Consider the following 57,671-nt stretch of genomic DNA (forward strand, 5'->3'; position numbering starts at 1 on the left):
TTCTTGGATTTTTATACGTTTGAAGATCATGTCCGCACCGCACGAAAAAAACGTGGCCTGGATATCGTGCCCGAATGGTATGAGTATCCTGTCTGGTACAATGGTTCCCCACGGTGTTTCAGCGGTGACGGGACCACGGTGCATTTTCCGAAACACGAACACAAAAAAGATTATGAACTGGAATTGGGCATCGTGATTCACAAGCCCTGTCATCGGATCAGCGTGGAGGAAGCAGCCGAGCATATCGGCGCGTATACGATCGTGAACGATTTTAGTGCCCGCCAACTCCAGGAAAAAATCATGAAGGTGGGCCTCGGTCCCGCCAAGGCCAAAGACTTCAATACGGGCCTGGGCCCCTGGCTGGTGACACCCGACGAAATCCGCGATCCCAGAAACCTGAACATGCGGGCGTGGGTGAACGGGGAATTATGGTCGGAGGGCAATAGCGGATCGTCGCACTTCACCTTTGCGCAGATGATTGCCTTTGCTTCGGAAGATCAGACGCTGTATCCCGGAGACATTCTGGCTAGCGGCACGGTGGGTACTGGATGTGGCCTGGAGCTGGATCGATTTCTCCAGAGTGGGGACAAAGTGGAATTGGAAATTGAACACATTGGGAGGCTGACCCATTGGGTCGGATAAATCATGTTTAAATATTTGAAGATGGGAAACATGCCGCCAATGCACCACACGGCGTTTTATGTCAGGGAGCAGTTATTGAATGAATATTGTTTTACCCGTGAGGGGTTTGAAGCTCCCTACTCCACTCTGTATTTATACCACCCTCCCACGAGTGAAGTGGAACGCAAGCCTTACAAAGAGGCCAGTTGGGGCGTTCTCGAAAAACGGGACAACCCCCTGTTGCAGCGACGACATTTTAGAAGCTCAAAAAATCACCCCCAGGGGAACTTTATCAACGGTCGAACCCCGCTGGCCTTCAACGATGATTTGACGTACGGCTTGTGCCATCCGGGAGAGGTCACGCCAGACTTTTTTGCCAACAACGATGCCGATGAATTGTTTTTTGTGGCGGCGGGTGAAGTCGAGATCCAAAGCCTGTTTGGAAAACTTCCCCTGGTGCCCGGAGATTATCTGATCGTCCCCCGGTCATGCCCGTACCGGTTCAAATTCTCCAATCCTCCGAAATTGATCTATGTCGAAGCGAAACAATCCCTGAGCATCCCTATGGAATTCATCAACGACCATGGGCAATTGAAAATGGAGGCCCCGTATTCAGAGCGAAGTTTTACATGTCCCGAATGGGACGCGGAGTTGATGGAAGGCGACGCACCCGTGGCTATCGTCCGCAAACGGCAGGGCACGTTCACTCACACGTCGTATGCACAAAACTATTTTAAAATGACGGGCTGGGACGGCTACGTCTATCCTTACGCCATTAACTTGAAGAACATCCAACCCAAAACCGGCAGGGTCCACTTGCCGCCGGTTTCACACTTAACGTTTGCCGGTGGAGGATTTGCCGTGATGAGTTTTCTCCCACGAGTGTTGGACTTCGACGAGAATGCTATTCCCTGTCCTTTCTACCATTCGTCCGTGGATTGTGACGAACTCCTGTTTTACTATTCAGGTGATTTTACCAGTCGAAAGACCATCGAACGCGGGTCGATCAGCTATCACCCGTCGGGCATCCCGCACGGTCCGCATCCCGGCGCCTATCAGAAATCAATTGGGCTCAAACACACGAATGAACAGGCGGTAATGGTGGACACGTTCGCGCCGTTGTTTTTGACCCGGCAGAGTGAAGCGTTGGAGGATCTCGACTATCCAACGAGCTGGCAGGAGAACCCGTCATGACCCTTCACACCGAGTTTTTCGACATTCACCCCACAAAGCATTTTTGGGTGGACATCTATCATTTGATGAATTCCATCGTGCAACCGCGCCCGATCGCGTGGATTTCAAGTGTGTCGAAGACGGGAAAGGTGAACCTGGCGCCGTTCAGTTACTTTAACATTTGTTCCATGAACCCCCCGATTATTTCCAACTCGATTTTTTTTAACCGGGATGGGTCGGAAAAAGACACGTTAAAAAATATCAAAGCCACAGGCAAATATGTGGTGGGAACCGTTTCCTTCCAGGCTGCGAACAAAGCCAACACCTCATCGGCTCCCTACGATCATGGCATCAGCGAATTCCAGGAGGCCAACGTGCAACCCATTCTTCGCGGCCCGGGTGAACCGCCGTTTATCTCCGAAAGTCCGGTTCAGTTGGAGTGCGAACTTCACCAGACCATTCCACTGGGGGAAGGCGCAGGAGTCGGCACGTTGGTGCTGGGAAACGTGAAAACCATTCACCTTTCCACACAATTCAAAGATATCGAATGGCAAAAAGGCATAGCACCCGAAATGATGGGCAACGTCGGCCGGATGGGGGAAGACTTTTATGCGAAAACCACGGATGTGTTTCAGATGCCACGTGCCACGGTAAACAAATAATGACGCGTTCGGGTTAGCATGAGCACATAGGGATTTCTCAGTGCTGACTAAATCCCCCTCCTTTGCAAGGAGGGGTTAGGGGAGGTAGAAGCGCGGATCAATACTATTCGTCAACTAGAGGAGCAGGTACCCTTTCATGACGCTACCCCACCTAGCCTCCCCTTACAAAGGGGAGGAACAATACGACAAATTGCTTTAACTGGGCGGTTCACCAAATGACCTCGGCTAAAAAAGAAACCTTCATCTACAGCGCCGTGCGAACGCCCATCGGAAAGTTCAATGGGGCCTTGTCTTCTCTCACCGCGCCGGAACTCGGCTCCATCGTGATTGCCGAAGCGATCCAAAGAGCGGGAATTCAAAAGGACCAAATCGATGAAGTGATATTCGGCAATGTCATTTCCGCCGGCGTCGGCCAGGCCCCGGCCCGACAAGCGGCTCTGAAAAGCGGCCTTTCCGAAAAGGTAAGCGCTACCACCATCAACAAGGTCTGCGGCTCGGGCATGAAGGCCGTCATGATGGCCGATCAAGCGATCCGGTTGAACCAAGCCCGATTCATCGTGGCCGGTGGAATGGAAAGCATGAGTCAGGCCCCTTTTTTGATTCCCCACATGCGCCGGGGCCGCAAATTGGGCAACGCCCAAATGATCGACAGCCTCATCCACGATGGGTTGTGGGATCAGCATGAAAATGGACACATGGGAGAACTGAGCGACAAAGTATCTCAACAACACGGCATTTCCCGCGAGAGTCAGGATACCTACGCCGTCAACAGTTATGAGCGCGTGAAAAAAGCCCAAAAAGACGGCGTGTTGGCCGGAGAAATCGTGCCGGTCCGGGTAACCCAACGCGGACAGTCCTTCGGAGTGGACCATGATGAACAACCTGAGTGTGACGATCTCGCCCAATTTCCTGCGCTGCCCCCGGTCTTCGATTCACAACACGGAACCATTACCAAAGGCAACGGAGCCAAAATCAGCGACGGCGCAGCGGCTTTGGTAATAGGCGGGGAATTTTCAGACCTCAACCCCGTCGCCAGAATCGTCGGGTACGCTACGCATGCACAAGCACCGGCTACGTTTGCGCTGGCGCCGATTGAGGCCGTGAAAAAGGTCCTTCAGCAATCCCGCCTTCAAGTGAGTGATATCGATCTGTTTGAAATCAACGAGGCGTTTGCCGCCATGTCCCTGATCGTGCATGAGGCGTTGGGGTTAGATTCCGACCAAGTGAATGTGCATGGAGGTTCGATCGCGCTCGGTCACCCCATTGGAGCAACCGGCGCGCGCATTCTTGTGACACTGATTAATGCGCTGAAAAGCACGGGACGACGACGCGGGGTGGCCAGCTTATGTATCGGAGGCGGGGAGGCCACGGCCATGATCATAGAAATCGTGTAACCGCACACCCGCACGGGGCGCATTCGTGAACGAGATTCTCTGGCAGCCCAATCAACACCGTATCCAACGGTCGAAGATGTGGCAGTTCATGCGGGCCGTGAACAGGGAATTCTCGGAACACTTCACCACCTACGCGGAACTGCATCACTGGTCCGTCCAGCATCTCGAAACGTTCTGGGAGTTTTATCGAAGATATTCAGGCCTGCGGTTTTTGCGTCCGCCGGATGAAACACTCTCGTCAGGCGCCATGCCCGGCGCCCGATGGTTCTCCGGCGCCGAACTGAATTATGCCGAAAACCTGCTGACCGCGCCTGCCGAAAAACCCGCCATCCTCAGCAAAGTTGAAGGACAACCGCTTCAGTCGCTCACCTACGGCGAACTCACGACACAAGTCACAGGGTTCGCGGCAGCCCTGACACAGATCGGCGTCAAACCAGGGGATCGAGTGGCCGGCTATCTGCCTAACATCCCGGAAACCATCATTGCCATGCTGGGCACCGCAGCCATCGGGGCCACCTGGACCTCCTGCTCGCCAGATTTCGGCCCGCAAGGGGTCAGGGACCGATTTGGACAAGTGGCACCCAAGGTATTGGTATGCGTCGAAGGATATACCTACCACGGAAAACCGTATTCCGTCATAGAAACATTGAGGGCCATCCTTCCTGATCTGCCCGGCCTGCAACAGATCGTCGTCGTTCCTCAGAACAACGCACCGGTAAAGCAAAAGCAGTTTCACTTTCCTTTCGTTTCCATCTGGGATCAATTTCTCGGCATGGCAGATCCAACAAAATTTGCATTTCGTCAGGTCCCGTTCGAGCATCCTCTGTTCATCATGTATTCCTCGGGAACCACGGGGCTGCCTAAATGCATCGTCCACGGGACAGGCGGGACCTTACTCCAACATCACAAGGAACATGCACTGCACACGGACATCGGACCGAAAGACGTGGTGATGTATTACACCACTTGCGGCTGGATGATGTGGAACTGGTTGGCGTCGGTGCTAGCCCAACAGGCTACCATTGTCCTATACGAAGGATCTCCCGGGTATCCGGATTTACATGTGCTGTGGAATGTCATCGATGAGGCAGGCATTACCGTGTTCGGCACCAGCCCGAAATATCTATCCCAAAACATCAAACAGGGCATGAGCCCCGCACAATCCCACGATCTCTCTTCCCTTCGCACGATCTTATCGACAGGCGCACCCTTAGATAAAGAATGCTTCCACTGGATCTATCACCACGTGAAACAGGACGTGCAACTCGCATCCATCTGCGGAGGCACGGACATCATCTCCTGCTTCATGCTCGGCAATCCCATGCTCCCCGTCCGCTCCGAAGAAATTCAATGTCTGGGATTAGGCATGGATGTCGTGGCCCTGGATGAGGTCCACCGCCCGGTAGTCAATCAAAAAGGGGAATTAGCCTGTCGCTCCCCCGCGCCCTCCATGCCAGTCGGCTTTTGGGAGGACCCGGGGGATGCTAAATATATAAACGCCTATTTCGACAAGGTCCCGGGCACCTGGATACATGGCGACTATATTGAAATCCGGGAACATGGGGGCGTTATTGTATATGGACGGAGCGACACCACCCTCAATCCGGGCGGCGTGCGAATCGGCACGGCAGAAATCTACCGGATCGTGGAGAGCATTGAAGAAGTCGTGGACAGTCTGGTCATCGGCATCGAAGAAGATGACGACATCCGAGTCATCCTGTTCGTGGTGGCCAACAAACAGGCCGAGGGCTCCCCCCTTCCAACAGAAAAAATCAAACAAAAAATTCGAAAAGAAGCCACCCCGCGGCATGTGCCCCATGAAATGTACGAAGTTCGAGAAGTGCCCAAAACCTTGAACGGCAAAAAAATGGAATCCGCGATTCGGGATCTCTTTCAAGGAAAATGTTTGGCCAACCAATCGTCCATAGCCAACCTGGACTGTTTGAAGGAATTTCAGGAAATTTATTACCGCCGATTGGAAGTCAAGAGCGGGTAATTAGGGAATGTGTTGCTTGGCAAAAAAGGAAATTGGGTATAGATAGTCCTGGATTATCCAGTATTGGTTCAGAGGAAGCTGCTGAGGCAAAAACGGCAAATACAATTCAAGAAATTTCAGGTCTACTGCCCTGTCCTCTCAAGAATGCTGTTCGATAAGATCACGGTTTTCCAAAGGAGGGACTTTTTTTACTTCTTTCCGCGAGTGATCCAACCCGACCCAGAACGTGTGGATGGCATGTAATGCCTTCACCCCGGCCTCGATAAATTTTTTGCCATCGAAGTCCGGCTTGGCAAACGATTCGCTCAGTTCCTCCAGAACGTTATCGCCGTGGCCTTTTTCACTGTTAAAATGAAAGAGGAAAAATTTTAAGGGAATTGCTGCCTTACCCTCGAGGTTGTTTTTTCGGTTATACCCCTCGATCCCGGTGATTAATTCTTTCCAAAAATTATGGGCTTCGGCTGCCTCCCCTTTTCCAATGCCCCAGGCCGCCCAGGTTTCGATGGCATAACTGGCCCCCCGGCCCACTTCGCCATCCTTATTGCCATACGTGTCTTCCAGCCCTTTGATAAAGGCGCGGGTCGACGGAGAGGCCGAATCCCAGCTCCCAAGTGTTTCCGGGTCTAAGTGAAGGGGACGGGCCGTATCTCTTAACCAATTGATATGCGCCCATTGTGTTTTAAATGTTTGATTTTCGGTAGACCCGTCTGGACTGAGTCTCACCCCCAATTCATTCGCCAAAATATAGCGGGCATGGGCTTCCGCTTCCAGGTCCGAGGCATTTAACACCCGCATCAATTGAGCCAGCAAAAACCATTTGGAAAAGACGGCAAATTGTTCAAACAGGTCAACCAACTGCTCTTTCGTCGCCTCTCCTTGTTTGAACCATTTGCAATACGGATTATTAACAATGACCGGATGGCTGTGGATCTTCTCCTCCACTTCTACCCAAAAATCTTCAAATCGTGGTTGTGTTGGAGCCTTCATGATGACCCTCCTGCACGAGTCTTGGTGAGACCGAGGTTCCCGGGATCTCCAGTGTTCTTCCTCTTTATATCATGCACCCCCTCATGCCGCTTATCAAATTTTCCACCGCAAGATAGCTCCCTGACCAAGCATGGAGAAAAACAGGCTCAAGGGTTTCTGAGAACACTAAGATACTTGGAGGCGACCATGAAGGGACGTGAGATCTTGCTCGGGACCTACCGGGAGGACAATGCGGGTGGAATTAATGCCATCGTAGGTGATGTAATTTTGGGGTGTAAAAGGCCTGCCGGACGGTCCATTGAGCCAAGCAGCTATTTAGATTTGATCGTTTGAAACTTTTTGGCGACGTTATCATAATCTCCTGATCCTTCACCGCACCCGGGGTAAACTTTCCCCAAAGTTCATTTTCCTTGGCATTTCCCAAACCTGCTCGCCTTGGCAAAAAAATCCAGGACTCACTCACCCTTAGGCCCTACCATTTCTACCCTATTGAAAATTCATGGCATTTTAGGTCATAAATGGTGGCATTAAAAACTATTATGACATTTACCGTCATGGTCAACTAAACTTCAAGGCAACTTAAAGTCATTCGATGGACAAGTTAAAGTTGAGAATAAAAGTCAGTGAAAATGAATTCGAAGCAGAAGGAACTCCACGTGCGGTCACCGAGCAATTTGCTTTATTTCGCGACCTTGTCAAAGAGTTGACCAATAATACGTTTCCGTCACAGATTAAGGCGAAGGAAAATCCAGCGGGCAACGCCCAAGAGCCAGGCCCTCCCCTTCCAGGTCGTTCGCCCCAAAAACTAAATTCAGCACCGAACCTCCCTCTTCACAAACTTTTCACCCATGACCCCACCACCTCCCAACTGACGCCACGAGTCATATCACCTGGTAGGGCTAATGCCGAAGAGACCATTCTCCTTCTCCTGCTGGGATGTCGAGAGCTGAAGAATCAACTGGAGGTTCCAGCCTTACAATTAAACCGGATTTTGAAACTCATAGGCGGCACCCAATCCCGGCTGGATCGTGTATTGGCAGACTCATTAAAAAAACAGTGGTTATTGAAATCAGGAAGAGGAAAAGGCGGGAAATACCGACTCACAACCCTGGGAATTGAAAAAGCCCAATCCAAGGCCCAGGAACTCGCAGCACTCATTCCCGACGAACAACCCGGGGATTAAAATGCCAGCAAAGCCCTAGTATCAGCCAGGAAACAACACGTGCCCCCACTTTATGACCAGCAGACTATTCCAGACTTTTCAGCAGTGCACGCAACCCATTTTCCAGAGTCGATTTGGGGGTATACCCCAGCACCTCACGAAGTCGATCATTGTAGGCCGCCGAATGCATAATATCACCATCACGAGGAGCCTTATGCTCAACCTTCAGAGACTGCTTCACACACGTCGATAGCGTCTCGATCACCTGAAGGAGGGTCCAGGTTTTTCCGGTGGCAATGTTACAAGCGCCAGTTCCCGTGCCCTCCAAGGCTGCCCGATTGGCCTGAGCAATATCTTTGACATAAATAAAGTCCCGCGTTTGCAAGCCATCCCCAAAGACGAGCAACGGTTGCTTGGCGGAAATCCGCTCGATGAACTTGCTGATCACCCCCGCATAGGGAGATTTCGGGTCCTGCCGTGGCCCAAACACATTAAAATAGCGTAGGCCCATCGACCGGAACCCATATAGCGACTCAAACAGGGTCGCATATTGTTCATTCACATACTTCTCCAACCCATAGGGCGAAATCGGCGCGAGCCGGCTCTCTTCGGATAAAGGCACCTGCTCCGGCACTCCATACACCGCCGCGCTGGAGGCATACACAAACCGTTGCACTTTATTTTGACAAGCCGCATGCATCACATTCACAAACCCATAAATGTTTTGCGTGCACGACGTGGGCGGATCTTCCACCGAAGCCTGTACCGACACCTGGGCCGCCAAATGCAACACATGGGACACCCCCTGCATCACCGCATTGACCTCCTGCGGATTCCGAATATCCCCCTCCTGCAACTCCACCTTCGGATGGTCCGGCACATTCCCGCGCTTCCCGGTAGAGAGATTATCAAAGACCCGGACCCATGCCCCCGCCTCCAACAAGGCCTCCACCGTATGCGACCCAATAAACCCCGCACCTCCTGTGACTAAAACCCTCATTTAAAACCCCTTTGTTAATCAAAAACTGAAAAATCCTGAAGAACGCAAAATCTGAATATTGGGAGCCATCAGCTCAACCATGCCCCTCCTATATTAAATCGGAAACCATCCAGCAAAAACTAAGAGAAAACTGTATCCAAACAGATACGACGATGTATCTGATCAGATACGAAGAAAGCCCTTCTTCTTCACATTGTATTTACGTATAATAACTTAATTCATATGTAATCCTCCAAACAGAACACATCTGGAAGCACCTGATGGTACTTGGAAAAAAGGCCTTTCTAATTCAAAAAAAAGTTAGAACCAAAAATAAACTACACTCGGCCCAAGTTTTGCTTTCTGATAGTGAAAGAGGAGACCTGAAATGGGTAAGTTGGACTCATTAGTAATTCAGAACATTTGAAACGCATTGTAGATTCAACACCGTGCCCCCGAACAAATCCGAAACTCTGGTCGTGGGCACCCAACCAATTATGTGTAGACCTTCTGTCATTATGAGGCTGGCAGCGTCGGAACCCAGGATGTTTGGACTAAGTTTAATCATGGCCTGTAATCATGGAGTAATTTTGATAGGTTGGAACGATGATTTCCCAAAGAACCAGATTGAAACCTACGGCTGCTCCCTACTTTTGACAAAGAATCTCTAGGAGGCGACGAGCCAGGTGGTACAGACCACCGCTCTGGATGGAACACGGAGACCCAAATGTCAGGATGACTGGGTCTCCGCAACCATCAGTACTATTAATCAAAAAAAATCCTCATATGCGTAATGCCTAGGGCCACTTGGTAAAAAAGCAGGCGGGAAGGAAGAGGTTTCTTGCAACACCCACCATCAATTGAAAATCTATTATATTTTCTGCAGACAAACATCTTCCTTCTTAGTGGTGGGGGAGGCGGAAAATTAAACCGATAAAAAAATACATTATTGAAAGACCTTCCCTTTTTTCTGGCCCCACAAACACGCCTACGAGCTAGACTGGATTTGCCGGAAGTGACCCAGGCTCAGCGTCGAGGGCCACTTAAATCGTTAGCAGTTTATTCGCAAAAATCGGGAGCGCGACGGGTAGCTCCCCTGCAGCGGGGAGGTCCACGAAACGAGTCTGAATAATTCGAGTCTGACCCTAATTTTTAACCCGCGAAGCGACCAGGATTAAATCGAGTCTGACCCTAATTTACTAATTCAACAATTTTTTTAGGCCGAACGAACTTCGGTGAAGGCATTTACCATCGATTGAAATAAGAGAAGGCCATCCTGATTGCCGAGCACGGATTCGGCGCAGCGTTCGGGGTGCGGCATGAGGCCTAGGACATTGCCCTCGGCATTCCGAATGCCGGCGATGTTATTGAGTGAGCCATTGGGGTTGGCTGCTGGAGTGACTTTTCCCTCAGCAGTACTATAGCGAAACACCACTTGAGCATTCGCTTGAAGGGAAGAGAGGGTGACGGGATCGGTGTAATAATTGCCTTCCGCATGGGCAATGGGCAGCTTCAAGACTTGGCCGGATTCACAGGCATTAGTAAACGGGGTCGCGGCATTTTCGACTTTGACATATACGTCTTCGCAAATAAAGGAGAGGTCCCGGTTTCGCATCATCACTCCAGGCAGTAACCCTACTTCGAGCAGTATCTGAAATCCATTGCAAATGCCGAGAACGATTCCACCTTTGGTGGCAAACTTTTTAAGGGCCTCCATGATTGGTGAAAATTGGGCGATGGCTCCGGTGCGAAGATAATCCCCGTAGGAAAACCCACCTGGCACAATCACGGCATCGACGCCAGCTAATGACGTTTCCTGATGCCAGACCATTTGCACGTCTTGCCCCAAGCCTTCTGACACGGCATGGGCGCAATCATGATCGCAGTTGGATCCTGGAAATACGATGACGGCAAATTTCATAGGATTACAATTTTCACCTAGTTTTTTAAATGGATTCCCGATGACTCACGTCGAGAATGACGACAGAACAAAAGAAGTCCTCTACCCCACTAGTTCATACCGATAATCTTCAATCACTGTATTGGCCAACAGCTTTTCGCACATGGCCTTCAATTGAGATTCCGCTTGCGATTGATCGGTTTCTCCCAACTCCACCTCCAGGAACTTTCCCACCCGCACATCATTGACGGTGGAAAATCCCAGCGTGGCGAGGGATTGCTGAATCGCACGTCCTTGTGGATCTAAAATTCCTGACTTCAATGTCACATGAATTTTGGCTTTCATGATTTATGCACGTCCTTTTTTGCGCGTGGCCCCAGCACTCTTTTTTTTCGTTTTTGCCGAACTTCCAAACACTCGCCGATAGACCTGGGGCAAGTTCTTCAAGTACGCATGAGGGTCAAAACACGTTTGGATTTCTGATCCGCGGAGTTTTTGAGTGATCAACTTATCCTTCATCACCAGCTCTTGGAAATTCCCATTCCCTTGCCAAGCGGCCATGGCATTTCGTTGCACGGCTTCATAGGCGGCCTTTCGTTCCGCGCCTCGATCCACTAATGCGAGCAACAACCGCTGGGAATAGACCAGCCCACCCGTCAGATTTAAATTCTTGAGCATTCGATCCGGGTACACTACCAAATTATCCAAGAGCTTGGTCAGCCGAACGAGCATGTAATCCATCAAAATGTTGCTGTCCGGCATAATGATGCGTTCCACGGAGGAATGACTGATATCGCGCTCGTGCCACAGCGCCACATTTTCCATGGCGGCCACACTATTACTGCGAATCAGGCGTGCGAGGCCACAGAGATTTTCCGACCCCACAGGATTGCGTTTGTGCGGCATGGCCGAAGACCCTTTTTGTCCTGGACTAAAATACTCCTCGGCTTCAAGGACCTCGGTTCGTTGCAGATGCCGAATCTCCGTCGCGACTTTTTCGATACTGGCGGCGACTAACGCCAAGGCGGTTAAATAGGCCGCATGCCGATCCCGTTGCACGATTTGATTGGAAACCGGGGCCGGCTTGAGTCCAAGTTTTTTGCACACGACCGATTCAATTCGCGGAGGAAGGTGGGCAAAGGTTCCCATGGCCCCGGACAATTTGCCGACAGCGATATCCTCGCCGGCAGCGACCACTCGTGTACGGTGGCGTTTAAATTCTTCAAACCAGAGTGCGAATTTTATACCGAGTGAAATGGGTTCCCCGTGGATACCATGCGATCGGCCTACCATGATCGTCTCTTGGTGTTCGAGTGCCTTGGCCTTCAACACCTCCAAAAGACGATCAATGTCTTCAAGAATAATCCCGACCGAGTCTACGAGTTGAAGAGCCAATCCGGTATCCAGCACATCTGAGGATGTGAGCCCGGCATGAATATGACGGGCCTTCGGCCCGGCCTGCTCCGCCAGGGATTCCAAAAAGGCAATCACATCATGCTTCGTCACTTGTTCGATGGCATCAATACGATCCGGGTCAATCATCACCCTCCGCCGAACATGGGCGGCGATGCCTTTGGGAACTTTCCCCTCCTCTTCAAGGGCTTCACAGGCAGCTAATTCGACCTGAAGCCATGCCTCATATTTTCGGTGTTGGGTCCACAGCGCACCCATGCGGGGCAAGGTGTATCGTTCAATCATGTCGAGGTCCGTTGACTATGGTTGGGAAGGAAAATTATGACGACAAAGGCTGACCATCGGTTAATTCATCGCGACACGTTTTTCTTGCAATCGTGGATCTTGTTTCACAATTCTATCGAGAATGCCATTGATGAATCGTTTGGCATCATCATCCGCAAAACTTTTGGCCAATTGTAGGGCTTCATCCACGGTCACTTTTGCGGGAATATCTGGAATCCATACCAATTCATAAATGGATTGCCGAAGGATATTCCGATCAACAATGGGCATTCGATCCAACGACCAATGTTCGGCGGACTCTTGAATGAGTCGATCGAGTTCGAACTTTTCCGTCTGCACCCCGGAAACTAGTTTGTTGGCAAATTCTCGAACTGGCCTGGATGACCGCTGCTGTTCCCAAAACTCCTCAAGCCACCCATCCGTGGTGCCATGAAAATCAATTTGAAAAAGGATTTGCAACGCCAATTCTCTGGCGCTGTGCCGGGTCAACGCCGGCGCAGAGGGAAACTCCGGCATGTCATTCACTGGTTCGGCCACGGGATTCCAGACTTTCATGAATAGGTTAAGCGATGAATTAGGATGAAAGGAACCCTGTCGTGTTCCGTCCGATGGTTTGTAATTCTTTCATTAACGTGACCATTTCGATTGCCGTTCGTGCCGCATCCGCTCCCCGATTTTTTTCAGGCGCTCCTGACCGTTCTACCGCTTGTTCGGCAGTATTGGTCGTGAGCACCCCAAACACGATGGGAATACCCGTTTCCCAGGAGGCCTCTGCAATGCCTCGGCTCATTTCTGTGCTGATGTAATCGAAGTGAGGCGTCTCTCCACGAATCACCGCCCCTAAACAAATGATGGCATCATACCGTTTTGATCTGGCTAATTGTCGTGCCACCAAGGGAATTTCGAACGCTCCAGGCACACGCACGGTTTCAATACTTTCCTCATCCACACCCTGCTGTTGAAGCGTTTCCAGCGTGCTCGTCATGAGTCGGCTCGTGACAAATTCATTAAACTTGCTTACCACCAGGGCAAACCGACATCCTTTTCCATCAAGCGTACCTTCTTTAATTTTCATAGTATCGACAAACCTAAAGGTTACTGCGGGTTATCGGCGAGACTTCAAGGGACACATTATCATTCACGGCACAACACACGTGGCCACCTCAAACATTGTTGAGTAAGTGCCCGAGCTTAGCTTTTTTCGTGCGGAGGTATTTTACATTGGTGTCCTTGGGATCAATTTCAATGGGGATGCGCTCCACGACCTTCAGCCCATAACCTTCAATCCCAACAATCTTTCGTGGATTATTGGTAATCAGGCGAATTTGCTTCAAGCCCAAACTCACAAGAATTTGTGCACCGATCCCATAATTCCGGAGATCCGGCTTAAACCCTAATTGGAGATTCGCCTCGACCGTATCACTTCCCTGGTCTTGAAGATGATACGCCCGAATCTTATTGAGCAACCCAATCCCCCTCCCCTCTTGATTCAAATACAGCAGAACGCCTTTGCCCTCCTTCTCAATCATTTCCATGGCGCGATGCAATTGATCTCGGCAATCACACCGAAGAGAGCCAAACACATCAGAGGTCAAACAGCCGGAATGTACGCGAACGAGTGTGGGAGACTCGTCGATCGGCCCTTTGACCAAAGCAATATGAGTCCCGCTGTCTAGCTCATTTTCAAAAACTTGCGCTTCAAAGTTTCCGAATATCGTCGGCATCTGTGCATTCACCGAGGGTTTGACAAATTTCTCACGTAATAAGCGGTATTGAATTAAATCTTTGATGGTGATGAGTTTTAGCTGATGGTGCTTGGCAAATTCCACCAGGTCCGGAACTCGGGCCATCGTGCCATCATCGTTCATGATTTCACAGATGACCGCGGCAGGAATCAACCCGGCCAGTCGAGCCAAATCCACCGAGCCCTCAGTTTGTCCGGCCCGTTTTAAGACCCCCCCATCATGGGCACGAAGTGGAAAAATGTGACCAGGCTTGGTGAAGTCTGAAGCATGGCATGTGGGATCCACTGCCATGCGAATGGTGGTAGCCCGATCCGACGCCGAGATACCTGTTGTCACATCCCTCGCTGCATCGATCGATACCGTAAAGGCTGTCCCAAATGGTGCAGTATTTTCTATGGATTGGGGATGCAGTTGAAGTTCATCCGCCCGAGCCGACGTCAAGGCCAAACAGATTAAACCTCTCGCGTATTTGGCCATGAAATTTATGGCTTCCGGCGTGACGCTTTCGGCCGCCATGACCAAATCCCCTTCATTTTCTCGGTCTTCGTCATCTACGAGAATGACGCATTTGCCATCCCGGATATCTTGAAGGGCTTCTTCAATTGTATGAAAAGATTCCATGCTCCCGACATTCCCCATTTGGCTTCAGCTTATATGGAGTTTACCACGCCCTGTCAATCGGAACCTTCAGGCTATTTGGGCACCGACGGGGCATTCAACGACACCCGGCCCCATCGTTGCATATACAGAACACTTGTGGCTGCCAGCCCCGAACAAAGCCCAAAAACTAGAAATCCACTCGCATAGCTTCCTGTGGCATCCTTAAGCACCCCAAACCAGGACGGAAGTAAAAACCCTCCAATACCCCCAGCAGCCCCTACAAAACCTGAAGCCGTTCCCATTATTCCCTGGAAGCGTAGGGAAACAATTTGAAATACCACCCCATTTCCAAATCCAAGAAACAATAGCATGATGATGGTCAAGGGTAAGGCAAATTTGAGGGGTAATAGTCCTGACAATAACACGCTCAGTATGGCCGTGACCAAAAAACACGTTAGCAGCAGCCCAATCCCCCCAAGGCGATCTGCCAAATGCCCACCCACTGGTCTCGCTAAACTCCCAGCAAGCCCGCATATGGCCGTTATCGTCCCAGCCGTCACCATATCCAACTGGTACTGATCGTGGAAATAGATGGGCAAAAAACTCGAAAATCCGACAAACCCACCAAAGGTCACTCCGTATAAAAAACACAACCAGTACATGAAGGGCTGTTGGAGAGCAGACCGGACCGAGAACGTTGCTCCGGACTTTCGGAAAACCTGGCCGGAATGATCAGGCACTAACAAATAAAACAGGATGGCCGTCATGACCACAGGAATGATCATAACCCCGAAGGTATTTTGCCATCCTATGGATTCGGCAATTCGAGGACCAAAGAAGGTCGCTAATAACACTCCACTATTGCCAATTGCCGCCACTCCCATGGCTAACCCTTGACGTTCTGGCGGATACGCCAAACTGGCAATGGGTAACGCAATCGCAAAACTCGCCCCTGCAAATCCTAGGAGAAAGCCCACCCCTAACATGTGGAAATATGAGGCTCCAAACAGCCATCCTAAAAGGAGGGCGACGACTTCCAGAGCTAAAATCCCTAGGCCCACCTGCTTAGCACCAAAAAGATCCGCAAAGGGCCCCACCACGATTCGAAGGAGTGCCCCACCAAGCAAGGGAACACCAACAAGAAATCCTTTTTGTGTGGCGCTTAAATCAAATTCTTGAGCAATGGCCACCCCTAGCGCCCCAATCAAGAGCCATACCATGAAACTCACTTCAAAATGCAGCCAGGCTCCTAACAGCGAGGGCCAATGTCCATCTTTCAAGGCTTTCAGTCTCATTTTCCTCAGTACTACACAAGTCATGCGAAGGTGAGCCAGTTACCAATTGCTTACTGGGCGTCTCGTCAATCGAAAACACCTCTGACGCCAAAATTAGGCATCTTCACTAATGACACCGCTTTATTTATCGCAGCCAGTCACTATAGAAGATCCCATTTTACCCCCGCAATTCACCCAATCCATCGAAAAGGGTCAACTCAATTCCTCTTTGTCATTCTCTTGTTGGGATGTTTATAATTCCCCGCGATTCCAGTACATTTCCGGTTTATTCTGACAACACAATTGCTTTACTGAATGGACAACTCGCCAAACTCTCCACAGAAAGACCCCGATAAACCAGAAGCCGAAGAAGACGTTCTGGACGTCGAATTTTCTTTGGATGAAATCAATATCGACTATCCTCGTGAGGCTCCCTCTATTGAGGCCGGAGACCAGGAATCGACTGCAAGCGCCAGTTCGCTTATTCCCAGCACTCCCCTCAATCGATATTTGGCCGAGGTCCGGAGATACCCCTTTTTATCCAAAGAAGAGGAAATCGCCTTATTCCATGAATATCAAACCCTGGGCAGCCGAGAAGCCGCGGTCAAACTCATCCTAGCCAATCTACGAGTCTGCGTAGCCATTGCTTCGGAATACGCTCATACCGGTGCCGATCAAATGGATTTGATCCAGGAGGGCAACGTTGGACTCATGCAGGCCATTAAGAAATTCGATGTGAGCCGAAATGTACGCTTTTATGCGTATGCCGCCTGGTGGGTCCGTGCGTTTATTTTACGGTATCTCCTGAATTCACACCGCCTCGTGAAAATTGGTACCACCCAGGAGCAACGCAAGCTTTTTTATAATTTAAAAAAGGAAAAAGCCAAACTCGAACGTCAAGGGTTCGTTCCTGATTCCAAGTTAATCGCCGATCGGCTTCAGGTGCGTGAACGGGACGTCGTGGAAATGGATCAGCGGCTCGGTGGGTGGGAATTATCCCTCGATCAACCCATCAATAGCGAAGAGGGAGAGGGGACCTTCCTTGACCTTCTTCCTTCTCAATCTCCCAGAATTGACGATAGTTTAGCCGAAGACCAACTTCGGGTCCTGTTTCGAAAAAAATTGGGAGAATTTGCCAAAACCCTTAATGAACGGGAAGAGGATATTCTTAGAAATCGCCTCCTTTCTGAGACACCCCTCACTTTGGAGGAATTAGGGCAAAAATACTCTATTACTAAAGAGCGTTCCCGGCAGCTTGAGGCAAAAATCATTAAAAAATTAAGGGATTTCATGAAGTCTGAACTCAAGGATTTCGAAGACCTCCAATTTTAGGGCCTGCTGGAAATATCACACGCCTAGGCCCCCTCCCCCCATCGCAAAAAAAAACGAGGCTTTTCTTTTGTAAAGGGTCTTGACTTTCAATATCGCCGATTTATCTAAAGGGCTGCATGACCTAATTTTAGAGATTCTGTTTATTTCAACCACTGAATGACACAACCTGAGCAATCACTAACAGATCACGTCATTTTTCAACAAAAGGAGGCAGTTTTCATATGGCTACCAAGGAAAAAGAAGAAAAGAAGGAAGGTAAAGGAACCGCGGCTAAGGGCTTTCTGCCATTAGGCGACCGGGTATTTGTGACCTATACCGAAGAACTTGAGCGTACGGCGGGAGGCATTTACGTCCCAGACTCAGCTAGAGAAAAACCACAACGGGGCACCGTTGAAGGCGCTGGGCAAGACGTCAAAACCCTGAAAGTCGGCGATCAAGTGTTGTTTGATAAGTATTCCGGCACCAAAATTAAAATTGAAAACGATGATTGCCTGATTCTTCGGGAAGAGGATATCTTGGGCATCTTTGTTGATAAATAAAACGCATCTAAATTAATGACTTTAACCACTACCTATCTGAATATTGAAGTTTCACTTAAAATTTTGACGGAGGAATATTATGGCGAAGCAGTTACTGTATAGCGATCAAGCCCGAGCGGCCATACTCTCTGGAGTAAACCAATTGGCCAATGCCGTGAAAGCCACCTTGGGTCCCAAAGGCCGAAATGCCATTTTAGACAAAAAATTTGGCGCACCCACCATTACCAAGGACGGTGTGACCGTCGCTAAAGAAATTGAGTTACATGATCCCTACCAAAACATGGGCGCCCAACTGGTGAAGGAAGTTGCGAGCAAAACGAGTGACGTCGCTGGTGATGGAACGACGACCGCCACCGTGTTAGCCCAAGCCATTTATCGTGAAGGTGTGCGGCATCTTAGTGCTGGTGCCAACCCTATGGAATTAAAGCGCGGGATCGATAAGGCTGTTGATGTCGCTATTGAAGAATTGAAGAAACTTAGTAAACCCTGCCAAACCAAGAAAGAAATTGGTCAAATTGGGTCCATTTCCGCAAATAACGATTCCACTATTGGTGATCTCATTGCCGAAGCCATGGATAAAGTCGGTAAAGATGGCGTGATCACTGTGGAAGAAGCCAAGTCCATGAGCACCTCATTGGACGTGGTGGAAGGTATGCAATTTGACCGTGGCTACATTTCCCCATATTTCGTCACCAATGCCGAGCGCATGGAAGCGGTGATGGAAGATGCGTTCATTCTCATCAATGAGAAAAAAGTGAGCGCCATGAAAGACTTACTCCCGATTTTGGAGCAAGTCGCAAAGATGGGTAAACCCCTTGTCATTTTGGCGGAAGACGTGGAAGGCGAAGCCTTGGCTACCCTCGTGGTCAATAAACTCCGTGGAACCTTGAATATCGCTGCGGTGAAGGCCCCTGGCTTCGGCGATCGTCGCAAAGCCATGCTCGAAGACATTGCCATTTTGACCGGTGGCCAAGTCATTTCAGAAGAAGTTGGTTTGAAATTAGAAAACGTGAAGCTCACCGATCTTGGCCGAGCCAAACGTGTGACCATCGACAAAGACAATACCACCATTGTCGAAGGGGCTGGAGACTCCAAGAAGATCGAGGGCCGCGTGAAGCAAATCAAAGCCCAAATCGAAGAAACCACATCTGAATACGATCGTGAAAAGCTGCAAGAGCGGTTGGCCAAAATCGTGGGTGGCGTGGCCGTGATCAATGTCGGAGCGGCAACCGAAACCGAAATGAAGGAAAAGAAAGCCCGCGTCGAAGACGCCCTTCATGCAACCAAAGCCGCCGTGGAAGAAGGCATCGTACCCGGTGGTGGCGTGGCACTGCTTCGCTGCATTCCCGCATTAGAAAAATTGAAATGCCCAGGCGACCAACAATTTGGTGTCAATATTGTTCGGCGCGCTTGCGAAGAGCCAATCAGACTGATTTCTGAAAATGCCGGTGTGGAAGGGTCCATTGTTGTTGATAAAGTCCGCAATGCCCAACCTACCCATGGGTATAATGCCGGAACTGATGAATACGTCGACATGGTAGAAGCTGGCGTGATCGATCCAACCAAAGTCACTCGCTGTGCCTTACAAAATGCCGCGAGTGTTTCTGGATTATTGCTCACCACTGAGGTGACGATTACCGATCTGCCGGAAGAGAAAAAAGATGGCGGCGGCCATGGCGGTCATGACCACGGTATGGGTGGTATGGGCGGTATGGGTGGAATGGGCGGAATGATGTAATTTCGGCCCCTGCCATTTATTGGGTTAACAAAGGCTCCAGAAGGATAACTTCTGGGGCCTTTGTTTTTACTATTGAGCTAGGTCTGCAGTAAGAAATCCTCGGGTTGCTAGCCTGGCCAAAGGATTCTGTGTTATATACCAATAGGTACGAGAAAGACCAAAATAAACCACGGTTTTGCGGAAAGGAACAGGGATATGAAGTATCTGGGTAAAATCATGATGTTGGGACTCTTCACAGGAACAATTATTGGGCCAACGTCATGGGCTATAGCCGCGCCTCAGACTGAATCCGTGTGTACCATCGGCATGGCCAAGGGCGAACAAGGTCGCTCGTGCGAAGTGCCCATACCAGATGGCTGCACCATGGCCAAAGTTCCTGGCTATGATCAGCCCTGGGCCGATGTATCAAAAGGGGGTGGTACCCAATGCCAGTTTGACAAAACAAAAACCGATTGGACCTCAGTCATCACTGGTTCTTGTGGCCCATGCACCACGGATAACTGTTCCGCTCAATTCATCGTGAAATTCAACTGCGCGGGGAATGCCGACTATAAAGCCCAACCTCGCACTAAACATTAATACTCTCCTGGGGCTACATAGTTTTCCTCGATCCTACCACCTCCGGTGACCAACTTGTCTTTAACAGACTTGATTAAGCAGGCTGCCATCTCCGAAGGATTTGATGTAGTGGGAATCAGTCGTCTCTCCCCACTAGAATCCATTACAAATACCCAGCCCTCCAGCACTGCCCCCTTGCAGACCAAGTCCCTTCTCCAACACCTACAGGACTGGCTATCCTTTGGATACCACGGGACCATGCAATGGATGGCCAAAGATCCAGACCGTCGAACAGATCCCAGAAAAATTCTTCTAGGATGCGAAACCATTATCAGCGTTGGGGTAAATTATTGGACGGAACGGGACCCAAACGAAGGGCCTGGGAATGGCCGGATTGCGCGATATGCCTGGGGAAAAGATTATCATCGCCTAATAAAAAAAAGGCTCAAACACCTTGAGCAATCAATTTTACAGCTTGCTCCTGATTCGAGGACCCGCAGCTACGTAGACACGGGACCCGTCATGGAAAAAGTATGGGCGCAACGTGCGGGACTAGGGTGGATTGGAAAGCACTCAAATCTCGTTTCCACCACATTTGGATCATGGCTACTTTTGGGAGAAATTCTGACGACACTGGAATTAACACCCGACGAACCTGGAACAGATCTCTGCGGGACCTGTACATTATGCCTTGAAGCCTGTCCGACCCAAGCGATTGTCGAACCCTATGTGGTGGACGCCACAAAATGCATTTCCTATCTGACTATCGAGCATCGTGGAGACTTGGATTCAATTCCCAAAAGTCTTCGTTCAAAAATGGGGAATCGAATTTTTGGGTGTGATGATTGCCTCGATGTCTGCCCTTATAATGTCAACTCCCGGCCAACTCTCGAAGGGGCATTTCTTCCCACACCAATCACTCAAAGCCCAAATCTTACTCAGCTTTCCCAAATGACCGAGGCCGTGTTTGCCAGCACATTCGAGGGAACGCCCATTCGCCGCCCAAAACATACCGGGTTTCAACGCAACGTAGATATCGCCATATCCAACGATCGCACCATGAACAATAAAGCTAGCGCAATTCCGCAACTGTAACCCCGTCTCCGCCCTCCCCCTGCTCTCCCGGTCGATAGGATTCCACATAAGAGGCGTTTGCTAAAAACTTCCTGGTCGCCATTTTCAACTTTCCTGTTCCATGCCCATGAATGATATGAACGGTTTTGGCCACAGTCAGTAATGCCTCATCAAGACGTGAGACCAGACTTTCCAATGCATCCTCAACTGTTTGCCCCCGAAGGTCTATCGTCAGCAACCCAGAGGTACTCGGTGACGTAAAGGTCTTTTCGGCAAATCCCTTAGGGAAGGATTTTTTTCTAGGGGCTTTAGAAACAGGAGGTTTCGGGAAAGATCCTTCTCCCACAAGCACCCGACCAACAAGTAAATCCACTCCTACTGACAGCTCAGTTTCCCCAACTCGTACACGAACGCGTTTTTTCCCTTGAGGCGCTTCGATTAAAGTTCCCAACGCCCCTAAATTTGATATTTCGACCAATGCCCCAACCTGCAAATTTTCAAGAGGGACGGTCTCGCTATCATCTTGGGTCCGTCGATCAAGGTCCTCTGCAATTTCATGGACACGCACTTTGGCCTCTTGTGCCTTTACGAGGGTTTTATCCTGTTTGAGGGAGGCAACAGTTTCCCGGATTTCTGTTCTAGCTCGCCCAAGCTCCTCTTTTAATTTCTTTTTAATTTTTTGGAGCTCGTCGCGCTCTGTTCCCCGAATTCGATCAAGTCGTTCTTGGGCTTCCATGGCCGCTTCTTCGGTACGACGTCGGTGCATCTCTACAGATTCTAATTCTTGTCGAAGGCGATGATGCATGCTTTGCAAATCGGAAAAAATGTGATCGAGTTCACGATCTTGTTGGTCAAGGACCTTAGTGGCATGTTCCAAAATACTTGGAGCCATGCCTAATCGACCCGCAATATCTAAGGCCGAAGATCCGCCCGGGACACCCTGAATGAGACGATAGGTAGGGGTCAGGGTTGCAACATCAAATTCAAGGCTTGCATTGAGAAACCCTGGAGTCGAAAGAGCTAACGTCTTCAATGAATTGTAATGTGTGGTCACTACGACCTTAAAACCCAGATCAGCAAAATGAAGTAGCAAGGCCTCAGCCAACGCAGCACCTTCCGCTGGATCTGTTGAGCTAATGACTTCATCGAGTAACACCAAGATTGGACCAAATGGGGTGGAGGGTTGAGCATGTCCAACATCTAACAGTTGAATAATTTTGGTTAGGTGGGCGGAAAAACTGGAGAGATCCTTGGCTAAATCTTGTGTATCACCGATATCCGCAAAAGTGTCGGTAAAAAATCCCATTTGGGAGCCTTCCGCACAAGGTAGATGTAATCCCGCCCGAACCATGAGACTATACAACCCCAGTAATTTTAGATTGACGGTTTTCCCTCCAGTATTGGGACCAGAAATCACCAATACCTTTTGGTCTTTTTCCATCGTAATGTCGTTTGGAATAACCTCAGCTCGGGCAAGTACCAATAAGGGATGACGCGCCTGATGTAGGCGAATCTGTCCATCCTCCGATAATTCTACGGGGTAGGCATCCATACGTTGACTCAACCGGGCCTTGGCCCCAATGCTATCCAAGATAGCAAGCACTTCAAGATACCGCTGAATGGTAGAAATGTGCCCAACAACCATGGAGGATAGTTCAGTCAATATTCGGCGAATTTCCCGGTCCACCTCCAAATCAGCCACCTTGATTCGATTGTTAAGTTCAATCAACTCACGAGGCTCAAGAAACACCGTCAACCCGCTCGACGACACATCGTGCACAATGCCCTGAACCTGGTGTTGCATGTCCACCTTAATAGGCAACACATATCGATTTTCTCGTTGATCAAAATAGAGCTCCTGCAAGGCATCGCGATACGTGGCCGAAGTCATCATGGATTCTAACCGTTGCCGCATTCTCGACTTTAATCCCTGTGCGTCCTGCACTGCGTCATACAAGGCCGAAGAAGCATGATCCAACACCTCCCCTTCTTCGCTAATACATTGATCAATTTCAGACTGCAGAAAAGAAAGATCGTCCAGATGATCAAGATACCGAAATAAATGAGGAGCAAGGTCTTTCTGCGCTGTAAGACAACGCCGAACTTGGACTAGGAGATTTATGACATTGGCAAGGCGTCGCAACTCCTTGGCATCTAATGTCGCGCCTTTTTCAGCACGAAGAAGCCCGCTTCTAGTATCGTGAAATGGCAAGGAAGGAAAGGGAAGAGGCCCATCAGACAAAGCAATCATTTCAGTGGTCTCCTGAAGACGACTTTGGGCCGCGGAATAACTGTCAGCCAAGGGAAGGGATTGGCAAAAGGCTGCGCCTAGAGAAGAATGGGCCTGTGATGCCAGCACGTCTAAAAGGCTGGGCCATTCTAAGGCATGTTGTGACTGTTGAAATAAAGGTTCCCGAGACATACCAGCTATGAAACGAATGTGTTGAAGGTGCAGACAAATGTCAGGTTCCACATACTACCTGATGACCACAACCGATGAAAGAATAGCGAAGTCTAAGGACAAACGGAAGTAAAGAAACTCTGTGATAAAATAGAGTTTGTGGGAACGAAGAAGGAAGGAAATTTTAAAAGAAATTCGATGCAGCCTGCTTTAAGCCTACTTTCAGATCAGTCACGGCTCGGTCTAAGCCGCCTTTAATGTCCTCCCAAGCCGCCTCACTTGAACGGGTGGCTTTTTCAATTTTTGGAAGAAGCTGATTTTTTTCTACTTGTAACTGTTCAAGGCGTTCAAGAAACTTGCCTCTCGCCTTCTCTCGAAGCGCCTCACTTTGAGATTTGAGCTGCTCTAATTGCATATCGAACTCATCAAGCTGCCGTTGCAACTTTCGATAAAATTCCTCTTTCTTTTGCTCACCGGCATTACTAGATTCATTTATGACCATTTGCGTTTGTTGGGTAATGACTGGCCCCAAACTGGCTTGGCCTGCTAAGGCCATTTGAGAAGTAAATAACCCTCCCAGCACAAGAGACCCACTAATCCAAAGAGGTAAAATTTTTGAACTGACCGCCTTTGTTCCATTTAATCTGAGGTTATTATTTTTCATCTCTTCCGCCTTTTGTAATCCCCAGCGAGGGGATGTTACCCAGAATACAATCTCTTCTCCCTATCTCCGCCAAAAAGATCCCGCCTTATATTCGGCACTTGTCCCACCGGTAATTGTTTCCTTAGAATGGCCGGAGGATAATGTTATGACACAAGATGAAGCTAGGGCCTATCTCAACTACCTGTTAACTTTAAGCCTCCGCCGGGAAGATGCCTTTGGCCCCTTGGCCCTCACCTTTATTCGGGAACAGGATTTTGACCAATTAGGTATCCTCCCCGAAGAACAATTCAGTTTACTGCTGGCCACCATCCAGGCCTTTGCTTCTGAACCGAAACGCTATTCTCACAAACTCGAATTACTTCAGAAAGCATACCAACTTCTTCCCAACACCCGATATTTTGATCCTGAACTCGCGCATCAACTTGATCATGACATAAAAAAAACCAGCGCTGAGTTAGGAATTTATAACGAGGCTATGAAGGGTCCTCGAACCCAACCTCTTGATAAGCAGCGCCTGATCGTCGAATCCGATATTCCAGAATATTTTTTGGATTTGGCCCAAAAACGTGCAGCCGCCTACTATCAAACCAAATACCGCCTTTCCAAAGAAGCCAAAACGGCCCAACATTTTGGCGGAACTCCCCGTCGATTTGAACCAGACAACGAAGCCGTTCAAAAAGAATTTCCAGGAGCATGTGCTCCGTTTATGTCTGCTCGAACCAACGCCTTTCATCTGATGCTTCCCTTTGACTTAAAAATTAGTCGAAGCCCAGAAGACCCTCTAGATGCTGGGATTCGAATTTTCTATGCGAAAATGGGCTACTCCTATCCTCTTCGGTATGAAATGGGAAAGCTTTGCAGCTACCATGACGGGCAAGTCCACGATATTGCACTGGATGACCCTAATCTCCTGTTTGTTTCCATGTCAGGGGTAAGGGATCCTGAATTCCCCCTTCCGGTAGATGCCGGTTCATCTGAAGTCCCACCCGAATATGCGTATCCCATGGCAGTGTTGGAACATACCGGAAGTTTGGGTCCATTCATCCAAGTTAGTTGTAATTTCAAGGTTTGGTTCGATGCCTCTATGGTATCCATTTTAATCCAGGGCTCCCCCGACTTACACGAATATGGCTTGCAAGGAGGATCAGGGCTGATGACCCGGTCCTATGCTTCGGATAAGGTGCATACTTATGCAGAAGCTCAAGCCGAACCATGGCAGGAAGGTCTGAGTTTTAACTTTGTGAATCTTCATTTATCTCTCAGTCCCGGACATGATTCGGCATTGATCCCTCATAGCACTCCAATATTTTCCGTCTATCCTGTTCTGAGTCGGCAATGCTACAAATTCGAGGCCCGCAGTTCGGCAAGATAAATTCTTGGTTTTCCAGAGGACTAATATTCGAATATTTTCTCAAACATTTCAGCAAGTTACATATTACACCTTGGCGTAACGCTAAAGAATTCAACGAGAACACTTTCCCTTTTAGTAAAGGATTTTTCGGTTGCATGGGACTTGGCCGTATGCTAGTCTCGTTAGATCGATGGATGACGACGGTCCTAGACGATGTTCTCGTCACCAACTTAATGACCTTCACCCACTTCTCCGGCTACACTTCTACATTTTTTCCAAAACATGGACCCCATTAACCGTAGGGCTTGGTTTTTTCAACCATTTCGGCCCACCTGCCTCTAATTCACCCCGCCTTTAATTTGAATTTATGGAATTTATCGCCATATTGATTTGCTTAATTCTTTCTGGGTTGTTCTCAGGAGCGGAAATTGCCTTTTTCTCCATCACGGAAAGCCGTTTGCAAACCATGGTGGAAGAAAAAAAACGAGCGGCTAAATTGGCTCTTTTTCTCCGCCACAACCCCCAAAGACTCCTTTCGACAATTTTAATCGGGAATAATGTCGTAAATCTCACAGCAGCGTCATTAGTCTCTATTGTATCTTTTCAGTATTTTGGGTCGGAAGGCGTAGCCGTTGCCACGGGGCTGCTCACGATCATTGTCCTACTTTTTGGGGAAATCATCCCCAAAACTCTTTGCGCCAAACATTCGGACACTGCGGTTCAATTCTTCTCCCACCCTATCTATTGGATGGGACAATTGCTGTCTCCCGTTCTTTATGTGCTCGAGCCACTAATCTTGAAGTTAACCGGAGGTCGAGGCCTCACCGTGCCCTTTGTCACGGAAGAAGAACTCATGATCATGCTGGAAGCCGGTGGAAAAGCCGGCGTATTAGAAACTGATGAAGTACGGATGATCAAAAATGTTTTTGAATTTACCGATCTGACCGCCGAAGATGTAATGACGCCCAGGAATTATATGTTTGGTTTGAGTGCCGAACTCAGTCTTGGCGAGGCTAAAGAAGAAATTTTCAAAGCAACCAATTCCCGAATCCCGGTGTATGAAGACAACCTCGACAACATTATTGGCATATTATACCGTCACCACGCCTTGAAAGAATTGGCCCAAGGCAATCAAGAATCATTGCTGAAAGATCTTTGTCGACCAGCCCTCTTTGTCCCGGAAGCCAAACCTGCGGATGACCTTCTTAAACAATTCCAGCAGGAAAAACGGCATATCGCTATTGTGGTGAATGAATTTGGGGGGGTGGTTGGTCTCGTGACCACGGAAGACCTGTTGGAGGAGGTGGTTGGAGAAATTCTTGATGAAACCGACATCACCGAAGAACTGATCAAGCGAATCGGAAAAAATCAGATCTTGGTAAGTGGTCGGACCGAAGTTCGAAAAATCAACGAGTTTCTCAAAGTAGAACTCGATGAGGAAGAACAAAACACTATCAGTGGGTTAATCCAACAAGAATTAGGACACATCCCGTCTGTCGGCGAAGAACTTCGAGCCCATGGATGCCTGTTGATTGTCCGAGATGCCGATGAAAAATCAATCAAAAGTGTGCAAATCCAAAAATTCGACGAGCCCATGGCTGAAACTCAGGAAGAAGCCACCCAATCTTCACCTGCCCTCCCTAAGGAATAAGGCCCCTGACAACTTTTCAGATTTTAACCTTTCACCAAATTTGAAAACTCTGCTTCGTTTAAAATCTGGACTCCTAATTTCTTTGCCGTATCAAATTTTGATCCAGGGTCATGCCCCGCCACTACATAGTCCGTCTTTTTGCTTACACTTGAAGTCACTCGCCCCCCCAATTGTTCAATTCTCTGTTTGGCCTCTTGTCGAGTAAATCCATCTAGCCCACCTGTAAGAACAAAGATTTTTCCTACAAATGGTTTGGGCTGGACTCCTTCATCAGAAGAAATCTTCTTAACCCTTACACCTAATTCATTCATCTGGTAAAGAACCGTGAGGTTTCGAGGTTCAGCAAAAAATGTCATCACACTGTGAGCGGTTTCCGGACCGATTTCGTGGATTTGCAACAGGTCCTCTTCCGTAGCCGCTATTACCATTTCTAATGCCCCATAGTGATTTGCCAAGACTTTGGCCACATGGCTACCCACATGGTGAATCCCCAAGCCAAAAAGAAATCGGTCCAAAGATGGCGCTTTACTTTGCTCAATGGCCGCCAACAATTGCGTGGCGGATTTTTCGGCAAACCCTTCTAAATGGAGAATTTGCTCTTTGGTTAAACGATAAATATCGGCGAAGTCCGCAACAAGGCCCTCATCAACAAGTTGCGCCACCGTTTTTTTGCCAAGTCCTTCAATATTGAGAGCTCCCTTAGAAGCAAAATGTTCGATGCCGCCCTTGAGCTGAGCCGTACACACAGTTTGCCCCGTACAGTAGAACAGGGGACCCTCCTGAACGACCATAGAATCACAGACAGGACAATGATCTGGCGCCCGAAAAGAAGCTCCTCGTGTTTCACCAGGAATAGGAATGCGTTCCACAATATCTGGGATCACATCTCCGGCGCGTTCAACTTTTACCGTATCGCCAACTCGCACATCCTTTCGAGCTACTTCTTCCATATTGTGCAGAGTGGCGCGACTGATCGTGACTCCACCAACCTCAACAGGATCCAGCAGCGCCACCGGGGTCAGGGCACCGGTTCGGCCCACGGACACCACAATATCCTGTACTTTTGTAACTTCCTTTCTGGCAGGGAACTTGTAAGCAATCGCCCATCGAGGGCTTCGTGATTTTTCTCCCAATCGGTCCTGAAAGGAACGGTCGTTGATTTTCACGACAATCCCATCAATTTCATAAGACAGACTGTCCCGTTTCTGTGCCATATCACGGTGAAAGGCAAGGACGTCTTCGATAGACCCACATAACCGCCGAGGTTTGGGAATAGGCAGTCCCCAGGCAGCCAAGGAAGATACCGCCTCCCAATGGGTGGCAAACGGGTTCCCGCTTGATACCATGAGGTCATAACAGGTCACGACGAGAGGGCGAGTCGCCGTCAATCGTGGATCGAGTTGCCGTAGTGAGCCCGAGGCCATATTTCGTGGATTCGCAAACGTACCATCCCCACGCTCCGTTAAACGTCGATTGAGTTCTTGAAAGTCCGGAAGAGGGAGATACACTTCGCCGCGTACCACAATACGGTCTGGCAAGGTCGAGTTGGATTGCAAATGAAGTGGAAGCGACCGAATTGTACGAAGGTTGAGAGTAATATCCTCTCCAGTCACCCCATCGCCACGGGTTGATCCTCTCAGAAACAGGCCACTTTCATACACGAGCTCTACCGACAAACCGTCATATTTCGGCTCGACCGCATATTCCACCTGATCCACCTCAAGTTCACGACGCAGCCGAGCATCAAAAGCCCAAACATCATCGACATCTAATATGGAATCAAGACTCAATAAAGGCCGGTCATGTTTGACTTTTGAGAATTGACCAAGTGGAGCCCCTCCGACCCGCTGCGTGGGGGAATCGGGAGTGATTAGGGCAGGATATTGTTCTTCTAATTTTTGAAGTTCTTTGAATAGACGGTCGTATTCCGAATCGGCAATTTTCGGCCGACTTTTCACGTAATACAAATAATCATGATGCCGGATTTGCTCTCGCAGGGCATCGACCCGTGCTTGAACAGTTTGGGAAGGCGAATCAGAAGAAAAAAGATCCACGATTTACCTTTGATTCATCAGCACTCGTTACCCTTGAATAAACTGGGAGGCAAAGCTTCGAATCTCATGGCCATTTAACACATGAAAATGTCGAAGCCGATGAACGGTTTGCCCAGAGAATCTAGACAGCGGGATGGGAATCAGCTTTCGATCGAACTTCCTAGCAATCTTTTTCCAGCGAGCCAGTGGCGGAATGGGGCTCACAAGCGCCACATGTTTTTCCTGAGAATGCATTGCCGCACCTGCAATCAGCCGATCTTCTATTGACTCGGCAAAATCCAATCGCGGATCCTCCCACACATTGGGAAGCGGCCTCGGAGGAAATTGAAAGAACGTTCCTCCATATTGCGATTGCCCTATTCCCGGTCCAACCATGTTTTCTAAAAATGGTGTGGCATAAAAACATAAGGTTGATTCCTGCGCATGCTCGGCATACCAAGTCGCTTGCCAAGAAAATTGTGCAGGATCGGCTGGCACTTCGAACAAAAACACAACAATCTCTACATTACCCCTGGAGGGAGGAATGTCTTTCACGTAAATATCGGAAAGACGATTCCCCTGTTTTGGATTCCAATGCCGAAGGGTTTCTCTCATGTCGATGCCATCACGAATTGAGGTTGTAAATTTATCAACTTGGGCCAAGTCCGCCCCCAACACGGCTTTCGCTTGTTCCCGAACATGGGCAGTGAAACCTTCAATGCGATCATCTTCCGGCGGCCAAGAACATTGCCCAAAAGGATTCCAACGATAAGCCCATCGTTGCTTCTTTTGTGGCGTCGGCGCAGGCTTAAGCGATAAGGATCGCCAGGCTAAGGCCGATCCCTGCAATCGGTTTTTTGCCCGAGAAACCTGCCCATCTGGTGATTCCAGCTGTTCAATGCCAACCTTATAGTTAGGCATTCCATATCCCGTAGCCTGATCTTCTTGATACACATAGGTCTTAGCTGTGTCTAACAGTGTGATGGCAAAATCATCGCCGGCCATTTGTTTAGCCGCGAGCACAAGGGTATAGAGATCCGGCGTCAGGCGGTGTTCAAGCAGGGTCAAGTTTCGAACATATTGCAAAAACATTTGGAGCAATTGCGGGGTTACCCAATTGCCTTCCTGGTCTCGAGTCGGAGCTCTTTTTGCGAGCCATCGAGTACGGGTTTCAAGCAGCAATTCTTTGATCCCATCGAGTGAAAGATGCTCGTCAGAACGAGCCTCCATCCGACGTTGTTCGAATAATTCTGTGAGAAACGGTAATTCACAGAGGGTAAAGTATAAGGTTGACGGCTCGACCGTACACAAAAATGGCCGTTGTTCTGATGGTTCATGAGGAGTGTAGGCCCATCGTTGTTGATACGCATCGCGCAGCCAGGGCCAATCTTCGATGGGACATAAGCAGACAATCGAGGAGTAATCAAGTTCCAACTCATGCAGCTTAAACGCCATCCATTTAATTCGTTCCCAGCGCTGGCTCTCAGGTTTAGGATACGGCATAAAAGGCAGCATGGCTCCCGCAAAGATTGGCAGAGAGATCTGCTTCAGGGCATACGAATCAGGAAAAGGAAAAGACCAGGGCTTGAAGATGATGACCTCTCGATCAATAAAGGCACGATCGATCCCCTCACCCATGGCAACTCGAAGGGCCATAATTATCGGTTGACAGGGATCAATAGGGATATAGCTGCAGGTTCCCTCTTCGTCCTGGACTGGTTCTGGAAGGACCACGAGGCTAATCTGAGGGAGTCGCTCAATTCCTTCTTCGACCAAGGATTCAACCGAAGGCGGCAACCCAACAGCTAGACAATCCACGCGTTGAGACAACAACAGATCGCGAATTTCCTGTGCGACATCGCTACTACCATTCCGGATAGGAAGGATGAGAATACGGGAAGATAAAGAGAGAAGGGACTCAGCAGTTGGAGAAAGGTGTTTCATGGAAGAGCATAAAATTCAAAACAGAAAATCTTAAACAAATTCAAAATTCGACTATCCCAAATGCAAAACCATCGTGAGGAAATTTAGGACATTGGGATTTGGATTATTCGAATGTATTTAGAGTTTTGAAATTCCCACTTGAAATTTCTCCACTATCGATCCGGATGCAAAGGGTCATCCGACTCAAAAAAGAAATCTCCCAATCCACGAGGCAACAACTGCTCCCCGATTGCCCGTTTTCGCTGCCGAGAAAGACCCTCCAAATCCAAGGCCTCTTCCCCAAGCACTTTAATCAACGCTTCTCGCCACACATCGTCGCGCGAAATTGGATGCGAAGGGTCTTGCGCCAAACGTTTAAGGGCATATTGAAGAAGATGAATGCCATCCCGTGGTGAAAAACCTAAATCAAGCTGGTGTGATTTCTGTAAAAATTCGACAGTGAGTAGAAGTATATCTTGTGCGGCAAAGGGCAAATGATACTGCAAGATCGCCAATTCATGTTCCCGATTCGGAAATTCCAATTTCAAGCTCGGTTGCAATCGGGAAAGGATATAATCCGGGACTTCATAGGTAGAGGCATCTTCGTTCATTGTGACACAACATCGGAAATCAAGATGGGCTTGGATTTTGATACCAGCAATCACCGACTCCACGCATCGTCGATGGTCGAGTAACGGCGCCAAAGAGGCCCAACTCTTCTCATTCATCCGATTGCCTTCATCCAGCAAGCACACGCTGCCAGTCAGCATGGCGGTCACTAAAGGTGAGGCTTGATAGGTAATGGTTCCTCCTCCGGCGATAACCGGAGTAATAAGCAAATCCTCGGGGCGTGTATCAGCCGTACATTGATAAATGTACAGGACCTGTTTCCGTTCACGTGCCGCTGACATGGCCAAGGTGGTCTTGCCAATACCAGGCTGCCCGATCACCCGAGGGCATAGGGGAAGGTCTTTGTCGGCAATTACCAGCCAACATGCCAGAAGTTGCTGCAGGACCTCCCGGTCTCCGATCCATTCTTGATCAGAATAATGTGGTTGTGCCAACCGTAGGGAAATGCCTTCAACATCGAGGGTTCTGGGAGGTTGGGGTTGGGATTTCATCATATCACCAGGTCTATTTGTGGAATTTTTTCACAGGTTCATTGTAAGATGATGAAGGTAGCATAGCCTCTACAGGTGGTCAATTCAGCAGACAAGAGCTAGGAGATCAGGCTTTGTGATACCATTTGACATTCATGATTTCTCGATCTATTCTTCCGATCCAAAGTATTCTTCGCGCGCACGTGGTTACCACAATTTTTGCAAACTCATGTACATCGGTGGAGGGAATTTGAATATGGCTAAGTCTGAGCATGCAGATATTCTACAGCACACTCACTCGTGGCAGGCCAAGCCCAGCATCCGCTTGGCACTCCTCTGCATCCTCGCAAGCGGTATTTTGGGAGGCTGTGTCAGCTCAGAAAAATACGAAAGTGAAAAGGCGAGAGCTTTAAACTTCCAGCGCCTACTCGCCCAAGAAGAAAAACGAACCGGCGAGTTGAATTCTCAGGTTCAAGCCACCAAACGTCAGTTAGCCTCTATCGAATCTCAAAATAAAGACCTGACGATTGAGCTTGAAGCCTTGCGAGATCAAATGAGTCGACAAGAAAGCCAAATGGGCAGCATGGCCCCCGACTCAAGCTCACCTGGTCTCTCTTCGTCCCAGGATCTCTCCCTATCCGAACCTTCACTCTCTGAATTTGGGTTAAGTGATTTATCCTTTAATGAATCAGATTTCAAAGATTTCGGGGAAATTGGTGGCGGAAGTGGGGATAGTATGGGAGGGGAACCCACCTACTACACTGTCGTGCGCGGCGATACCCTCTACCGCATTTCTCGGGAATATGGGGTAACCGTCAATCAACTCAAAGAATGGAATAATCTGACGAGTAATGATATTTCCGTGGGTCAAAAGCTTGCGGTGAGCCGACCATAACCACATATCGATCGCCATCAAGAATTGCGCGCATCCCTCGACTTCCACTGATCAAAGAGCAAGTATTTTTTGATGTCATGGTCAGATCGATTCCTAAGGCGTCATGGGCATGAATTTCGCTGCATCGATAACCGACCATAGGTGAATTACCCAGCCAAGCCATACAAACCATAAGGCTGCTGCTAGTGCAAACATCATGGCGGCACGCAATAATCGCCCTTGCAACAATTGCCCCAGCCCCGGGATAAAAAAACTACACAAGGCCGCCAGCACATTCCCCCCAGACCCTTGACCCGGCATCATTTCCCTCCCTATTGTTTCAGTTCGCTGTTCAAAATTACGAAGAATCAGCCTTTTCGGCACTATCGCATGTTTCAGCAAAAAAACTCTAGTCTAGGCTACAATCGAACAATACTTGGTACCACGGCCACTTTCTATTGCTGCGAAATTTCCTATATCAAGGACCATACGGATACATGATTACCCAATTTGTCATTACACCAGGGGAAAAACCTAAACGGCTTGATGTTTTTCTTCGCCATCGAGAGCCAGATATTTCACGGACATGCATTCAACGACTCATTGAGTTGGGTAGAATTCGCCTCAATACTGCAGTAGTCAAACCTAGCCATACCGTCAAACCTGGTGATCGCATCACTATAGACACCCCACAACCCGAAACCTTGTCTCTTGCAGGCAAGACCGTTCCCCTTGACGTGCTTTATGAAGATGAATGTCACTTGGTACTCAATAAACCAGCAGGCATTGTCGTTCACCCTACCTCCGGACATTGGTCAGGAACCCTGCTGAACGCCATTCTTTCTCACTTTCAATTACAGCCGACACCTCATCACGATTCGATAGATACTCCGAAACCACGGTTTGTGCATCGGTTAGACAAAAATACGTCAGGTGTGATGGTGGTAGCCAAAACGCGAGAAGCCCATCGCGCACTCGCATGGCAATTTGAACAGCACACGATCACGCGAGTATATGAAGCTTTAATTTGGGACATTCCTGCGGATTCACAGGGCGTGATTAATCTCCCAATCGGGCGAGATAGAAAAAACAGGAAACTGGTTTCCGCTCAGACCAATGAACCGAAACCCGCCACCACTGAATATCGGATGGTGCAACGGTTTGGAAAGAAGGCATCACACGTGCAGCTGGTCCCCAAAACAGGAAGAACTCACCAAATACGGGCCCACATGGGATCGATTGGATGCCCCATTTTGGGAGATACGACCTACGGTGGGCAGAAAGTAAACTCCATTGAAAAGCGAATGATTCCTCGTGTCATGCTCCACGCACGAACATTAGGCTTTCGACACCCGAAGACTGGAAAATTTCAGGAATATTCCACAACCCTACCTTCTGATATGCAGAGCACCGTTCAGGCCTTGAAAAATTAACACGAAGGGCAAGAGGTTATTGTAACGGATTACGCATCACTCATTTCCCCCACTACTCATCACGATGCACGTTATCAGGAGAGAAGGCAGGGATACACACGGCTACATATTCCGCGCCTTCAGCTTCTGGAGTACTGTAACGCACCCATTCTCCACGAAAGGCCAGTACCGCCTCGCCGGCCTTGACCTCGGTGACACCGGACTTCGTCTCCACTTGCAAGCTGCCCTTCAACACGAGCGTATATTCGTCGAACTCTGGGGTTTGTCCGGGTTCTAGCCATCCCCCAGGACTCATCATCTTCGCGATACTGACAGTTTCAGTTTTTGAATTCACACGGCCAAAAAACTCTTCGATCAGTTTGGGTTTGTTACCCGCAGGTTTGATCACCGTTGGTTTCTTGATATGCATACCATCAGCTCCTTCTAGAAATGATTGTATTCCTTAAATCCACCAACGAAAATGAAGCAGAATCAAAATAGGAAAATGACAAGTGCGAAGGCTTAGGCACCTTGAGGTTTAGGATGGTTTGAGAAACTATGAGGAGACCCATGCAATGTGGAATGCTCAAAATGCTGCCCATTGACATCAACTTTCCAATGCCAGTTTTCACCATTCCCGGTTGAAGAAAATTCACAAAGAATACGATTCCCTCGATCCACCGTCACCGGTTTTTCTATTGGGAAAAATGCCACGCCCCAGTGAGAATCTTTATCTCTCGGATCATTCGATATTCTGAGTCCAGGCATGAGGTCCGCATTGAACCATCCTGCGAAACCATGACAACGCCCACGACGAGAAGCATACACCGAAACCTTTGTGTCAATTTCGACCATTTTTGTTTCCGCAAATACAATAGGTTCTACCCGCGTCGGTTCTGCCAAAAAAGTTCCTTCGTGTAATTTCAAGATATGAAAATTGTTCACTGTCAATTTTCTGATTGGCGAGAAATCAAATCCTTGGCAACCATTCACCCAAAAATCAACTACATGTTCGTAAAACTGGGGCATCTCGACCGGGACAAGAATCAATTCCACACTATGAGGAATCAGTCTGCCACCAGGCTTAAGATAGCGGTCACGCGCATCTGTCAAAGAACCTAAAATGCCTTCCTCAAATCCAAAAGTGCCCATGGTCTCAGTGACAATCACATCGGCTTTTTCTGGCAATTCCACATTAAAGGACATGTCATGGAAAAAAGAAATTTTTTCCTGATACCCATTTTGGGCAGCCGCAAGTTTTGCCATCTCAATGACCGGCTCGCTTTCGATGCCATACACATGCTTGGCCCCGGCACGTCGAGCCAGTAAGGAGAGAATACCCGACCCACAACCCACATCCACCACCACATCCCCGGCCTTCACGACCCGTGAGATCGCCTGACGATAGGCCCCAGTCCGGGCATCATCCATCAGCATAGAGAGGTGATAATTAATGAAATCGGTATATTTCGTCATGGGGTTTCCAATTCGCGCATAAGAGAATTCTTAGGTTCCTGACTCAAATGCCTAAGCCTACAATCTACTTTAACGCGATAGCAAGGTAGGTTTTACGGGGAAGTATGAGGGGCAATAGGTCAGTTATCCCTCCTGCCATAGGCGGCAAGTTTTCCAACAGCCTCTCCAAGTTCTTCTTCCGTGGTTAAAATATCCGGACATATTCGGAGGAGGCCGTTTCTGGCGTCGACGATGATCTTTTGGGCCCTTAGCTGTGAAGCTATCGCATCTGCCGAATTGACGGCAATGGCCAAAAATGCACCTCTCCGGTCTGGATGGCCTATCGGTTGAAGGTCGTGCTGTGCAAGAAGTTTTGAAAGCCGAGCCTGCAGTTTGAGTGAATAGGCTCTGAGCCGATCGACCCCCATCGACAAAGTAAACATCAATCCGGCTTTGGCTTGGTAATATGGAAGGATAGGTGGTGTGGATTCGAGAAATGCATTGCCTCCCTCAGAAAGATATGGGGTGTCAGGTCGTTGGAAGGCAAATGGCTTAGGCTGAGCAAACCAGCCGGTATCAAGAGTGTTTAGGGAACCGTTTAAATGACAGGGGTGCACGTACAACCAACAGGCCCCTGGGCCACCTCTCAAATATTTATAACACCCACCGATAGCGAAGTCGGCGCCTAAATCTTCCATATTCGCGGGTAACACACCCACAGCATGGTACAGGTCAACTAACACCCTTACGCCACGTGTTTGGGCCTCGCTAATTAATTTTCTCAATCCAGTTAAATACTGCCCTGTGATGAATAACACCATGGATACCACGATAAGGTCGGCGCCCTTTCCAATTGCATCCAGGATATCTTCTTCATGATAGACACCTTGGTCATCAGGGCCAACTTGTATTAAATCAATCCTGTCACGTTGGGCATAGACTTTAAGAATATGGTCGACAGAGCCGAATTCGGCCGTCGTCGTGACGACTCGAATTTTCTTGTCGAAACAATTCAGGATGGCGCGTAAGCCTTGGCCAGCACTGGTTTTTGGAATGATACAGTCTTCACGTGGAGCATGAATCAGTTGAGCTATCCGTCCACGAAAGGCCTGAATTTCGGCCAGCCAGCCATCCCAAGCTCCGTCCATGTCTTGGTACCACAGGTCTAAGGCTTGCTGAACATCGATAGCCATCTGATCAAGTGGGCGGCCTAACGAATGATTGGCGAGATAGATTTCTTTGCGTTGTAGCACGCGCGAAAAAAGGGGATGGATTGAACGAACAAGGGAACTTTCCTTTAAAGGACCCGTGCCAAGTTCCGCCACGGCTTCCAGTATTGCATTATCCGTCGATTTCTGTACGGACATCGAAAAGCTCCGGAAAGAACGTGAGATCAAGAGCATGTTTGAGATACCCCACCCCTGATGACCCGCCTGTCCCTCGTTTGTAACCGATAATCCGTTCCACGGTTTTCAAATGCCGAAAGCGCCAGAGATGAAAGTTTTCTTCGACATCGACTAACTTCTCACACATTTCATACGCGTTCCATTGGGATTCGGGATGGTCATAGATCTGTTTAAATATTGGAATGAGGTTTGGGTTCCGGACATGCGGTTTGGACCAATCTCGCTCAAGGCATTCTGCAGGGATCGGATACCCACACCGAGCCAGGTATCGGAGAAATTCATCGTACAAACTGGGCGCATGCAGGATCTTGGTAATCTCCTGGTACAACTGCTCACTATATTGGAACACCTCAGTTACTGCTGCATTTTTATTGCCGAGAATAAATTCAATCTCCCGGTATTGCACCGACTGGAATCCTGAAGCATTGGCTAACACCTTTCGGAACTGGGCATATTCATTGGGCGTCAGCGTCTCCAATACTGCCCATTGTTCGAATAACTGTCGTTGAATTTGTTTGACGCGGGACAGGATTTTAAAACACGGATTCAGATGATCTTGTTGAATATGTACAACAGCCGCCTGCAACTCATGCAGGATCAGCTTCATCCACAATTCTGAAGTTTGATGCTGAATAATAAAGAGCAGTTCATCGTGATGGGGCGGATCACTCAGCGGATTTTGCGCAGACAGCAATCGATCTAATTTGAGATATTCTTCATAGGTCAGTTTGCCACGGAGATCAAGCTTGATCCCCTTTTCGAGTTCTGAGCCATATTTTTGAGAATCGCTCATAAGTTCTTACGATGGAGAACCCACGGTGAGAGCAGCCAAGCCTTCACTTTTAGGATACTCCAGGTGTCGTCATAAACCAATAAAATACCCGGAGTATGTCATTTTCGCCCTAATAGGAAAAAGAAACAATCCCGAGAAAATTATTGATTAACCATCGCACACGCTGGATAAGGGATGGGACAAATCACCCTCATAGACTGTGGCGAGCTCGATGCGGCCCAAATGAGGATGTGTTTGTTGATGGCGAGTTTCGATCTTAAAAGTGACGGGAATGCTAAACTTGCCAATCAAAAAGTTGGCTAACTCTACACGTGACATGGGACGGGTCGCAGAGACATGGCGAATCCCTGTTTCACTACTTTGAGCAAGCTGCATCACGCGGGTGGCTAAGTCGTGTTGCCAGACGACAGAGCGGGATTCATCTTCAATGATGGTGATAGGCAAATTTTGTTTTGTCCGATAGCGCAGCCAATCCAAGTGACCGGTTCGTCCATCTGGGGATTCCCCGATTCCAAGCCCCGCACGAATCACCAATGTCCCCATCCGTGTTAACGCCAATTGTTCTGCTGCCACACGGGTATTTCCATACACACTAATGGGGGATGGACTGACGTGTTCGGTGTACCTACCATCACCACCAAACACATGGTCGGAAGACACGTAGACTAATCGAGTACCCTCTGGCATTGCCTTCATGACCCGGCCGAGCTGTTGCACATTCATCTCATACGCCCACTCCGGCGAAGCCTCACACTTCGGCACATCACACACCGCATGACAATACACTAAAAGGTTCGGCTGAGTGCGCCGAAAGACATCCGCCACCCAGGCAGAATTATGAAGTTGAAGGGCGGGCCACTGCCGAACGGCTTTGGCCTTATTTCCGGGAGAAGCAAACGGCAACACGCTCTTGGGGAACATCGTAGCAAGATGAAAACCCAACAACGACGTCGCGCCAAATACTAGGATCGGAGGGAGCATCAGAGTTTAAAAACGCTAAACAAATCACGACCAAAGGTACAAAGGTTCACGACCAAAGAGTATAGGCCTATCACCTCATTAGCAACCTGTTTGTATAAATGGGGGCAACGAGCCCCAAAGTAATTAAGATTTCTAAGTTTCTACCGACGGATTTTAGTAAAGACATACATATTTTAACTAGCGAATATTAGCGGATCACAAGAGGTCCTTTTCGCAAAGAACAGCCAGGCCCCTTATGTTACTACCCATCATTGTCGGTATCATCCTTGTACTCGCTATCGCCACATTTTTGCGATTCCGATATCCAGCTCCATCGACCGGAAATTCCTCGAATGAAGAACAAGAGAACTTCATTGAAACCTATGTGTTTCCGCGAAGAATCGAGCAGAAAGTCAAAGAACAATATTCCCACCTCACCGAGCAGCAAATTTCTCAGGTACTCACCGGTTTACAGGATTTTTTTCATGCCTGCCAACAAGCAAGTCGCATCATAATCGGAATGCCCTCGCAAGTCGTGGATGTGGCCTGGCATGAGTTCATTCTGGATACTCGGGAATATCAATATTTTTGCGAGCGTGCATTTGATCGATTCCTTCACCATACCCCGGCAGAAGCCATGCCCTCAGAAGGGGCTAACCAAGAAGGACTGAGGCGCGCTTGGCAACTCACTTGTAGGCGAGAGGGGATCGACCCAAAGTCTCCGACCCGACTCCCCTTGCTGTTTGCGCTGGATTCTACTATAGCCTCGATCCCCAGGAAGACGAAGATGCGCCTTACTGCGCGAAACAGATCGGCTGTACATGGATCCCCAATCGCAAAGATCCCCCAAAGCGTTTGGAAACTACCTCCTCCTTTGGGAGACGAGACACCAGTAGCTGTGGAGGATGCGCAGGTAGTTGTGGAGGTGGATGCGGAGGTGATTAAAAAATTTTCAAGGGATAACCCGGGTATTTTAGTTTGGGGCTTTCCAAGTGGAAGTCTTAAGGTCAGTTGCCTACACCGTGTTTTCTAAAAGCAAAGACAAGTTGTCCCGACTCAGACAGATTGTCCAGCCCACCTGCCAACAATACAGGATTCAGCGACAAATAACTTAATGAGTAAGCAAGCTATCATGAGTATTTTTCTTTGATAGACCACTCTTTAGGCACACACCTAATTGGCACAAAGTTTGCGTAAAGTCCGAAGGAAACAAACGTGGCAGCACCTGTTCGACAGGATCGTCGCTTTCCAACACGACTGACGGCACTTGGTTAAGCAATGCTCGCATTCGATTTCTCACCATCAAAAACTCACGTAATCTCTATCGAGGCCAATGCTCCTTCGCCGCTATCATAACTTTCAGGGTATAAAACTTGCCTAACATCCCATTACCGGAAATTTTTCCAGGCCATAGTTATGTCTGAAACTGGTGGGTCCCACCTCCTTCTGGCCACCAGTATCCTGCTGGTCACCTATGCGGTCATAATTTCCGAGCGTTTTAACCGTGCCATTGTCGCACTTATTGGCGCTTCCTTAGTCATAGGACTCGGTGTCCTCTCCCAAGAAGAAGCTATTCGCGGCATTGATTTCAACACCCTTGGATTGCTCGTTGGCATGATGGTGTTAGTAGGCATCACAAAAGAATCAGGGGTGTTTCAATTTCTCGCTATTAGAGCAGCCAAATTCGCCAGAGGAAAACCCTGGGGCATTTTGGTGATGTTATCAATCGTCACGGCGATCCTCTCGGCGTTTCTGGATAATGTCACCACCGTCCTCCTTGTGGCACCCGTCACCTTACTTATCGCCGACGAATTAAAAATCAATCCCTACCCCCTCCTTTTTGCTGAGATCAACGCATCTAATACAGGAGGAACCGCCACTTTGATCGGAGACCCTCCTAATATTATGATTGGCTCGGCCACAGGTTTGACGTTTAATGAATTCGCGATAAATCTGTCCCCTGTGGCCTTGATGGTGTTTGGAGCAACTCTTATACCGCTATGGTGGATTTATGGAAAAACCTTGACCGCATCCCCCGAGGCGCAAAACCGGATCATGGCTTTTGATGAATATCAAGCCATTCGAGACGTGTTTCTTCTCAAGCAATGCTTAGCCGTATTTGGGCTTGTGATTATTGGATTTATCTTCGCCCACCCCCTGCATTTAGAACCGGCAACTATCGCACTGGGCGGCGCAGCGCTTCTATTACTGTTGGTGACTTTTCCCTTAGACCCCGAAAAGGCTGGCCATAAAGTTCATTTATTGTTTGGCCAAGTAGAGTGGATAACGATCTTCTTTTTCTGTGGTTTATTCATTATTGTCGCCGGGGTGGAGCATGCCGGGCTTCTCAAAAAATTGGCTGACTGGACGTTAGCCTTAACCTCTGGGGACTTTACTGTGACCCTGTTGGCGATTCTCTGGGTCTCGGCGGTCTTATCCGCCATCGTGGATAACATTCCGTTTGTGGCGACCATGATTCCCATGATTAAAGACATGCTTCCGATATTCGAACAAAGTGGGGTTTCTGCAGATCAGGTCGTCGGACTTTGGTGGGCCTTGTCGCTAGGAGCCTGCCTGGGGGGAAATGGATCACTCATCGGGGCATCCGCAAACCTGATCGTCGCCGGAATTGCCGAACGAAACGGCGTACCATTCCGCTTTATGGCTTTTTTGAGAGTCGCGTTTCCTTTAATGATACTCCAGGTTTTAATTGCCAGTGTCTATGTTTGGTGGAGGTATGCATGAACGCCAGGGATATCATGACTCAAGAGGTGCGTACACTCTCTCCCGAATGCACGATCGGCGAGGCGGTACGCCAATTCGCACAGGAAAAAATTCAATCGTTTCCCATTATTGATGCCAATCGGAAACTTCTGGGAACGTTGAATCTATGGAAAATTCTTGAACACGTACTGCCGGATTACCTGTTATCCGGAGAGCTTCGAGAGGTGGGCTATGCTCCAGATCTCAAACAAATTCACGAACGGTTAGTTGCTGCAAAGCATGAGGCGGTCTCGTCTCTGATGACGGTTAATCCACCAGTCGTGAGCCCAGATGATTCCGTATTGGCCTGCGCCACCCTCATCATGAACACTCCAAAAACGGTATACTTACTCCCAGTGGTTGATACCTCACAACACCTTCTGGGTATCATTGCCCCTTGGGATATCATTAAAGAAATTGCCCAGTAGGCAGGTCCCAAAGGATAGCCCAACTTATCTTTGGTTACCCAGCCGTGGGGTTTGGCAGATGATGCTGGTAGTTCTTGTATAGCCACTTGACGGCAAACGGAGGGAACATGGTGGTAAGCGCAATCACAATCACCATTCCGGCATAAATTTCATTCGTAAAAATTTCACTCACCCGACCCAATTCAGCAAAAATGAGACCCACTTCTCCGCGTGGAATCATGGCGGTTCCAATGATGAGGCGAGCAGGCCAAGGTTCATCAAGCAAAAGCGCCCCAACCATTTTTCCAGCAATCGCCACGACAAAAAGACACAATGAAAAAATCCAAATAAACGGGGAACTCCAATTGACATCTTGCAAATTTAAGGACAATCCAACCATCACAAAAAATATTGGAGTAAATAAAAAAATAATCGGATTCATTTGCGCCTCAATACGTTCGGCAAACGCAGGATCGTAATGCAGGGCCACCCCAAAGGGAAGAAAGAACCGTCGAGAAAGCGCCAAGCCCGCGGCAAACCCCCCAAGCAATTCTGGGGCCCCCACTTCGTGGGCCAACCATGCAAAAAACAGCACCAGTGAGACCACAGAGGTTGGAATTAATCCTGAAATGGTTGTGACTTGTTCGAAACGATGAATGATCTGAGAAATCAATTTTGCGGCGATAGGGGCAAGGATAAAAAACGCGGCTAAAAACGCAAGGACCTTGCTGGCATTAAACAAGTTGATTCCGCCTCCAATGGAAAATTCGTACAGGAGGGCAAGCAAGACTACCCCCAAGACATCGTCCAGAACCGCCGCTCCTAAAATGATCTGGCCTTCTCGATTTTGATGACGATTCAGATCCATCAATACCCTGACCGTAATCCCAATGCTGGTGGCGGTTAAAGTCCCCCCAACAAACAATGAAACCAGGAGAGACAAACCAAATACCCAATACCCTAGAGCAAATCCCAGAATAAAAGGCACCACAAACCCCCCTGCTGCGACTATGAAAGAGGCCAGTCCCGTACGTACCAGACGCTTGACATCGGTTCCTAACCCGACTTCGAATAACAATAAGATGATGCCGATCTCCGCGAGCAACTTGATGACCTCGCCCGGCTCAATCCAACCCAGCAGACTTGGTCCTAAAACCACGCCTGCGCAGAGTTCCCCCATTACCCGTGGCGCATGCATGCGTTCCGCAATCTCTGCAAAAATTCTTGCCGTCAGGAGAATAATGAGTAGGTGCAGGAAAAAGGTATGAACTTCCACAGTTACCCCATACGTAAGTGGAATTAAACTCAGGTAAGCAGCGACTTACACAACAAACCCAATATGCCTCAGGGTCTCAATAAATGCTACCCCTTAAATACACGTATGAAAGGAAGGTGCGATCCAGGAGGGAGCGGATTGTCATATCTAGAAGAAAGCGGGAAAGTAATGTAATCTTAAGAAAGAAAGTGGACCCTTTGGCATGTTTAATGGAGACTAATGATGAGTGGATCCTACAAGGGTCGTCACAAATTACAACGGCTCCAAAAACCTCAAAGCAACCGTCCCGTGGAAGACGTAGTCAAAGAATTACAACAAAAACAACCACGCCACCCACCCTACCGAGAACAGTCATTTAAAATTCATGGTTTGATTTGCGCCAAATGCGCCAGGGAGTTTGATGAAAGCAATAAACATCTGCTCACCGTCCATCATAAAGACGGTAATCATCACAATAATCCTTCTAATGGGTCAAATTGGGAAAATCTCTGCGTCTACTGCCACGATGACGAACACAGCCGAGGAATGCTTGGCGACTATTTGAGCTCTTAAGCCAGGGAATTTCGATTTTTGACTGAGACCATTAACCGTGTGCAGACTGGATCCAATTCTACCCAATCTCCCAAAAACCAAGCTCGTCATTGAAGTTTAATAGTATTGTGGTGTACTTTTGAATCTATAATCATCGGTTCTATTTGTCCCTGATTTTTTTAAGTGTTCTGTATCATTAGTCCCAGGCATCTGAATCATTTGGCTATTTGCCAGGTGAAATATTCTCATGCACGAGTTGAGATAACTCTTCCATAATGAAATAACGGCGTGCCCGGAGCCATTCTAATATGAGATTAGACCCTCAAAACACACCTTTATTTAATTACTTATACCAAAAAAGCTCCGTTTATCATGGTAAGGCCTTAGAACTTCGAGAAGCGATTCAAGATTGGTTAGCCTACATTCCCGAAACCTTTCCACATTACACCAGACATACTGTTCAACATAGTGATGAAATCATTTTGCAGATATCAAAAATTCTTTTCTTCGACGATGATCCAAACAAGGGGTCCATTCAGCTTTCAGCGGTTGAGGCATATATATTAATTGCCGCAGCCTATCTACATGATGCTGGAATGGTCACTTCAAATAAGGAAAAAGAGAATATATTACAATCGGAAGATTGGAAAATTTGGACTACTTCTGGTGGCGGAAAAAAAAGATGGGAAGAAATAATTCAACTTCGAGCTAATAATCGTCCACCTGATGAAACGCTTCGAAATTTCCTAGCTGATCTACAAATTCGCTTCTTAGTAGCAGAATATATCCGTCGTTATCATCATATTAGAGCCATGAATGTAATTAGTGAGCACCAAGCATCATTAGGCCGATTTGCTTTTGATGATCCAATTTTGTCCCGCACCATAGCGGATGTCTGTGTTGCACATGGATATAATCTTCATGAACTTGAAGATAGAGAGCGCTATCCCGACCAAAGAGATATTCGAGGAGAAAAAGTCAATGTCCGATTAATGGCAATTCTTCTTCGGCTGGGAGACCTACTGGATATGACCTCGGACCGTGCCTGTCCTTTATTGTTGAATGTAGCTTGTCCTTTACCTGCGGATAGCCTGGCTCATTGGACACAATATCGACGAATTAGTCATAGGCTTTCTAGCCCAGACTGTATAGAAATTCGAGCAGACTGTCATACACAGGATGAACACACAATATTACAGGATTGGTGTCATTGGATCGTTAACGAAGTCCAAAATTCCTCTGCAGTTGCAGCACGGTTTACTAGGCACAAGGAGTGGAACCCGCCACAGGCAATTCTGAATGGAGAAAATGCCACTATCCACATTCGTCCAGCATCAACAGCAAGTTACGTGCCTTCTAAGTGGACATTTGAATTAGATCATGAAGTCGTTTTCCAACGGCTGGTAAATGACGTTTATGATCACCCTGCAGTGTTTATCAGAGAGTTAATTCAAAATGCACTGGATGCATCACGTTCTCAAATGTACGCAGACATAATAATGGAAGGGAAAGCTCCACCGGAATATCCCACACAAGTTCAAAAAGAATATAGAAAGCGATATCCGATTGATATAAGCATCGAATGTAAACAAATTACAAATGCCCTTTCAGAAGAGTTAGAGGAACGGCAAATTTTTAAAATTAATGATTGGGGCATTGGAATGGACACAGAAATTATCGAAAGATATTTTCTTCAAGTCGGTCGGTCCTACTATACGACTGATGAATTTCGGCGAAAATTCAGTTTCGTGCCAACAAGCCGTTTTGGAATTGGGTTCCTTTCTGTCTTCGCCGTGAGCGACCTAGTAATTGTTGATACATATAAACCAACCAGTCCTAACCATGATGGTGCCATACGAATTAGTCTTTCGGGTCCCAGGAATTATTTGCTTAGGGAAAAATCACAGAGAAGAAAAACCGGAACAAAAATCGAAGTCCTTTTACGAGAGAATATAGAGCGAGGACAAATTACAAACCTCATATCCAAATGGTGTCGAAGAGTAGAATTTCCGATTGTAGTGAACGACTTCGGAACAAAAACCATAATAGAAGCTGAACGTCCAGAAGAATTCATAAGTGAAATACCAGATGTAACTGAGGAAGGCGCAACGTTTCGAATACGTTCCTTTCCAATCAATCGTCCTGGTATTGAAGGAGAGTTGTATGTTTTTGCTCACATAAATGCTGGCGGAGAATCTTGGGATAAGCTCTATTGGGCGAGACATATCTATCCGTTAAAAGATCCCAGAGCCACACCCCCTGAATACGTTGAGGATTTAATTTGCACCCATGGAATTGCAGTTGGTGCCCTTAGGCATTGGTTTGGGCATGGTTATTCATCTGCGATGAGGGCACGTCTGGATTATCGTTCAAATACTCAAGAATTAAACTTATCTAGAAGCACTATCCATAATCGAAGAGAATTGACGGAAAGAGGAGATCCAATGGTTATTTCCAGATGGGAGGAAATTCTACAGGAGCATTTAAATGGATCATCTTACGCAAATCGAGAAGACGGATGGAAATATAAACAGAGACTTGTCAATCGCTTTCCACTTCACACCTTTTGGGCTTCGCAACCTGAAACCATACCAATCTATCTGGACAATAAATTCTCAAAACTATCTCTGAAGCAAATTAAACAATTCGGTTTGATAACTTATGTGATTCCTGCAGGAGCTATTCATAGACATTCTCTTTATGGAGAGGATACGGTAAAAGAAATTCAAATTTCAGATTTGGATAACAATGCTCCCACTATTTCGGATAATGACCTGTCTTTTACTTCAGATGAACACATTACCGAAATTTTCGGAAATAGAATTGCAAGCAATGTACGATGGCTAGAAAGTGGGGACTTTGCTATAGATTGGGAGCTCGGAATTAACGAGCCTGAATATTCACCATTTTATATGACCAGATTTCCTAATTCGGAAATCATTGGATCAGGCATAATTAGAAAAAGTAGTAAATATTTTGGATCTTACCTATTACTGAATCTCAATAACGAATTTGTACAATGGTTTTTAAGGATTAAACTTGCTTCTAAGGAACCGCAAAGTCCAGTTACCATGACGCATGCCAATCAAACAAGTCATTTAATTGAAGAATGCATAAAATACCACGGAGGAAAGCTCCATGATCTGTCTGGCTATTTAAAAGGTTGGGGAAATATCAAAAGTCTAACGGCCGAACTTTGCCCACCAGAAATCGAGTTAAAAAGAAAAATGTTTGTTCTATGCAGAGATGAAAATGTAGAAGAGGACTGGCCCTCTTAGTAGTAGTAAGGATAAATCCGAAATAAAATAGATGTCAGTTTTGCATAACAATTTCAAATATTCTCATTGGTCTGCCAATTTAAAATGGCAGCTTAAAACCACCGGGGAGTTTGTCTGGAAGTCCTTCAGGTAGACCTTTGGGTAGGGCATTCTTGGGCAAGCCTTGTTCGAGCAATCCTTTTAAAAGATCGTTTTCTTTGGCTAAGCGATTGGTGAGTTCGCCGCCGATGGAATCCAAACCGCCGAGTGAACCGGTCAACGCCTTGAGTGGCTCAGAGACTTTGGCTGAAATCGCCGATTGTAAATCCTTGCCAAAACTTGCCGCGAGGTTCTTCACCATTTTTCCTGCAGCCTCTTTTAAGATCCGATCAAGTTCCGATTGAATACGCACGTCATACTGTTGGACCGTTCCCGTGATTTCGGCTTGAACCGACAGCGTCGAAATATCCGAAACCGCCCCACTTAAGGCGTTGGTCAGCGGATTAGCATCCCCGGGTTTCCCGGCCACTACCTGCAGAGATGACAAATCGGTGCTGCCGATCGCTGTAATGGCTTGACCCCGAAGTTGGGCATTAACTGTCACATCAGCAACCCCATTCTTAAGGACGACAGGCCACTCGGGTTGGGTAGACAAGGCCACCGGTTGAAGTTGGTACTCCTTCGCTTGAAATTGGATGGTATCCTGAGGTTGTTCCGGATTACGATGATCCAATGTCCCCTGAATGGTTACACTTTGAACATCCTTCAATTGTTTCCCGGCAAAGGCAAAGGTGAGGGGAAGGTCTAGAATGTGTGGCTCTGGAGTGATATTTTTGATTTGTCCCTGTATTTGACCGATATCCAAAAGGAAGGACACTTTCGCCAATCGAATCAAAAATTCCGGCACCGGTTGATATTCGGTAAAATGGACGTCTATTCCCTCACCCCTTTCAGGTGCTGGCCGATCCTCCGTTGAAGAATCCCCAGACTCTATTCCTCCAAGATAGGGTTGGACCATTTCATACCACCCCACACCTTCCTGAAGTTTCTCTCCAATTTGTTTTCCCAATAAGGATTCCCCAAGATTCGCGAGCCCTTTGGGAGACAAGCTATATTTCTCCTTCAACCGATTCAGGTCACGCTGCGGTGCTGACTGAACCTGTGCAATACGCTGCTTAAGTAACGCAATTTTTTCGTTAAACTCTTTTCGAGCGGACTTCAGATTTTCAAGGTCTTGTTCTATTTCCTGCTTGATGGTTTTGAGTTCTTCGACACCACCAAGCACATCACCGACGCCTTTTTTGGTCGATGATCTCAACTCTTCAATGCGCTTTTGATATTTGGCGAATTCCGCTTGCCCAGGCAAAGTCTTCAGTCGTTGCTTCCACACCTCTTGTTCTCGGTGAATGTCGTTCTGAATGGTTCGGACAAGTTTTAGGGTTTCCAGATCTTCCTGCTCCAGGATCTGTTCCACATTTGGGACCTTCAGCGGAGGAAGCGTAAAAGACAATTCCTCTTGGGGTGGTCCTTCCGTCAATTTTTGACTTCGAACCTCAATAGCTCCTGATGTGGCGCGGGCCGTCCCAAACTGCACATCTTCAACAGTCATCTCAGAAATAAGGACCTTGCGCCGCAACAACTGCAGACCATCCAAGCTCATGACCAAATTGGCGATTTCCACCATATTTGTCATGGGCTTCTCAGGATTTGTGACTTGGAAACGCGTTAGCCTTAGGCCTGCGGGAATTAACGTCAGATCCGCAGACCCAAGCTCCACTTTCGCGCCAACCGCCTTTGTTCCTTCCTCCTCAATAAGGGCTTTCACCAAACCATCCACCACCAACAGCCACAGCGCGGCAATAGCACACACTAATACGACGAAGGCACCCAACCCCCACCAGCGAATAACGCCAGTTTTTGGCTGAGTCATCAATGACCTCCAAATTGTGGAAGGGATTGATACATCTGGTACACTTTGCTGGCTTTAAAAAATTGCATCAGCCGCGTTTTTTCAACCCACGCTAATACATGCGCTCGGTACCGAAGGATGAGTACATTGGAGAGAAAGTAGAGAGGAAAAAACAATGCCAAAGAAAACACCAGACTGCCAATCACCACCGTGTTGTTAAATCTGGTGAACCGCCAAGGGGTCGAGTTATATAACGAGGTCCAAAGTCCTTCCAGTGAAGGAGCATTCAGCATTTGCATTCCGTTCCAGTGGAAAACCGGATCCAGGAGAAACGCGAATCCGGAAAATACGGCTAACCCAATTAAAAATGCCGACAGGTTGACCCGCAAGATCAACACCAACAAAAGTACCACCAGGTTATGCACATTCCACAACGGGGTGAATCCTGCCACCATCGCGAAACAAAACCCCAGGGAAACCTGGCCTGGATTAGTTTCAGAGTTTAGCACCCTGAGTAATCGTGCAATTAGCCGCAACATAGTTCACTGTAATTGATCAACAATACGGGGGAGGAGTAAGGCCTTATTGCTCTCCACGATACCTTAACGTTCTGAACCAAAATGTCAAGAATTTAAGAACCATCCAAGAACTGGAGAGGCGATTTTTTCTATCATAATCCCTGCTTCCTCTGTATGTTCACCTAGCCAGAGTCTGCGCCCTCAGTTATTCTATAGAACAATTCATGGATACGGCTTCCAAACAACGCTGGCAGGAATCTTTTCAGGCCTTTCTTCACCCCCGGGTCATCACCATGTTGTTTCTTGGCTTCTCAGCCGGGATTCCCATTTTACTGATTTTTTCCTCGCTCTCTCTGTGGTTACGTGAAGCAGGAGTCGAACGTTCGGCGGTCACGTTTTTTAGTTGGGCCGCATTGGGCTACTCCTTTAAGTTTGTCTGGGCGCCATTAGTTGACCAATTGCCCCTTCCCTTCCTGACACAAAAATTCGGTCGGCGACGGGGATGGATGTTGCTCGCGCAATGTTCCATTATTGCGGCTATCACAGGCATGGCCCTCATAGATCCCTCCAATGGTCCATCCAGCCTCACCTACATGGCGATTGCAGCCGTACTGCTCGGGTTTTCTTCCGCAACACAAGACATTGTGATCGATGCCTATAGAATTGAGTCCGCAGAAATTTCACTCCAAGCCATGATGTCTTCCACATATATCGCAGGCTATCGTATCGGAATGTTGGTAGCTGGAGCCGGCGCATTGTTCCTCGCCAGCGCCTTTGGTTCGACAAAGGATACCTATGATTACCAAGCCTGGCAGGGAGCATATTTTATCATGGCTTTGGCTATGCTCGTGGGAGTGTTCACCACACTGGCGATTCAAGAACCAATTTCTAATCGAACAGCCATCGTCTCACGATCAACGAGGGAGCATTTCGGATTTTTGTTTATGTTCGCGGTCGCTGCCACCGGCTTTATCCTGACCTTTTATCATACGGCTGAAGTGGCAACCTCGATGACAAAAACGCTTTCCGCACGATTCGACTCATTCCCGGTAGGTGGATTTTTGGTAGAAACATTTCGACTCGGACTAGGGATCGGCATAGCCTGGCTGGCGGCCACACTGGTCATTTGGTCTGGAATTGTGAGCCAAAACATGATGCAGGAAACCTACATCGCCCCAGCCCAAGATTTTTTAAAGCGCTATGGCCTGAGCACGGCCCTGTTACTTTTGGTATTGGTCGGGGTGTATCGCATCTCCGACATCGTGCTTGGCGTGATTGCCAATGTGTTCTACCAGGACATGGGATTCACAAAAGTGGAGATTGCGAGCGTGGTCAAAACATTTGGCTTGTTTATGACCATTGCGGGAGGGTTCTTGGGAGGAATTCTTTCGGTGAGGTATGGGGTGATCCGCATCCTCTTCCTGGGTGCGGTCCTATCTGCTGCCACCAATTTACTGTTTATGGTGTTGGCATCGATGGGACACAATCTGGAAATGCTGTACCTGGTGATTTCGGTGGATAATCTTTCAGCGGGTCTGGCGAGTGCCGCGTTTGTGGCATTCCTTTCCAGCCTCACGAATATTCAATTCACCGCGATGCAGTATGCTATTTTCAGTTCCCTGATGACGTTATTTCCGAAAATTTTAGGAGGATACTCAGGAACGATCGTGGACGGCATCGGCTATTCAAATTTTTTCATTCTCACTGCGTTACTAGGACTTCCTGTGTTGTATTTGGTATGGCAGGCTGGAGGGTTGCTCAAAAATCATCAGCCATGACGGGTTTACTGGCAATTCGTCTACACATAGATTTCTCACCCGAACACCCGCAGGTGGTTGTCAGACATAACATTCTCCTGCCCAACGACTTCCCAGTCTTGATTGGAATAAGTGATAAATAAATCGTCCGACATTTCTGAGAAAATTGGGACAAGCCAACCCTGTTCGGTGCGAACTGAATTGTTGGCTAAAGACAGAACCTTACTCGGATCGTCTCTTCGGCGAATTTTCACGTACTCTCCTCCCTTTGAGAGTAAAGAAATTCTACAACTGCGAAAATGAAACCGTATCACGGAAGGGGAATTTTTTAAATCCAAGAATTCTCCCCATGAGATTTAGGCCCCTTTATCTCAAATTCGGTTCGGCCACGATGTGACAGAGGTCACGTAATTTTGTCTATCTCGCGCGATATTCAGAGAATTTCTGACTTTACGGGGAGAAAAACACGACACCCCTGAAATTGAAACTTCATTTTAGTCATCTCACCTCAAGACCACTTGATGCTTTAGTAAAAGCCATCAGGAGAAATCCTATTTTTCTTCTTGGACAGGATTTCGAAGAACACCAATATCTTCAATTTCAATTTCGACCTCATCTCCGGCCTTCAGGAAAATTGGAGGATTCCTGGCAAAACCAACACCTTGAGGTGTGCCAGTCAAAATGACCGTCCCCGGCAAAAGGGTAGTCCCCTCGCTCAAAAAACTGATGAGGGTAGGAACATCAAAAATCATGTCAGACGTAGAAGAATCCTGCATCACCACTCCGTTGATTGTGGTACAAATCCTCAACTTATTGGGATTGGGAATATCCTCTGGAGTCACGAGACACGGCCCGAGGGGACAGAATGTGTCAAAAGACTTTCCCCGACACCATTGTTTTGCACCACCCTCCTTTTGCCAGCGACGCGCACTGACATCGTTGGCACAGGTATATCCGAGAACATAATCCAGCGCTTCATTCTTTGAGACATTTTTTGCCGGCTTTTTGATGACCACTGCCAATTCACATTCGTAATCTACCTGGCCCGGCGCAATTTTTGGAATATCAATGGGCGCACCCGGATGGTTAAGAGCATTCACGGCTTTAATAAATAATACTGGATTCTCCGGAAGCTTGGCTCCTGTTTCTTCGGCATGCTGACGGTAATTCAAACCAATGCATAAAATATTTTTTGGTTCGACCGGAGCAAGCAATTGGCTCACGACCATACGACGATTGGTCACCTCAAAGTCATGAAAAATATCCCCCTCGAGAAGATGGGCTGTTTGGTCATCAACATACTCCCCATAGTGAACCACACCGTCAGAATCTTGAAAGCGAATGATTTTCATTGAATGTCTTTCAATCCCTCAGCACTATTTTACTTTTTCCAATACAGTTCATATTCTCGCAGATGGGTCAGCGTTTTCAGATCCAGCAATCGATCCAAAAATACATAACCATGTAAATGATCAATTTCATGTTGAAGAACCCGTGCAAAAAACCCTCGGGCTTCCAAAGTTACTGGTTGGCCTTTCCTGTTTAGTCCCTCCACCTTCACAGACAACCAGCGAGATACTCGACCACGAAGGTCTGGCACACTGAGGCATCCCTCCCACTGTTCATCAGTACGGTCATCATGCTCAACAATTTTGGGATTTACTACCACCGTTAATGGGACAGGCACTTGATTGGGATAGCGCGGGTTATCCGGCAAGACCTCAACGGCAATAATTTGCTGGGACACATGCACTTGTGGCGCGGCAATGCCAACGCCATGGGCATCCCGCATCGTCTCGACCAATTGGTCAATGAATTGCTGAACTGCCGACGATGCTAATTGATCAGGAGAAACCGTTACAGAATTTTCACGAATCGTTGGATGTCCCAGCCGGGCGATTTTCAGCAAGGAGGTCATCGGCTCTTGCAACTCATAAGGTTAGGGTTGGGACAAAAGGTATATATTACCATGTCTCCATGATTTTTAAATCCCCTCCCACTCAGAATATTTGCATTACTCAACTCCCACTTTTGATTTTTAAAAAACTTGATGGTACAACCCCAAACATCCATAAATATCCTTTGTTACATAGTTTTTCTGAGGAGCATTGTCATGAAGTTTCTTGTGACCTACTCTATTCATCCCGACAAACGGCACCAGGCTTTGCAAGCCTTCTCTCGGATGACACAAGCCGATGACTTAGCAGATATCGGCAAGCAAATCACCGTCATCGGGCGATGGCATATCGTAGATGGGGGAAGCGGTTTGGCCATTGTTGAGACCTCTGATGCCCAAGCCCTCGCCCGGTGGGCACTGAACTGGAATCACATAATGGATCTGGAAATGAAACCGGTCATTGATGACCAGGAAGCCCGTTCCATCGGTATCCAGAAATTTAAATAGTGGGAGTGGCTACCTTCCCTATTTCGCCGAACACTTTCCTCTTCAGTCATTTCCAGATGTCCCCTCCAAATTTTTTTCCGCCTAAAAGTTAATGAACGCACTCCCCCTTTTACCAAAGGGGAGCTCCTGTATCATGGCCGAAAACCCATTGATTTTATTGACTTGTTTTGAACCCACATGATACCGTGCAACCATGAAAAAACCTTGTTATTCAGTGGGTTTTGACGATTTCTGCCAACTCGCCACTCAGGGAAATTTGGTCCCGGTGTATCGAGAAATTTTGGCAGACTTGGAAACCCCAGTCAGCGCCTTTTCTAAAATCAATACTGGGGATACGGCTTTTCTGTTTGAAAGCATAGAAGGCGGCGAAAACTGGGCGCGATATTCTTTTTTGGGTAGCAGTGTCACCCAGGTCATTTGGGAGGAGAAGGGAAAGCTCATGACCCAAAAGGGTCGGAAGATTCAATCTCAACCATTTGGAACCAATCCCCTGCAACATGTTCAGGAAATGCTGAAAGAATTTCAACCGGTCTCCGTTCCTGGGTTACCTCGGTTTGTCGGCGGGGCCGTGGGGTACCTGGGGTATGACGTGGTTCGCTACTTCGAGCCCATTCCCTCGCGCCCCAAGGATTCGGAATATCTGCCGTTGATGGCTTTTATGCTCACGGACACGTTGCTTGTTTTTGACAACGTCGCCCATACCATCAAAGTCGTTGCGAATGCCCCCATTGCCTCACATGCCAAGTCGGCCCTAAAAAAAACCTATTCCGACGCAACGGCCAAGATTGAAAAAATCATTGCCAAACTAAGAAAACCTCTATCACGGTGCTCGCCGACTCACCGCTCACAGCCGGTTAAATTTACATCCAACATGACTCAGCCGACCTTTGAAAAAATGGTGCGTCGCACAAAGGAATACATCCAAGCCGGGGATATCGTCCAAGCCGTGGTGTCGCAACGGTGGAAGACTAAAATTCGGACCACCCCATTGGAGATTTACCGCGCCCTTCGGGTGATTAATCCCTCTCCGTACATGTTCTATCTACGCATCGCCGGAGTGGAATTGGTCGGATCCTCCCCTGAAATCTTGGTACGGTGTGAAGAAGACCAGATTGTGGTTCGCCCCATTGCCGGCACCCGCAAGCGCGGAGCCACTTCCTCGCAAGACCAGGCACTCGCCGAAGAACTCCTCGCCGACGAAAAGGAACGGGCTGAACATGTGATGCTCGTGGATCTAGGAAGAAATGACGTCGGGCGTGTCGCGAAATATCAAACCGTGACGCTTGATCCATTTATGACAGTCGAGCGATATTCCCATGTGATGCATATTGTCTCGCAAGTCACAGGCACTCTTCTACCCGACCATACGGCCTATGACGTGATGGAGGCGTGTTTTCCTGCGGGAACTGTTTCCGGCGCGCCGAAAATCCGTGCCATGCAAATCATTGAAGAATTGGAACCGACGAAACGTGGACCATACGCCGGAGCAGTCGGCTATTTCAGCTTTTCAGGCAACATGGATACCTGTATTAATATTCGCACGATCGTCATCAAGGGTAACCAGGCCTTTGTCCAAGCCGGTGCCGGAATCGTGGCCGACTCCGACCCAACAACCGAATATGAAGAGACGTGTAATAAAGCACGCGCGATGATGCGTGGAATCGAAATGGCCGAACAGGGGTTGGAATAGTTTTCGCGCTACCTAATGAGTGATGGATAAAACATTTCAAAAGCATTTCTCTCTTATTGACGCGTTGCGCTTCACCCTTCACGCTTCACGGTAATAATTATGTTACTCATGATCGACAATTATGACTCCTTCACCTACAACCTGGTCCAGTACTTTGGGGAATTGGGCGCAGACATTCACGTATACAGGAATGATAAGATCTCAATTGAAGAAATTGAGCGTTTAAATCCTGAACGCATCGTCATTTCTCCCGGCCCATGTACCCCAAAAGAAGCCGGAGTCTCGATCAAAGTCATCAAGCATTTTGCTGGGCAACTCCCATTGCTCGGCGTATGCCTCGGTCATCAATCCCTTGCCTACGCCTTTGGTGGAGAAATCATTCGGGCTGAACGACTGATGCACGGCAAAACCTCGATGGTCAATCACGATGGGCAAACTATTTTTGACGGCCTGCCAAATCCATTTGAAGCCACACGCTATCACTCATTAATCGTCAATCGCGACACGCTACCCGGTGACTTTGAAATTTCCGCAATGACAGATGAAGGTGAAATCATGGGACTCCGCCATTTACCCACGGGTGCCGAAGGCGTTCAATTTCACCCAGAATCAATTCTCACCAAAGCAGGAATGGATCTTCTGAGAAACTTTCTTGAACTCGACAATTTTAACGGCGAGCCCATGGCGGCCTAAAGACTTGGAAGCACGAAACTCGAATATCGAAATTCGAAACAAACATTTATTTCAAAATTCGAATACACTAAACCATTCTTTTTGTTTTGGTCATTAGAATTTGTTTAGGATTTTGAAATTCGGATTTCGAATTTATGAAGAGAACTTCTAAATGATCAAAGACGCCCTTCAAAAACTGGCCGACGGCAGCAATCTCACGGAAAAAGAAGCCCAAGAAGGCATGCTTCAAATCATGCAGGGTACGGCTTCGGAAGCCCAGATTGCTGCCTATCTTATGGGCCTGCGTATCAAAGGCGAAACCGTCGAGGAAATTACGGGGTCCGTCAAAGCCATGCGGGAGATGGCGATCCGCATTCATGTGTCGGCTCCGCTAGTGGTGGATACCTGCGGAACCGGAGGGGATCGCGCCAACACCTTCAACATTTCTACGGCAGCGGCTTTCCTCGTGGCTGGAGGTGGCATGACGGTCGCCAAACATGGCAATCGCTCAGTGTCCTCCAAGTCTGGCAGTGCTGACGTGCTGTCGGCTTTGGGTGTAAAAATTGATCTGTCCCCCGAACGTGTAGAAGCTTGTGTGAATGAAGTCGGGATCGGATTTTTATTTGCCCCTCTCTATCATGGAGCGATGAAACATTGCGCCAAGCCACGAGCCGACATGGGCATTCGAACCCTCATGAATATTTTAGGCCCCTTGTCCAATCCAGCCGGAGCCACGATTCAGGTGCTGGGCGTCTTTGATCAAGCACTCACCGAAAAACTGGCGCAGGTGTTAATTCGATTAGGCACGCAACATTGCTTCGTGCTTCATGGAAAAGATGGCTTGGATGAAATCACACTGACCGACTTCACCTACGTATCCGAAGGGAAAGCGGGACGCGTCTCGAGCTATCACATTTCTCCCAAGGATTTTGGACTAGAAAAAGTGAGCCCCAAGGAATTAACAGGCGGCACCCCAGAACAGAATGCCCGGTTGATTGAAGATATTTTCAGGGGCCGACGAAACGCCAAACG

Annotated in this window: 52 protein-coding genes (2 of these 52 only partly in view); 26 read left to right on the forward strand and 26 right to left on the reverse strand. The window is 48.1% G+C overall.

Features of this window, described 5'->3' with window-relative positions; translation table 11 throughout:
• The 5 genes from PPG34_RS02950 to PPG34_RS02970 form a co-directional block, all read left to right on the forward strand.
• Positions 1–642: the 3' portion of a fumarylacetoacetate hydrolase family protein gene (locus PPG34_RS02950; RefSeq protein WP_313831644.1), read on the forward strand. It extends 210 nt beyond the left edge of the window; the window shows 642 of its 852 coding nt (coding positions 211–852); the start codon falls outside the window, past its left edge; it ends in the stop codon at positions 640–642.
• Between the two features lie 30 nt (positions 643–672).
• Entirely contained in the window at positions 673–1,815 is a 1,143-nt protein-coding gene (locus PPG34_RS02955) for a homogentisate 1,2-dioxygenase (protein ID WP_313831645.1), read from the forward strand.
• Positions 1,812–2,456: a flavin reductase family protein gene (locus PPG34_RS02960; RefSeq protein ID WP_313831646.1), complete on the forward strand. Its 645-nt coding sequence runs from the start codon at positions 1,812–1,814 to the stop codon at positions 2,454–2,456. Before PPG34_RS02955 ends, PPG34_RS02960 begins: the two co-directional genes overlap by 4 nt.
• Positions 2,457–2,671: 215 nt before the next feature.
• On the forward strand, positions 2,672–3,850 hold the full coding sequence (locus PPG34_RS02965; RefSeq protein WP_313831647.1) for a thiolase family protein: 1,179 nt from the start codon (positions 2,672–2,674) through the stop codon (positions 3,848–3,850).
• A gap of 25 nt (positions 3,851–3,875) precedes the next feature.
• Positions 3,876–5,846: an acetoacetate--CoA ligase gene (locus PPG34_RS02970; protein ID WP_313831648.1), complete on the forward strand. Its 1,971-nt coding sequence runs from the start codon at positions 3,876–3,878 to the stop codon at positions 5,844–5,846.
• A 138-nt stretch (positions 5,847–5,984) separates the two neighbouring features.
• On the opposite strand, the gene PPG34_RS02975 is transcribed toward PPG34_RS02970, so the two are convergent.
• Complete coding sequence (locus PPG34_RS02975; RefSeq protein WP_313831649.1) at positions 5,985–6,833, reverse strand: hypothetical protein; 849 nt, start codon at positions 6,831–6,833, stop codon at positions 5,985–5,987.
• Between the two features lie 186 nt (positions 6,834–7,019).
• Here PPG34_RS02975 and PPG34_RS02980 point away from each other — a divergent pair, with 186 nt between their 5' ends.
• Positions 7,020–7,166 (forward strand): hypothetical protein, encoded by a 147-nt coding sequence (locus tag PPG34_RS02980; protein WP_313831650.1) that lies wholly within the window; start codon positions 7,020–7,022, stop codon positions 7,164–7,166.
• 259 nt (positions 7,167–7,425) lie between these two features.
• Positions 7,426–8,016, forward strand: coding sequence for a hypothetical protein (locus tag PPG34_RS02985; protein ID WP_313831651.1), 591 nt, complete (start codon positions 7,426–7,428; stop codon positions 8,014–8,016).
• Between the two features lie 64 nt (positions 8,017–8,080).
• Here PPG34_RS02985 and PPG34_RS02990 read toward each other — a convergent pair whose 3' ends face one another.
• The 8 genes from PPG34_RS02990 to PPG34_RS03025 form a co-directional block, all read right to left on the reverse strand.
• Positions 8,081–8,995, reverse strand: a complete 915-nt coding sequence (locus PPG34_RS02990; RefSeq protein WP_313831652.1) for an NAD-dependent epimerase/dehydratase family protein — start codon at positions 8,993–8,995, stop codon at positions 8,081–8,083.
• A gap of 1,195 nt (positions 8,996–10,190) precedes the next feature.
• Entirely contained in the window at positions 10,191–10,895 is a 705-nt protein-coding gene (purQ, locus tag PPG34_RS02995) for a phosphoribosylformylglycinamidine synthase subunit PurQ (protein WP_313831653.1), read from the reverse strand.
• 81 nt (positions 10,896–10,976) lie between these two features.
• The gene (purS, locus tag PPG34_RS03000) at positions 10,977–11,219 is read right to left on the reverse strand and encodes a phosphoribosylformylglycinamidine synthase subunit PurS (protein ID WP_313831654.1); all 243 of its coding nucleotides are present in this window, start codon (positions 11,217–11,219) and stop codon (positions 10,977–10,979) included.
• 3 nt (positions 11,220–11,222) lie between these two features.
• Positions 11,223–12,572, reverse strand: a complete 1,350-nt coding sequence (purB, locus tag PPG34_RS03005) for an adenylosuccinate lyase (protein WP_313831655.1) — start codon at positions 12,570–12,572, stop codon at positions 11,223–11,225.
• A gap of 60 nt (positions 12,573–12,632) precedes the next feature.
• Positions 12,633–13,127, reverse strand: coding sequence for a transcription antitermination factor NusB (gene nusB, locus PPG34_RS03010; RefSeq protein WP_313831656.1), 495 nt, complete (start codon positions 13,125–13,127; stop codon positions 12,633–12,635).
• A gap of 19 nt (positions 13,128–13,146) precedes the next feature.
• Positions 13,147–13,647 (reverse strand): 6,7-dimethyl-8-ribityllumazine synthase, encoded by a 501-nt coding sequence (gene ribH, locus PPG34_RS03015; protein WP_313831657.1) that lies wholly within the window; start codon positions 13,645–13,647, stop codon positions 13,147–13,149.
• Positions 13,648–13,735: 88 nt separating this feature from the next.
• Positions 13,736–14,938 carry a bifunctional 3,4-dihydroxy-2-butanone-4-phosphate synthase/GTP cyclohydrolase II gene (locus PPG34_RS03020; RefSeq protein ID WP_313831658.1) on the reverse strand — a complete coding sequence of 401 codons (1,203 nt, stop codon included), beginning with the start codon at positions 14,936–14,938 and terminating at the stop codon, positions 13,736–13,738.
• A gap of 71 nt (positions 14,939–15,009) precedes the next feature.
• Entirely contained in the window at positions 15,010–16,212 is a 1,203-nt protein-coding gene (locus PPG34_RS03025; RefSeq protein ID WP_313831659.1) for a nitrate/nitrite transporter, read from the reverse strand.
• A 294-nt stretch (positions 16,213–16,506) separates the two neighbouring features.
• Between PPG34_RS03025 and PPG34_RS03030 the strand changes: the two genes are divergently transcribed.
• The 5 genes from PPG34_RS03030 (at position 16,507) to queG (ending at position 21,453) form a co-directional block, all read left to right on the forward strand.
• On the forward strand, positions 16,507–17,523 hold the full coding sequence (locus PPG34_RS03030) for an RNA polymerase factor sigma-32 (protein ID WP_313831660.1): 1,017 nt from the start codon (positions 16,507–16,509) through the stop codon (positions 17,521–17,523).
• A gap of 221 nt (positions 17,524–17,744) precedes the next feature.
• Positions 17,745–18,062, forward strand: coding sequence for a GroES family chaperonin (locus PPG34_RS03035; protein WP_313831661.1), 318 nt, complete (start codon positions 17,745–17,747; stop codon positions 18,060–18,062).
• Between the two features lie 79 nt (positions 18,063–18,141).
• Complete coding sequence (gene groL / locus PPG34_RS03040; protein ID WP_313831662.1) at positions 18,142–19,800, forward strand: chaperonin GroEL; 1,659 nt, start codon at positions 18,142–18,144, stop codon at positions 19,798–19,800.
• A 195-nt stretch (positions 19,801–19,995) separates the two neighbouring features.
• Positions 19,996–20,379 carry a hypothetical protein gene (locus tag PPG34_RS03045; protein WP_313831663.1) on the forward strand — a complete coding sequence of 128 codons (384 nt, stop codon included), beginning with the start codon at positions 19,996–19,998 and terminating at the stop codon, positions 20,377–20,379.
• Positions 20,380–20,433: 54 nt separating this feature from the next.
• On the forward strand, positions 20,434–21,453 hold the full coding sequence (gene queG, locus PPG34_RS03050; protein WP_313831664.1) for a tRNA epoxyqueuosine(34) reductase QueG: 1,020 nt from the start codon (positions 20,434–20,436) through the stop codon (positions 21,451–21,453).
• Here the strand turns inward: queG and PPG34_RS03055 are convergent.
• Both PPG34_RS03055 and PPG34_RS03060 read right to left on the reverse strand, forming a co-directional pair.
• Positions 21,431–23,905 (reverse strand): endonuclease MutS2, encoded by a 2,475-nt coding sequence (locus tag PPG34_RS03055; RefSeq protein ID WP_313831665.1) that lies wholly within the window; start codon positions 23,903–23,905, stop codon positions 21,431–21,433. The two genes, queG and PPG34_RS03055, sit on opposite strands and share 23 nt — an antisense overlap.
• Positions 23,906–24,017: 112 nt before the next feature.
• Complete coding sequence (locus PPG34_RS03060) at positions 24,018–24,497, reverse strand: sll1863 family stress response protein (RefSeq protein ID WP_313831666.1); 480 nt, start codon at positions 24,495–24,497, stop codon at positions 24,018–24,020.
• A 145-nt stretch (positions 24,498–24,642) separates the two neighbouring features.
• Between PPG34_RS03060 and PPG34_RS03065 the strand changes: the two genes are divergently transcribed.
• Together PPG34_RS03065 and PPG34_RS03070 are read left to right on the forward strand one after the other, a co-directional pair.
• A complete protein-coding gene (locus PPG34_RS03065) occupies positions 24,643–25,869 on the forward strand; it encodes a hypothetical protein (RefSeq protein ID WP_313831667.1) in 1,227 nt (408 codons plus the stop codon).
• A 364-nt stretch (positions 25,870–26,233) separates the two neighbouring features.
• Positions 26,234–27,499, forward strand: a complete 1,266-nt coding sequence (locus PPG34_RS03070) for a hemolysin family protein (RefSeq protein ID WP_313831668.1) — start codon at positions 26,234–26,236, stop codon at positions 27,497–27,499.
• A 23-nt stretch (positions 27,500–27,522) separates the two neighbouring features.
• Here PPG34_RS03070 and ligA read toward each other — a convergent pair whose 3' ends face one another.
• The 3 genes from ligA to PPG34_RS03085 all read right to left on the reverse strand — a co-directional run bounded on the left by ligA (position 27,523) and on the right by PPG34_RS03085 (position 32,579).
• A complete protein-coding gene (gene ligA, locus PPG34_RS03075) occupies positions 27,523–29,553 on the reverse strand; it encodes an NAD-dependent DNA ligase LigA (RefSeq protein ID WP_313831669.1) in 2,031 nt (676 codons plus the stop codon).
• Positions 29,554–29,580: 27 nt separating this feature from the next.
• Positions 29,581–31,476 (reverse strand): hypothetical protein, encoded by a 1,896-nt coding sequence (locus PPG34_RS03080; protein WP_313831670.1) that lies wholly within the window; start codon positions 31,474–31,476, stop codon positions 29,581–29,583.
• Positions 31,477–31,628: 152 nt separating this feature from the next.
• Positions 31,629–32,579: an AAA family ATPase gene (locus tag PPG34_RS03085; protein WP_313831671.1), complete on the reverse strand. Its 951-nt coding sequence runs from the start codon at positions 32,577–32,579 to the stop codon at positions 31,629–31,631.
• Positions 32,580–32,811: 232 nt separating this feature from the next.
• Here PPG34_RS03085 and PPG34_RS03090 point away from each other — a divergent pair, with 232 nt between their 5' ends.
• Entirely contained in the window at positions 32,812–33,450 is a 639-nt protein-coding gene (locus tag PPG34_RS03090; RefSeq protein WP_313831672.1) for a LysM peptidoglycan-binding domain-containing protein, read from the forward strand.
• A gap of 93 nt (positions 33,451–33,543) precedes the next feature.
• On the opposite strand, the gene PPG34_RS03095 is transcribed toward PPG34_RS03090, so the two are convergent.
• On the reverse strand, positions 33,544–33,753 hold the full coding sequence (locus tag PPG34_RS03095; RefSeq protein ID WP_313831673.1) for a hypothetical protein: 210 nt from the start codon (positions 33,751–33,753) through the stop codon (positions 33,544–33,546).
• A gap of 173 nt (positions 33,754–33,926) precedes the next feature.
• On the opposite strand from PPG34_RS03095, the gene PPG34_RS03100 reads away from it, so the two are divergent.
• On the forward strand, positions 33,927–34,862 hold the full coding sequence (locus tag PPG34_RS03100) for an RluA family pseudouridine synthase (protein ID WP_313831674.1): 936 nt from the start codon (positions 33,927–33,929) through the stop codon (positions 34,860–34,862).
• A gap of 52 nt (positions 34,863–34,914) precedes the next feature.
• Here PPG34_RS03100 and PPG34_RS03105 read toward each other — a convergent pair whose 3' ends face one another.
• From PPG34_RS03105 to PPG34_RS03125, 5 genes are all read right to left on the reverse strand, one after another.
• The gene (locus PPG34_RS03105) at positions 34,915–35,271 is read right to left on the reverse strand and encodes a cupin domain-containing protein (RefSeq protein WP_313831675.1); all 357 of its coding nucleotides are present in this window, start codon (positions 35,269–35,271) and stop codon (positions 34,915–34,917) included.
• Positions 35,272–35,363: 92 nt separating this feature from the next.
• Positions 35,364–36,317 carry a 50S ribosomal protein L11 methyltransferase gene (locus PPG34_RS03110; protein WP_313831676.1) on the reverse strand — a complete coding sequence of 318 codons (954 nt, stop codon included), beginning with the start codon at positions 36,315–36,317 and terminating at the stop codon, positions 35,364–35,366.
• 119 nt (positions 36,318–36,436) lie between these two features.
• Entirely contained in the window at positions 36,437–37,663 is a 1,227-nt protein-coding gene (locus tag PPG34_RS03115; RefSeq protein WP_313831677.1) for an aminotransferase class V-fold PLP-dependent enzyme, read from the reverse strand.
• Positions 37,638–38,495, reverse strand: coding sequence for a tryptophan 2,3-dioxygenase (gene kynA, locus PPG34_RS03120; RefSeq protein WP_313831678.1), 858 nt, complete (start codon positions 38,493–38,495; stop codon positions 37,638–37,640). Before kynA ends, PPG34_RS03115 begins: the two co-directional genes overlap by 26 nt.
• 147 nt (positions 38,496–38,642) lie before the next feature.
• The gene (locus tag PPG34_RS03125) at positions 38,643–39,476 is read right to left on the reverse strand and encodes a sugar nucleotide-binding protein (protein ID WP_313831679.1); all 834 of its coding nucleotides are present in this window, start codon (positions 39,474–39,476) and stop codon (positions 38,643–38,645) included.
• A gap of 235 nt (positions 39,477–39,711) precedes the next feature.
• On the opposite strand from PPG34_RS03125, the gene PPG34_RS03130 reads away from it, so the two are divergent.
• Complete coding sequence (locus PPG34_RS03130; RefSeq protein ID WP_313831680.1) at positions 39,712–40,488, forward strand: glycine-rich domain-containing protein; 777 nt, start codon at positions 39,712–39,714, stop codon at positions 40,486–40,488.
• Positions 40,489–40,566: 78 nt separating this feature from the next.
• Here the strand turns inward: PPG34_RS03130 and PPG34_RS03135 are convergent, their stop codons facing one another.
• Positions 40,567–40,743, reverse strand: a complete 177-nt coding sequence (locus PPG34_RS03135) for a hypothetical protein (RefSeq protein WP_313831681.1) — start codon at positions 40,741–40,743, stop codon at positions 40,567–40,569.
• Positions 40,744–40,871: 128 nt separating this feature from the next.
• Here PPG34_RS03135 and PPG34_RS03140 point away from each other — a divergent pair, with 128 nt between their 5' ends.
• Positions 40,872–42,200 carry an ArsB/NhaD family transporter gene (locus PPG34_RS03140; protein WP_313831682.1) on the forward strand — a complete coding sequence of 443 codons (1,329 nt, stop codon included), beginning with the start codon at positions 40,872–40,874 and terminating at the stop codon, positions 42,198–42,200.
• Positions 42,197–42,646: a CBS domain-containing protein gene (locus PPG34_RS03145; RefSeq protein WP_313831683.1), complete on the forward strand. Its 450-nt coding sequence runs from the start codon at positions 42,197–42,199 to the stop codon at positions 42,644–42,646. The genes PPG34_RS03140 and PPG34_RS03145 overlap by 4 nt, the downstream gene beginning before the upstream one ends.
• Before the next feature lie 34 nt (positions 42,647–42,680).
• Here the strand turns inward: PPG34_RS03145 and PPG34_RS03150 are convergent, their stop codons facing one another.
• Entirely contained in the window at positions 42,681–43,901 is a 1,221-nt protein-coding gene (locus tag PPG34_RS03150; RefSeq protein WP_313831684.1) for a cation:proton antiporter, read from the reverse strand.
• Positions 43,902–44,120: 219 nt separating this feature from the next.
• Here PPG34_RS03150 and PPG34_RS03155 point away from each other — a divergent pair, with 219 nt between their 5' ends.
• Positions 44,121–44,453 (forward strand): YajD family HNH nuclease, encoded by a 333-nt coding sequence (locus PPG34_RS03155; protein ID WP_313831685.1) that lies wholly within the window; start codon positions 44,121–44,123, stop codon positions 44,451–44,453.
• 287 nt (positions 44,454–44,740) lie between these two features.
• Positions 44,741–47,710, forward strand: a complete 2,970-nt coding sequence (locus PPG34_RS03160; RefSeq protein ID WP_313831686.1) for an HD domain-containing protein — start codon at positions 44,741–44,743, stop codon at positions 47,708–47,710.
• A 79-nt stretch (positions 47,711–47,789) separates the two neighbouring features.
• On the opposite strand, the gene PPG34_RS03165 is transcribed toward PPG34_RS03160, so the two are convergent.
• Together PPG34_RS03165 and PPG34_RS03170 are read right to left on the reverse strand one after the other, a co-directional pair.
• Positions 47,790–49,619, reverse strand: a complete 1,830-nt coding sequence (locus tag PPG34_RS03165; protein ID WP_313831687.1) for a TIGR03545 family protein — start codon at positions 49,617–49,619, stop codon at positions 47,790–47,792.
• Positions 49,619–50,137 (reverse strand): TIGR03546 family protein, encoded by a 519-nt coding sequence (locus tag PPG34_RS03170; protein ID WP_313831688.1) that lies wholly within the window; start codon positions 50,135–50,137, stop codon positions 49,619–49,621. Before PPG34_RS03170 ends, PPG34_RS03165 begins: the two co-directional genes overlap by 1 nt.
• A gap of 203 nt (positions 50,138–50,340) precedes the next feature.
• On the opposite strand from PPG34_RS03170, the gene PPG34_RS03175 reads away from it, so the two are divergent.
• Positions 50,341–51,894, forward strand: a complete 1,554-nt coding sequence (locus PPG34_RS03175) for an AmpG family muropeptide MFS transporter (protein WP_313831689.1) — start codon at positions 50,341–50,343, stop codon at positions 51,892–51,894.
• Positions 51,895–52,424: 530 nt separating this feature from the next.
• Here the strand turns inward: PPG34_RS03175 and PPG34_RS03180 are convergent.
• A complete protein-coding gene (locus PPG34_RS03180; protein ID WP_313831690.1) occupies positions 52,425–53,225 on the reverse strand; it encodes a fumarylacetoacetate hydrolase family protein in 801 nt (266 codons plus the stop codon).
• Between the two features lie 29 nt (positions 53,226–53,254).
• Positions 53,255–53,791, reverse strand: coding sequence for a peptide deformylase (def, locus tag PPG34_RS03185; RefSeq protein ID WP_313831691.1), 537 nt, complete (start codon positions 53,789–53,791; stop codon positions 53,255–53,257).
• 195 nt (positions 53,792–53,986) lie between these two features.
• Here def and PPG34_RS03190 point away from each other — a divergent pair, with 195 nt between their 5' ends.
• From PPG34_RS03190 to trpD, 4 genes are all read left to right on the forward strand, one after another.
• Positions 53,987–54,277 (forward strand): DUF3303 domain-containing protein, encoded by a 291-nt coding sequence (locus PPG34_RS03190; protein WP_313831692.1) that lies wholly within the window; start codon positions 53,987–53,989, stop codon positions 54,275–54,277.
• Between the two features lie 193 nt (positions 54,278–54,470).
• The gene (gene trpE, locus PPG34_RS03195) at positions 54,471–55,967 is read left to right on the forward strand and encodes an anthranilate synthase component I (RefSeq protein ID WP_313831693.1); all 1,497 of its coding nucleotides are present in this window, start codon (positions 54,471–54,473) and stop codon (positions 55,965–55,967) included.
• Between the two features lie 99 nt (positions 55,968–56,066).
• Entirely contained in the window at positions 56,067–56,660 is a 594-nt protein-coding gene (locus tag PPG34_RS03200) for an anthranilate synthase component II (RefSeq protein ID WP_313831694.1), read from the forward strand.
• A gap of 151 nt (positions 56,661–56,811) precedes the next feature.
• Positions 56,812–57,671, forward strand: partial view of an anthranilate phosphoribosyltransferase gene (gene trpD / locus PPG34_RS03205; protein ID WP_313831695.1) — the 5' portion only. The gene runs 160 nt beyond the window's last position; only the first 860 of its 1,020 coding nucleotides appear in the window; its start codon is at positions 56,812–56,814; its stop codon lies beyond the right edge, outside the window.

Source organism: Candidatus Nitronereus thalassa, from assembly GCF_032191465.1.
Lineage (GTDB): Bacteria > Nitrospirota > Nitrospiria > Nitrospirales > UBA8639 > Nitronereus > Nitronereus thalassa.

Bases quoted from the DNA above. Each gene is read 5' to 3' on its own strand.
- kynA (WP_313831678.1), bottom strand. From the start codon at position 38,495: ATGAGCGATTCTCAAAAATATGGCTCAGAACTCGAAAAGGGGATCAAG.
- PPG34_RS03155 (WP_313831685.1), top strand. From the start codon at position 44,121: ATGATGAGTGGATCCTACAAGGGTCGTCACAAATTACAACGGCTCCAA.
- PPG34_RS02990 (WP_313831652.1), bottom strand. From the start codon at position 8,995: ATGAGGGTTTTAGTCACAGGAGGTGCGGGGTTTATTGGGTCGCATACG.
- PPG34_RS03125 (WP_313831679.1), bottom strand. From the start codon at position 39,476: ATGCTCCCTCCGATCCTAGTATTTGGCGCGACGTCGTTGTTGGGTTTT.
- PPG34_RS03175 (WP_313831689.1), top strand. From the start codon at position 50,341: ATGGATACGGCTTCCAAACAACGCTGGCAGGAATCTTTTCAGGCCTTT.
- PPG34_RS03115 (WP_313831677.1), bottom strand. From the start codon at position 37,663: ATGTCCGTACAGAAATCGACGGATAATGCAATACTGGAAGCCGTGGCG.
- PPG34_RS03035 (WP_313831661.1), top strand. From the start codon at position 17,745: ATGGCTACCAAGGAAAAAGAAGAAAAGAAGGAAGGTAAAGGAACCGCG.
- PPG34_RS03100 (WP_313831674.1), top strand. From the start codon at position 33,927: ATGATTACCCAATTTGTCATTACACCAGGGGAAAAACCTAAACGGCTT.
- PPG34_RS03165 (WP_313831687.1), bottom strand. From the start codon at position 49,619: ATGACTCAGCCAAAAACTGGCGTTATTCGCTGGTGGGGGTTGGGTGCC.
- PPG34_RS03180 (WP_313831690.1), bottom strand. From the start codon at position 53,225: ATGAAAATCATTCGCTTTCAAGATTCTGACGGTGTGGTTCACTATGGG.
- purQ (WP_313831653.1), bottom strand. From the start codon at position 10,895: ATGAAATTTGCCGTCATCGTATTTCCAGGATCCAACTGCGATCATGAT.
- PPG34_RS03190 (WP_313831692.1), top strand. From the start codon at position 53,987: ATGAAGTTTCTTGTGACCTACTCTATTCATCCCGACAAACGGCACCAG.
- PPG34_RS03140 (WP_313831682.1), top strand. From the start codon at position 40,872: ATGTCTGAAACTGGTGGGTCCCACCTCCTTCTGGCCACCAGTATCCTG.
- groL (WP_313831662.1), top strand. From the start codon at position 18,142: ATGGCGAAGCAGTTACTGTATAGCGATCAAGCCCGAGCGGCCATACTC.
- PPG34_RS03060 (WP_313831666.1), bottom strand. From the start codon at position 24,497: ATGAAAAATAATAACCTCAGATTAAATGGAACAAAGGCGGTCAGTTCA.
- PPG34_RS03200 (WP_313831694.1), top strand. From the start codon at position 56,067: ATGTTACTCATGATCGACAATTATGACTCCTTCACCTACAACCTGGTC.
- PPG34_RS03065 (WP_313831667.1), top strand. From the start codon at position 24,643: ATGACACAAGATGAAGCTAGGGCCTATCTCAACTACCTGTTAACTTTA.
- PPG34_RS02960 (WP_313831646.1), top strand. From the start codon at position 1,812: ATGACCCTTCACACCGAGTTTTTCGACATTCACCCCACAAAGCATTTT.
- PPG34_RS03130 (WP_313831680.1), top strand. From the start codon at position 39,712: ATGTTACTACCCATCATTGTCGGTATCATCCTTGTACTCGCTATCGCC.
- PPG34_RS02985 (WP_313831651.1), top strand. From the start codon at position 7,426: ATGGACAAGTTAAAGTTGAGAATAAAAGTCAGTGAAAATGAATTCGAA.
- PPG34_RS02965 (WP_313831647.1), top strand. From the start codon at position 2,672: ATGACCTCGGCTAAAAAAGAAACCTTCATCTACAGCGCCGTGCGAACG.
- PPG34_RS03030 (WP_313831660.1), top strand. From the start codon at position 16,507: ATGGACAACTCGCCAAACTCTCCACAGAAAGACCCCGATAAACCAGAA.
- PPG34_RS03080 (WP_313831670.1), bottom strand. From the start codon at position 31,476: ATGAAACACCTTTCTCCAACTGCTGAGTCCCTTCTCTCTTTATCTTCC.
- trpE (WP_313831693.1), top strand. From the start codon at position 54,471: ATGAAAAAACCTTGTTATTCAGTGGGTTTTGACGATTTCTGCCAACTC.
- PPG34_RS03135 (WP_313831681.1), bottom strand. From the start codon at position 40,743: ATGCGAGCATTGCTTAACCAAGTGCCGTCAGTCGTGTTGGAAAGCGAC.
- ribH (WP_313831657.1), bottom strand. From the start codon at position 13,647: ATGAAAATTAAAGAAGGTACGCTTGATGGAAAAGGATGTCGGTTTGCC.
- nusB (WP_313831656.1), bottom strand. From the start codon at position 13,127: ATGAAAGTCTGGAATCCCGTGGCCGAACCAGTGAATGACATGCCGGAG.
- PPG34_RS03085 (WP_313831671.1), bottom strand. From the start codon at position 32,579: ATGATGAAATCCCAACCCCAACCTCCCAGAACCCTCGATGTTGAAGGC.
- PPG34_RS03020 (WP_313831658.1), bottom strand. From the start codon at position 14,938: ATGGAATCTTTTCATACAATTGAAGAAGCCCTTCAAGATATCCGGGAT.
- PPG34_RS03160 (WP_313831686.1), top strand. From the start codon at position 44,741: ATGAGATTAGACCCTCAAAACACACCTTTATTTAATTACTTATACCAA.
- PPG34_RS03145 (WP_313831683.1), top strand. From the start codon at position 42,197: ATGAACGCCAGGGATATCATGACTCAAGAGGTGCGTACACTCTCTCCC.
- PPG34_RS03045 (WP_313831663.1), top strand. From the start codon at position 19,996: ATGAAGTATCTGGGTAAAATCATGATGTTGGGACTCTTCACAGGAACA.
- PPG34_RS03090 (WP_313831672.1), top strand. From the start codon at position 32,812: ATGGCTAAGTCTGAGCATGCAGATATTCTACAGCACACTCACTCGTGG.
- PPG34_RS03095 (WP_313831673.1), bottom strand. From the start codon at position 33,753: ATGATGCCGGGTCAAGGGTCTGGGGGGAATGTGCTGGCGGCCTTGTGT.
- purS (WP_313831654.1), bottom strand. From the start codon at position 11,219: ATGAAAGCCAAAATTCATGTGACATTGAAGTCAGGAATTTTAGATCCA.
- PPG34_RS03105 (WP_313831675.1), bottom strand. From the start codon at position 35,271: ATGCATATCAAGAAACCAACGGTGATCAAACCTGCGGGTAACAAACCC.
- PPG34_RS02980 (WP_313831650.1), top strand. From the start codon at position 7,020: ATGAAGGGACGTGAGATCTTGCTCGGGACCTACCGGGAGGACAATGCG.
- PPG34_RS02975 (WP_313831649.1), bottom strand. From the start codon at position 6,833: ATGAAGGCTCCAACACAACCACGATTTGAAGATTTTTGGGTAGAAGTG.
- def (WP_313831691.1), bottom strand. From the start codon at position 53,791: ATGACCTCCTTGCTGAAAATCGCCCGGCTGGGACATCCAACGATTCGT.
- purB (WP_313831655.1), bottom strand. From the start codon at position 12,572: ATGATTGAACGATACACCTTGCCCCGCATGGGTGCGCTGTGGACCCAA.
- PPG34_RS03110 (WP_313831676.1), bottom strand. From the start codon at position 36,317: ATGACGAAATATACCGATTTCATTAATTATCACCTCTCTATGCTGATG.
- PPG34_RS03025 (WP_313831659.1), bottom strand. From the start codon at position 16,212: ATGAGACTGAAAGCCTTGAAAGATGGACATTGGCCCTCGCTGTTAGGA.
- PPG34_RS02955 (WP_313831645.1), top strand. From the start codon at position 673: ATGCCGCCAATGCACCACACGGCGTTTTATGTCAGGGAGCAGTTATTG.
- PPG34_RS03170 (WP_313831688.1), bottom strand. From the start codon at position 50,137: ATGTTGCGGCTAATTGCACGATTACTCAGGGTGCTAAACTCTGAAACT.